The organism is Pseudanabaena sp. UWO310 (genome assembly GCF_006861605.1).
In the GTDB taxonomy this organism is placed as follows: Bacteria; Cyanobacteriota; Cyanobacteriia; order Pseudanabaenales; family Pseudanabaenaceae; genus Pseudanabaena.
Genome location: NZ_SELU01000024.1, coordinates 1 through 56,071, shown reverse-complemented (window position 1 = coordinate 56,071; position 56,071 = coordinate 1). Strand labels below are relative to the sequence as shown.

59 protein-coding genes and 1 pseudogene (1 of these 60 cut by a window edge) are annotated in these 56,071 nt (G+C 44.2%); 23 read left to right on the top strand and 37 right to left on the bottom strand.

The features are described 5' to 3' along the window. Positions 1-1,022, top strand: the 3' portion of a protein-coding gene (locus PseudUWO310_RS10030) for a L,D-transpeptidase family protein (RefSeq protein ID WP_223805609.1). The gene continues 88 nt to the left of window position 1, outside the view; 1,022 of the gene's 1,110 nt are visible here — the last part of the coding sequence; its start codon lies beyond the left edge, outside the window; it ends in the stop codon at positions 1,020-1,022. Positions 1,023-1,212: 190 nt separating this feature from the next. Here the strand turns inward: PseudUWO310_RS10030 and PseudUWO310_RS10025 are convergent, their stop codons facing one another. Together PseudUWO310_RS10025 and PseudUWO310_RS10020 are read right to left on the bottom strand one after the other, a co-directional pair. Next, positions 1,213-1,995, bottom strand: a complete 783-nt coding sequence (locus PseudUWO310_RS10025; protein ID WP_142600657.1) for an MBL fold metallo-hydrolase — start codon at positions 1,993-1,995, stop codon at positions 1,213-1,215. 152 nt (positions 1,996-2,147) lie between these two features. Beyond that, complete coding sequence (locus tag PseudUWO310_RS10020; protein WP_142600654.1) at positions 2,148-2,747, bottom strand: anthranilate synthase component II; 600 nt, start codon at positions 2,745-2,747, stop codon at positions 2,148-2,150. 127 nt (positions 2,748-2,874) lie between these two features. Here PseudUWO310_RS10020 and PseudUWO310_RS10015 point away from each other — a divergent pair, with 127 nt between their 5' ends. Both PseudUWO310_RS10015 and PseudUWO310_RS10010 read left to right on the top strand, forming a co-directional pair. Beyond that, positions 2,875-3,786: a tetratricopeptide repeat protein gene (locus PseudUWO310_RS10015; protein ID WP_055075721.1), complete on the top strand. Its 912-nt coding sequence runs from the start codon at positions 2,875-2,877 to the stop codon at positions 3,784-3,786. 214 nt (positions 3,787-4,000) lie between these two features. Next, entirely contained in the window at positions 4,001-4,882 is an 882-nt protein-coding gene (locus PseudUWO310_RS10010; RefSeq protein ID WP_142600652.1) for an XDD3 family exosortase-dependent surface protein, read from the top strand. A 218-nt stretch (positions 4,883-5,100) separates the two neighbouring features. Here PseudUWO310_RS10010 and PseudUWO310_RS10005 read toward each other — a convergent pair whose 3' ends face one another. Then, on the bottom strand, positions 5,101-6,309 hold the full coding sequence (locus PseudUWO310_RS10005; RefSeq protein ID WP_223805606.1) for a WD40 repeat domain-containing protein: 1,209 nt from the start codon (positions 6,307-6,309) through the stop codon (positions 5,101-5,103). A 183-nt stretch (positions 6,310-6,492) separates the two neighbouring features. Continuing rightward, positions 6,493-7,365 carry a 6-carboxytetrahydropterin synthase gene (locus PseudUWO310_RS10000; RefSeq protein WP_142600647.1) on the bottom strand — a complete coding sequence of 291 codons (873 nt, stop codon included), beginning with the start codon at positions 7,363-7,365 and terminating at the stop codon, positions 6,493-6,495. A 312-nt stretch (positions 7,366-7,677) separates the two neighbouring features. Here PseudUWO310_RS10000 and PseudUWO310_RS09995 point away from each other — a divergent pair, with 312 nt between their 5' ends. Beyond that, the gene (locus PseudUWO310_RS09995) at positions 7,678-8,661 is read left to right on the top strand and encodes an SPFH domain-containing protein (protein ID WP_009625572.1); all 984 of its coding nucleotides are present in this window, start codon (positions 7,678-7,680) and stop codon (positions 8,659-8,661) included. Between the two features lie 173 nt (positions 8,662-8,834). On the opposite strand, the gene PseudUWO310_RS09990 is transcribed toward PseudUWO310_RS09995, so the two are convergent. The 3 genes from PseudUWO310_RS09990 to PseudUWO310_RS09980 form a co-directional block, all read right to left on the bottom strand. Then, a complete protein-coding gene (locus tag PseudUWO310_RS09990) occupies positions 8,835-9,773 on the bottom strand; it encodes a cyanophycinase (protein ID WP_009629703.1) in 939 nt (312 codons plus the stop codon). A 424-nt stretch (positions 9,774-10,197) separates the two neighbouring features. After that, a complete protein-coding gene (locus PseudUWO310_RS09985) occupies positions 10,198-10,419 on the bottom strand; it encodes a DUF4327 family protein (RefSeq protein ID WP_009629702.1) in 222 nt (73 codons plus the stop codon). A 636-nt stretch (positions 10,420-11,055) separates the two neighbouring features. Then, entirely contained in the window at positions 11,056-12,012 is a 957-nt protein-coding gene (locus PseudUWO310_RS09980; protein WP_055075184.1) for a branched-chain amino acid ABC transporter permease, read from the bottom strand. Between PseudUWO310_RS09980 and PseudUWO310_RS09975 the strand changes: the two genes are divergently transcribed. The 5 genes from PseudUWO310_RS09975 to PseudUWO310_RS09955 all read left to right on the top strand — a co-directional run bounded on the left by PseudUWO310_RS09975 (position 12,013) and on the right by PseudUWO310_RS09955 (position 17,220). Further along, a complete protein-coding gene (locus PseudUWO310_RS09975; RefSeq protein ID WP_142600644.1) occupies positions 12,013-12,783 on the top strand; it encodes a C39 family peptidase in 771 nt (256 codons plus the stop codon). It begins immediately after the preceding gene. 438 nt (positions 12,784-13,221) lie between these two features. Next, a complete protein-coding gene (locus tag PseudUWO310_RS09970) occupies positions 13,222-14,808 on the top strand; it encodes a tetratricopeptide repeat protein (RefSeq protein ID WP_142600642.1) in 1,587 nt (528 codons plus the stop codon). A 178-nt stretch (positions 14,809-14,986) separates the two neighbouring features. Further along, complete coding sequence (fabG, locus tag PseudUWO310_RS09965) at positions 14,987-15,733, top strand: 3-oxoacyl-[acyl-carrier-protein] reductase (protein ID WP_142600639.1); 747 nt, start codon at positions 14,987-14,989, stop codon at positions 15,731-15,733. A gap of 208 nt (positions 15,734-15,941) precedes the next feature. Then, positions 15,942-16,379, top strand: coding sequence for a copper-binding protein (locus PseudUWO310_RS09960; protein ID WP_223805605.1), 438 nt, complete (start codon positions 15,942-15,944; stop codon positions 16,377-16,379). Between the two features lie 46 nt (positions 16,380-16,425). Next, positions 16,426-17,220, top strand: a complete 795-nt coding sequence (locus PseudUWO310_RS09955) for a tetratricopeptide repeat protein (protein ID WP_142600635.1) — start codon at positions 16,426-16,428, stop codon at positions 17,218-17,220. Between the two features lie 248 nt (positions 17,221-17,468). On the opposite strand, the gene PseudUWO310_RS09950 is transcribed toward PseudUWO310_RS09955, so the two are convergent. Further along, positions 17,469-17,813: a hypothetical protein gene (locus PseudUWO310_RS09950; RefSeq protein WP_142600632.1), complete on the bottom strand. Its 345-nt coding sequence runs from the start codon at positions 17,811-17,813 to the stop codon at positions 17,469-17,471. Positions 17,814-18,031: 218 nt separating this feature from the next. Next, the gene (locus PseudUWO310_RS09945) at positions 18,032-19,048 is read right to left on the bottom strand and encodes a sulfate/molybdate ABC transporter ATP-binding protein (protein WP_142600630.1); all 1,017 of its coding nucleotides are present in this window, start codon (positions 19,046-19,048) and stop codon (positions 18,032-18,034) included. 516 nt (positions 19,049-19,564) lie between these two features. Between PseudUWO310_RS09945 and PseudUWO310_RS09940 the strand changes: the two genes are divergently transcribed. After that, the gene (locus tag PseudUWO310_RS09940) at positions 19,565-21,121 is read left to right on the top strand and encodes a site-2 protease family protein (RefSeq protein ID WP_142600627.1); all 1,557 of its coding nucleotides are present in this window, start codon (positions 19,565-19,567) and stop codon (positions 21,119-21,121) included. Positions 21,122-21,415: 294 nt separating this feature from the next. On the opposite strand, the gene PseudUWO310_RS09935 is transcribed toward PseudUWO310_RS09940, so the two are convergent. The 5 genes from PseudUWO310_RS09935 to PseudUWO310_RS09915 all read right to left on the bottom strand — a co-directional run bounded on the left by PseudUWO310_RS09935 (position 21,416) and on the right by PseudUWO310_RS09915 (position 23,255). Continuing rightward, on the bottom strand, positions 21,416-21,805 hold the full coding sequence (locus PseudUWO310_RS09935; RefSeq protein WP_142600625.1) for a hypothetical protein: 390 nt from the start codon (positions 21,803-21,805) through the stop codon (positions 21,416-21,418). Between the two features lie 172 nt (positions 21,806-21,977). Continuing rightward, complete coding sequence (locus PseudUWO310_RS09930; protein ID WP_142600622.1) at positions 21,978-22,235, bottom strand: Txe/YoeB family addiction module toxin; 258 nt, start codon at positions 22,233-22,235, stop codon at positions 21,978-21,980. Continuing rightward, positions 22,219-22,482 (bottom strand): type II toxin-antitoxin system Phd/YefM family antitoxin, encoded by a 264-nt coding sequence (locus tag PseudUWO310_RS09925; RefSeq protein ID WP_142600688.1) that lies wholly within the window; start codon positions 22,480-22,482, stop codon positions 22,219-22,221. The genes PseudUWO310_RS09930 and PseudUWO310_RS09925 overlap by 17 nt, the downstream gene beginning before the upstream one ends. A gap of 225 nt (positions 22,483-22,707) precedes the next feature. Continuing rightward, positions 22,708-22,911, bottom strand: coding sequence for a hypothetical protein (locus PseudUWO310_RS23275; RefSeq protein WP_223805603.1), 204 nt, complete (start codon positions 22,909-22,911; stop codon positions 22,708-22,710). Then, complete coding sequence (locus PseudUWO310_RS09915) at positions 22,908-23,255, bottom strand: hypothetical protein (RefSeq protein WP_055074715.1); 348 nt, start codon at positions 23,253-23,255, stop codon at positions 22,908-22,910. Before PseudUWO310_RS09915 ends, PseudUWO310_RS23275 begins: the two co-directional genes overlap by 4 nt. A 272-nt stretch (positions 23,256-23,527) precedes the next feature. Here PseudUWO310_RS09915 and PseudUWO310_RS09910 point away from each other — a divergent pair, with 272 nt between their 5' ends. From PseudUWO310_RS09910 to PseudUWO310_RS09895, 4 genes are all read left to right on the top strand, one after another. Next, the gene (locus tag PseudUWO310_RS09910; RefSeq protein WP_142600620.1) at positions 23,528-23,806 is read left to right on the top strand and encodes a BrnT family toxin; all 279 of its coding nucleotides are present in this window, start codon (positions 23,528-23,530) and stop codon (positions 23,804-23,806) included. Continuing rightward, a complete protein-coding gene (locus PseudUWO310_RS09905; RefSeq protein WP_223805602.1) occupies positions 23,769-24,053 on the top strand; it encodes a BrnA antitoxin family protein in 285 nt (94 codons plus the stop codon). Before PseudUWO310_RS09910 ends, PseudUWO310_RS09905 begins: the two co-directional genes overlap by 38 nt. A 352-nt stretch (positions 24,054-24,405) precedes the next feature. Continuing rightward, positions 24,406-24,678, top strand: a complete 273-nt coding sequence (locus PseudUWO310_RS09900) for a hypothetical protein (RefSeq protein WP_142600614.1) — start codon at positions 24,406-24,408, stop codon at positions 24,676-24,678. Further along, entirely contained in the window at positions 24,665-25,087 is a 423-nt protein-coding gene (locus PseudUWO310_RS09895; RefSeq protein ID WP_142600612.1) for a type II toxin-antitoxin system VapC family toxin, read from the top strand. Before PseudUWO310_RS09900 ends, PseudUWO310_RS09895 begins: the two co-directional genes overlap by 14 nt. 49 nt (positions 25,088-25,136) lie before the next feature. On the opposite strand, the gene PseudUWO310_RS23595 is transcribed toward PseudUWO310_RS09895, so the two are convergent. The 11 genes and pseudogenes from PseudUWO310_RS23595 to gltB form a co-directional block, all read right to left on the bottom strand. Further along, positions 25,137-25,262: a hypothetical protein gene (locus tag PseudUWO310_RS23595; protein WP_263363413.1), complete on the bottom strand. Its 126-nt coding sequence runs from the start codon at positions 25,260-25,262 to the stop codon at positions 25,137-25,139. 166 nt (positions 25,263-25,428) lie between these two features. Beyond that, the gene (locus PseudUWO310_RS09890) at positions 25,429-26,319 is read right to left on the bottom strand and encodes a dual OB domain-containing protein (RefSeq protein ID WP_223805601.1); all 891 of its coding nucleotides are present in this window, start codon (positions 26,317-26,319) and stop codon (positions 25,429-25,431) included. Then, positions 26,307-26,756: a DUF488 family protein gene (locus tag PseudUWO310_RS09885; protein WP_142600610.1), complete on the bottom strand. Its 450-nt coding sequence runs from the start codon at positions 26,754-26,756 to the stop codon at positions 26,307-26,309. Before PseudUWO310_RS09885 ends, PseudUWO310_RS09890 begins: the two co-directional genes overlap by 13 nt. After that, on the bottom strand, positions 26,749-27,405 hold the full coding sequence (locus PseudUWO310_RS09880; RefSeq protein WP_142600607.1) for a DUF488 family protein: 657 nt from the start codon (positions 27,403-27,405) through the stop codon (positions 26,749-26,751). The genes PseudUWO310_RS09885 and PseudUWO310_RS09880 overlap by 8 nt, the downstream gene beginning before the upstream one ends. 21 nt (positions 27,406-27,426) lie before the next feature. Continuing rightward, positions 27,427-27,747 carry a S1 RNA-binding domain-containing protein gene (locus tag PseudUWO310_RS09875; protein WP_142600604.1) on the bottom strand — a complete coding sequence of 107 codons (321 nt, stop codon included), beginning with the start codon at positions 27,745-27,747 and terminating at the stop codon, positions 27,427-27,429. A gap of 3 nt (positions 27,748-27,750) precedes the next feature. Continuing rightward, complete coding sequence (locus PseudUWO310_RS09870; protein ID WP_142600602.1) at positions 27,751-28,080, bottom strand: hypothetical protein; 330 nt, start codon at positions 28,078-28,080, stop codon at positions 27,751-27,753. Positions 28,081-28,086: 6 nt separating this feature from the next. Beyond that, entirely contained in the window at positions 28,087-28,389 is a 303-nt protein-coding gene (locus PseudUWO310_RS09865; RefSeq protein WP_142600599.1) for a HigA family addiction module antitoxin, read from the bottom strand. An 11-nt stretch (positions 28,390-28,400) separates the two neighbouring features. Beyond that, positions 28,401-28,676 (bottom strand): annotated as a pseudogene (locus PseudUWO310_RS09860) (type II toxin-antitoxin system RelE/ParE family toxin). A gap of 77 nt (positions 28,677-28,753) precedes the next feature. Beyond that, positions 28,754-29,245 carry a DUF29 domain-containing protein gene (locus tag PseudUWO310_RS09855; RefSeq protein ID WP_142600597.1) on the bottom strand — a complete coding sequence of 164 codons (492 nt, stop codon included), beginning with the start codon at positions 29,243-29,245 and terminating at the stop codon, positions 28,754-28,756. Between the two features lie 47 nt (positions 29,246-29,292). Beyond that, positions 29,293-29,871: a DUF3782 domain-containing protein gene (locus PseudUWO310_RS09850; protein WP_142600595.1), complete on the bottom strand. Its 579-nt coding sequence runs from the start codon at positions 29,869-29,871 to the stop codon at positions 29,293-29,295. Between the two features lie 86 nt (positions 29,872-29,957). Continuing rightward, entirely contained in the window at positions 29,958-34,541 is a 4,584-nt protein-coding gene (gltB, locus tag PseudUWO310_RS09845; RefSeq protein ID WP_142600686.1) for a glutamate synthase large subunit, read from the bottom strand. 274 nt (positions 34,542-34,815) lie between these two features. On the opposite strand from gltB, the gene PseudUWO310_RS09840 reads away from it, so the two are divergent. Together PseudUWO310_RS09840 and PseudUWO310_RS09835 are read left to right on the top strand one after the other, a co-directional pair. Beyond that, on the top strand, positions 34,816-35,232 hold the full coding sequence (locus tag PseudUWO310_RS09840; protein ID WP_142600592.1) for a XisH family protein: 417 nt from the start codon (positions 34,816-34,818) through the stop codon (positions 35,230-35,232). Continuing rightward, positions 35,220-35,555, top strand: a complete 336-nt coding sequence (locus PseudUWO310_RS09835) for a XisI protein (RefSeq protein ID WP_142600589.1) — start codon at positions 35,220-35,222, stop codon at positions 35,553-35,555. Before PseudUWO310_RS09840 ends, PseudUWO310_RS09835 begins: the two co-directional genes overlap by 13 nt. Positions 35,556-35,565: 10 nt before the next feature. Here PseudUWO310_RS09835 and PseudUWO310_RS09830 read toward each other — a convergent pair whose 3' ends face one another. Then, positions 35,566-36,015, bottom strand: a complete 450-nt coding sequence (locus PseudUWO310_RS09830; protein ID WP_142600587.1) for a DUF29 domain-containing protein — start codon at positions 36,013-36,015, stop codon at positions 35,566-35,568. A 302-nt stretch (positions 36,016-36,317) separates the two neighbouring features. Here PseudUWO310_RS09830 and PseudUWO310_RS09825 point away from each other — a divergent pair, with 302 nt between their 5' ends. Further along, positions 36,318-39,533: an adenylate/guanylate cyclase domain-containing protein gene (locus tag PseudUWO310_RS09825; RefSeq protein ID WP_142600584.1), complete on the top strand. Its 3,216-nt coding sequence runs from the start codon at positions 36,318-36,320 to the stop codon at positions 39,531-39,533. Between the two features lie 76 nt (positions 39,534-39,609). Here the strand turns inward: PseudUWO310_RS09825 and PseudUWO310_RS09820 are convergent, their stop codons facing one another. The 7 genes from PseudUWO310_RS09820 to psbN all read right to left on the bottom strand — a co-directional run bounded on the left by PseudUWO310_RS09820 (position 39,610) and on the right by psbN (position 48,217). Beyond that, positions 39,610-42,555, bottom strand: coding sequence for an amino acid permease (locus PseudUWO310_RS09820; RefSeq protein WP_142600581.1), 2,946 nt, complete (start codon positions 42,553-42,555; stop codon positions 39,610-39,612). Between the two features lie 549 nt (positions 42,556-43,104). Next, complete coding sequence (gene dnaK / locus PseudUWO310_RS09815) at positions 43,105-45,075, bottom strand: molecular chaperone DnaK (RefSeq protein WP_142600579.1); 1,971 nt, start codon at positions 45,073-45,075, stop codon at positions 43,105-43,107. Positions 45,076-45,341: 266 nt separating this feature from the next. Further along, positions 45,342-45,806 (bottom strand): CAAD domain-containing protein, encoded by a 465-nt coding sequence (locus PseudUWO310_RS09810; protein WP_142600576.1) that lies wholly within the window; start codon positions 45,804-45,806, stop codon positions 45,342-45,344. Between the two features lie 361 nt (positions 45,807-46,167). Then, complete coding sequence (locus PseudUWO310_RS09805) at positions 46,168-46,485, bottom strand: STAS domain-containing protein (RefSeq protein ID WP_009627232.1); 318 nt, start codon at positions 46,483-46,485, stop codon at positions 46,168-46,170. 409 nt (positions 46,486-46,894) lie between these two features. Next, entirely contained in the window at positions 46,895-47,488 is a 594-nt protein-coding gene (locus PseudUWO310_RS09800; RefSeq protein WP_142600574.1) for a DNA-3-methyladenine glycosylase, read from the bottom strand. Between the two features lie 69 nt (positions 47,489-47,557). Continuing rightward, positions 47,558-47,980 (bottom strand): molybdenum cofactor biosynthesis protein MoaE, encoded by a 423-nt coding sequence (locus PseudUWO310_RS09795; RefSeq protein WP_142600571.1) that lies wholly within the window; start codon positions 47,978-47,980, stop codon positions 47,558-47,560. A gap of 105 nt (positions 47,981-48,085) precedes the next feature. Next, on the bottom strand, positions 48,086-48,217 hold the full coding sequence (gene psbN / locus PseudUWO310_RS09790; protein WP_009627766.1) for a photosystem II reaction center protein PsbN: 132 nt from the start codon (positions 48,215-48,217) through the stop codon (positions 48,086-48,088). A 77-nt stretch (positions 48,218-48,294) separates the two neighbouring features. On the opposite strand from psbN, the gene psbH reads away from it, so the two are divergent. From psbH to PseudUWO310_RS09770, 5 genes are all read left to right on the top strand, one after another. Next, positions 48,295-48,489, top strand: coding sequence for a photosystem II reaction center phosphoprotein PsbH (gene psbH / locus PseudUWO310_RS09785; RefSeq protein WP_009627767.1), 195 nt, complete (start codon positions 48,295-48,297; stop codon positions 48,487-48,489). A 275-nt stretch (positions 48,490-48,764) separates the two neighbouring features. Beyond that, the gene (locus PseudUWO310_RS09780) at positions 48,765-49,088 is read left to right on the top strand and encodes a TatA/E family twin arginine-targeting protein translocase (protein ID WP_142600568.1); all 324 of its coding nucleotides are present in this window, start codon (positions 48,765-48,767) and stop codon (positions 49,086-49,088) included. After that, positions 49,081-49,725: an aminoacyl-tRNA hydrolase gene (gene pth, locus PseudUWO310_RS09775; protein WP_142600551.1), complete on the top strand. Its 645-nt coding sequence runs from the start codon at positions 49,081-49,083 to the stop codon at positions 49,723-49,725. Before PseudUWO310_RS09780 ends, pth begins: the two co-directional genes overlap by 8 nt. Continuing rightward, positions 49,715-49,852, top strand: a complete 138-nt coding sequence (locus tag PseudUWO310_RS23270) for a hypothetical protein (protein ID WP_223805599.1) — start codon at positions 49,715-49,717, stop codon at positions 49,850-49,852. The genes pth and PseudUWO310_RS23270 overlap by 11 nt, the downstream gene beginning before the upstream one ends. A gap of 246 nt (positions 49,853-50,098) precedes the next feature. Further along, the gene (locus PseudUWO310_RS09770; RefSeq protein ID WP_142600549.1) at positions 50,099-51,241 is read left to right on the top strand and encodes a sugar phosphate nucleotidyltransferase; all 1,143 of its coding nucleotides are present in this window, start codon (positions 50,099-50,101) and stop codon (positions 51,239-51,241) included. Positions 51,242-51,293: 52 nt separating this feature from the next. On the opposite strand, the gene PseudUWO310_RS09765 is transcribed toward PseudUWO310_RS09770, so the two are convergent. From PseudUWO310_RS09765 to murI, 3 genes are all read right to left on the bottom strand, one after another. Beyond that, positions 51,294-52,559, bottom strand: coding sequence for an N-acetylmuramoyl-L-alanine amidase (locus tag PseudUWO310_RS09765; protein WP_223805598.1), 1,266 nt, complete (start codon positions 52,557-52,559; stop codon positions 51,294-51,296). 88 nt (positions 52,560-52,647) lie between these two features. After that, positions 52,648-54,009 carry an N-acetylmuramoyl-L-alanine amidase gene (locus PseudUWO310_RS09760; protein WP_142600545.1) on the bottom strand — a complete coding sequence of 454 codons (1,362 nt, stop codon included), beginning with the start codon at positions 54,007-54,009 and terminating at the stop codon, positions 52,648-52,650. 44 nt (positions 54,010-54,053) lie between these two features. Then, positions 54,054-54,884, bottom strand: coding sequence for a glutamate racemase (murI, locus tag PseudUWO310_RS09755; RefSeq protein WP_055073709.1), 831 nt, complete (start codon positions 54,882-54,884; stop codon positions 54,054-54,056). Positions 54,885-55,270: 386 nt separating this feature from the next. Between murI and PseudUWO310_RS09750 the strand changes: the two genes are divergently transcribed. Next, complete coding sequence (locus PseudUWO310_RS09750) at positions 55,271-55,789, top strand: inorganic diphosphatase (RefSeq protein ID WP_055073710.1); 519 nt, start codon at positions 55,271-55,273, stop codon at positions 55,787-55,789. Positions 55,790-55,815: 26 nt separating this feature from the next. On the opposite strand, the gene PseudUWO310_RS23265 is transcribed toward PseudUWO310_RS09750, so the two are convergent. Then, the coding region (locus PseudUWO310_RS23265; protein ID WP_223805597.1) for a hypothetical protein at positions 55,816-56,071 on the bottom strand (256 nt) is incomplete at its 5' end.

Genomic DNA, 56,071 nt, shown 5'->3' with positions numbered 1-56,071 from the left:
TATATTCTGACACTCAGAATTCAGCAATCTGGGCGAACACTGCTGAATCTACGATTAGCTCTTCAGATAAATTCAACTCAAAGCAATTTTTGTTTTTGGATTTGCAAAGGCATTGGTCGCGCCTCTTTGTGGAGGGACTGCTATCTAAAACAAACTTGAGCAAAGCCTTTGATACTGCCGATGGCATTAGTTTATTTCAGCCCGATCGCCCTATTACCCGTGCCGAGCTTGCGAATTATTTAGAACTTGCCTTTGCCAATCGGAATGCATCCAGAATTACTACCAGACTTGACGAGCCAGCCACTAAGGCTGAAACTCTGGTCGCGATCGCCAGCCAGCTCAATCTTAACAGCAATGCCGTTAAAACGCCGCAAACCTACTTATTATCAATGTTTCGCGACGCTATAGAGATTCCCAACTATGCCATTCCTGCGATCGCCACAATTACTCAGGAAGGCTTAGTTACTAATTATCCCGATCCCCGTATCCTTGCTCCCAATGGAGCAATTACCAAAAGTGAATTGGCAGTGCTGATCTATCAAGCTCTTGCCTATCAGAAGAAAGTACCGTTAATTCGATCGCTCTATACGATCGATCCCAATCGCCGCATGTGGGATATAGAGCTAACGCAGGTGACACGCCTTGAGGTCAGCATTAGTCGGCGGACAGTTACCGCCTTTCATGGAGAGATTGCTCTTAAGACCTATCCTGTCGCCGTTGGTCGTCAAGGCTGGAGCACGCCCATAGGTAATCATCGTGTTTTACAAACGATTGAATATCCTGCTTGGCAAAATCCCTTTACGGGGGATGTTATTCCTAGCAAAGATCCCGAAAATCCTTTAGGCGATCGCTGGATTGGCTTTTGGACGGATGGCAAAGATTGGTCGGGCTTTCATGGGACACCCAATCGCGCCTCGGTTGGTACGGCGGCATCCCATGGCTGTATCCGTATGTATAACGAAGATATTCGCGAGTTGTTTAGTCAAGTGACGACGAACACGATTGTAAGAGTATCGCCGTAAATCAAACCGCAAGAATTGATAGGCGGCGCAAAGCGCCGCCTATCAATTCTTGCGGTTTATGTCCCTATATATCTGCCGTCAACTGTATCAGGACATAAAACCCAAAATAGTGTTGCCGCGCGGAGCGCGGCAACACTATTTTGAGTTTTAATTTTGTCCTAACAAGACTGGCGGCAGCTATATAGGTGAGTTAGGAATTGAGGACACGCACCACGGTGCTTTGAGGCAGACTGCTCGCATTTAACTCTAGGGTCGAACCTTCCAACTTCTTAATACTGTCCTTGGGCATGAGCGCAAGGAACTCATCGATAGAAGCTAGCTGGCAAGACTTACTGGATTTGTCAGTGCGGTAATAGACAGGAATAACTATACGGGGATTTAGTTCGGTAACGATCGCTTGAGCTTCTTGGGGGGAATAGGCTTTAGCTTGCATTGGATCGCTGCTTTGAGCGCTGCCACCTATGGGCAAAATCAAAACGTCAGGACGACCCATGAGAATTCGCTGAGAAGCGGTGATGGGAGCGGCGGCGCTACCTAAATGCAATATAAAGATGCCCGATTGCTTCCAGCGCCATGCCACATTGCGCCCAAATCTACGACCGCCAAGGCGATCGTGATCCATCGTAATTCCCTGAAGATTTATGCCTTTAAGATTGTAAGAGCCCGCTTCAGACAAAACTCGCTTGTCCTTGGGGAGATTTTCTAAATATCCTTCGTCAAGTAAGCGCGAACTAATCAAAATATAGTCAGATTGGGCAGTTGGCGAGGCTAGCTTCGCGGTACAACCGACGGGACGAAATGGATGGGTTAAAAAACTAACGTTATCTCCTGAGATTAAAAAAGATAAATGCCCCAACCACTGAAGGCGTAGGGTTGAATTTGCTTGAGAATTGGCTGCGTCAGCAATAATTCCTGCGGTAAATGCTGAGATCAGTCCACCTTGGGCGAGTCGAAGAATTTGTCTGCGGCGCATGTTGTTTAGTTCAGTAAGTATTTTGAAATGTGCTTGAAATGTGCGGATTTTCCCAAAGCGATATGTAGTCGAAACTATCAGGTACTTAAGCCCAGTATTTATAAAGCCCAGTATTTAAGGTAGGCAGCATAAAGCGCCACCTACCTTAAATATCAGGCTATGACGCTCAATCCTTTTAAGAAGTTTCTCAGTAAGTCTTTGCCTGTTTCGGTCAAGATGCTTTCAGGATGGAATTGTACGCCTTGGACATGGGGATATTGTTTGTGTCGGACTCCCATGATTATGTCATCTTCAGTCCATGCTGTAACCTCAAGGACATCGGGGCAATTTTGGCGATCGATAACGAGACTATGGTAACGAGTGGCGGTAAATGGGTTGGCTAGTCCTGCCAAAATACCGACTCCCGTATGATAAATTTGGGATGTCTTGCCATGCATTAAGTAGGGAGCCGAGACGACCTTTCCTCCATACATTAATCCCATGCTTTGATGCCCGAGACATACACCCAATATTGGCGTATGGGCAGCCATTTCACGAATAATATCTAAAGATACACCCGCTTCTTCGGGGCGACCGGGACCTGGTGAGATTACGACTCCTGCGGGTTGAAGTTGTTTGACTTCGGCGATGGTTATTTCGTCATTTCTTTTAACTATAATTTCGCTCAATGCAGGGAATTCGGGTAATAATTCTCCAAGGTACTGCACGAGGTTATAGGTAAAGCTGTCGTAATTGTCGATAACGAGAATCATGTTTACAGGGCTTGTGTTTGTAAAGCTTTTTTTGAAGCTCAAGGCTTGACGACGATCGCTAATTTCTTACTCAATTTAGCCTTCTCAATTTAACATTCTTTATGAAGAATTCAGACCAGAAAAGATTATGAAACCAGTTTTGGGAGTTTTCGCATCGGTCTTAGTGATTATGATCTGTGGTGCTGAGGGGGCGATCGCGCAACTGCGTCCTAAGCCACCGCAAAAAGTTCAAGTACAGCAGGAAATCGTCGTACCGCCCAATGAAACTGCCGATCAGCTTTTGGAAAGGGGTAACGCCTATGTGCGTTTAGGTAATTTAGAGGGAGCGATTGTTATATTTCGGGCGGCGATTCAGAAAAATCCCGAACTAACGGTAGCGCATTATAATCTGGGCTTAGCCTACGCACAGGCAGGCAAATTAAAGGAAGCCATTCATTCTTTTCAACGCGCCACTAGACTCGATCCTAAGTTTGCGATCGCTTACAGTAATCTGGGTGCAGCCTTGTTACAGTCAGGGGATGCCAATCGCGCCATTCCCAGCTTACAAAGGGCGATTAGCCTCGATCCGAAACTATCAGTTGCTTATTATAATCTCGGTTTAGCCTTGAAGGAGAAAAAGGATATTAATGGGGCGATCGCGAACCTCAATCAGGCGCTTAAACTCAATCCCCAAGCCCCTGAAACGATCTATAACCTAGGACTATTAATTCAAACTCAGGGCAATATCTCCAAAGCGATCGCCTATTATGCCAAGGCTCTGCAATTGAATCCTGAATATGCTGAGGCTTATTACAATTTGGGAGCCGCTTTATTAATTCAAGGACAAACGGAAAATGCGATCGGACAGTTGCGTAATGCTTTGCAGTTTCGTAAAGACTACGCCGAAGCCTTTTATACCCTTGGGGTCGCACAGGTAAAGGCGGGGCAAAAACAGGATGCGATGCAATCTTTTATTCAGGCGCAGGCTTATTTTAATCAGCAAAAAAACATTCCTTGGGCGCAACAGAGCGAACGACAGATTCAGAAATTACGCGGATAAAAACAGGGAGATAATCTTTATTTAGTAAGACTTTATCCTGATATAACTATTCGATAACCAGTGAAAAGTATCGAAAATAACTTTTTGCTAACTTTACCTAGATGACAACCCGATCTAGAAACCTGAGTATAAGAAATAACCAAGCATTAACTAATAAGTCTTGCTTCGTCATTAGAAATATTTTTTTGTTTTAGTCAGGTTTTAGGGAAGGGAAATGAATAAGTCGGTTTTGTCAAAGGTACTCTCAGCAGTAGCAATCTCTTGGGGGGCGATCGCCACCAGTCTGCCAGCACAGGCTGGAACGATTGTAAATGGCTGGAATTATGCCCGTGATGACTACTCCTATGATGGTTCTGGATCGGGGGGATTTAATGCAGACAGCCGTTGGGATATCTATGGCATGGGCTACAAAGTTGTAGGTAATGATGTGTATGTAGGAATTAACTCCAGTAATTCTCTCTATGGCATTAATTCCAACAATACAAATGTCGGTTTCGGCTCTCTTTTCCTAGACTTCAATTATGGCAACGCTGGCAATAACTTCAGTACCGCCCAAGGCTCGCTGCTTGGCGTAAGGTTTGCACCCAACAATGACTTTGGTGCTAATACCGTTGGTGTTTATACAGGCGTTACTGGTCAAAGTGTTGCCTCAAGTAACTCTGGCTATGCCAGTTATAACGCTTATAGAAATTCTGCTGGCAATTCCACTGCTGGCGATCTAGCCGCCAATGATTCCTATTTTGCTCCCTACATTAATAATGGCTCTTCTCTTCCCCTTGAAATTGCTACGGGGAATCTATTTGCGGGAGGTAACCTCAGCTATCTAACACAGTCAGATCTTGCTGCCATTGGATTTCCCAGCACGATCTACCAAGCTAGTGCCAACCCTAATACTTTTGGGTTTAAGTTTACACTTCCTAGTCAATATCAAGGTCAGCAGTTTTTGGCAACCTTAGGATTTGAATGTAGCAATGATTTGGTTTCTGTAAGACCAGTTCCCGTCCCTCCTGCGATCGCTGGTATTTTTCTGGCAGGTGCATTTGGTGGCTGGCGTGCAGCTAGACGCAAAAAGCAACTTAAAGTAGTTGCTGCTTAGTTAAACTTCTGCAAAGAGTGTCGTACTTTGTACGACACTCTTTGATTAACGTCAGTTCGGGTTAAGCTAGCAAATTTTAAAAGCCAAAAAGTGAAAGCCTTGCGTAGCAAGGCTTTCACTTTTTGGCATTGAACAAGGGTTTGCTACGCAAACCCTTGCTCAATGCCCTAATCATACCAAAGCACAAAATGGCTACGCCATTTTGTGCTTTGGTATGATTAGGGAACTCTCCAGATATGAATATTGCTATCTTCGCCGCCACTAACTAAGGTTTGTCCGTCATGACTGAGGGCGATCGCATTAATGAGATTGATATGTCCAGTGAGGACTTGAATGGGTTCTCCTGTTTCTAAGTTCCACACGCGAATTTCTTTATAGCTAGCGCTGATCAGAGTTTTGCCATCCCTACTGACAATCAGTGACTTGACCCAGCCCCAATGCCCTTCTAATGTCCGAATGGCTTTACCTGTTTGCAAGTCCCAGACCTTGATGCGCGTATCGAGACTACCACTGACGAGGGTGCGCCCATCGGGACTGATGGCAAAGGAGAGCACCCTTGCCGAATGTCCGATAAATTCCCAACGTTGCTTTCCTGAAACTAAGTCCCATACTCGAATCGTAGTATCCCAACTGCAACTAGCGATCGCTTTGCCATCAGGGCTTAGGGCGACGGAATCCACAAGACTAGTATGACCGCGCAGAGTGCGAATTTTGGTTCCCGTTTTAATATCCCACAGCTTAATCGTGGTGTCTTGGCTACCCGTCACTAGGGTCTTTCCATCGGGAGTAATTGCTACAGAATTAACATAGCCGATATGCCCCGTTAGGGTTAATAGCTCTTTCCCAGAGCGTGCATCCCAGAGTTTAATAGTTTTATCGCGGCTACCGCTAGCCAATAGACGACCGTTAGCACTCAGAGCAATGGAGGTAATCCTATGATTATGTCCGCGAATGGAACCAATCAGTTTATGCGGATTTCTATCTGTTCCTAAGTCCCAAACTTTAATACTGAAATCCGCCCCAGCGCTATATAAAATCCTGCCATTGGCTGACAGGGCAAGGGAAACGATCGCTGAAGCATGACCTTGAAGCGTATCGACGATATCGAATAAATGATATTGGCTGTAGTCGGCTAAGGCTTGACGGACATGGGGTTCGGATCTGCGCCAAAGCAATAGGAGCGCGGTACGTTGGACGGAGAGCGAATGATCCTGTAAGCCTTGCAAAACTAAGTTTAATCCCGCTTCCCCATGGTTGAGAGCTTCGCGCAGGGAGGCTATTCTCGAGGCGATCGCAGGGCTATGGAACCTTTGCTTGACTCCTGCAATTCCTCCTAATACAACTCCTCCCAGTGGCGGTGTTATCTGACCGCCAAGAACTGCATCCTTTGCCGTGGGTTGCTGGTGATGCTGTTTTGCTGCGGACATGATTGATATTTGTAAAAATTTTTTGCCGAAGATGAGCCAAGGCACAGCTTGGCTCATCTTCGGTTTAGAAATTAATCTTTAGAAATTTAGGACTTACGCAAAGCTAAGGAGTTTACTGGATATTGGATAGGTGTGGCGCGGGTAAAGCCCGCGCCACACCTATCCAATGCGTAAGTCCTAAAATTAAGAAGCCTTAGCCAAGACTTCTTCTAAGGAATGTTCGATGTCAGAGAGTTGGTATTCTCCATAAACTTCACAGGAGTTATTAGGACTCTCAATTAGTTTAATGCTATGGAGTTTTGCACCAATCTCGCGAATGGGCTTGGTTAGTAACTTTTGGATATAGACAGCAATATTTTCGGCAGTAGGAACGACTTCCGAAAAATAGGGAATGTCTTTATTGAGAAAGGTATGATCCATCGGTTCGAGGACATATTTATCGATCGCGTTTTGAAAGGCGGATAGGTCAGCAATCATGCCAGTACGAGGATCGATGTCACCAACAATGGCTACTTCTAAATGATAGTTATGTCCATGACCGTTAACCCGAGCGCACTTGCCATAGATTGATGTATTTTCTTCTAGGGATAATGTGTCGAGAGCGAGGCGATGGGCTGCGGAAAAGTGAGTGCTAATTGTTAAATGTGCTTGCATATTATTACCTTGATAATCAGCCCAGAGTTCGGGATGTTCGTATAAGCGGATATTGACCAATGGTAGGTGCGCTTCTAAACGCTGCCAAATTACACGGGCAATATTTTCGGTGGTGGGGAGCGTTTCTTGAAATTCTTCCCATGCTTGATTGAGATAGGAGAAATTTAATTGGGTTGTCACTTCACGGGCGATCGTGTGCTTGACATCTGAGAGATTTAGTACCATGCCAGTGTGGTCGATCTCTCCTACCATGCCCACATACATTACATAGTTGTGACCGTGGGGTGGAAAATTAGTACATGCACCGAACTTAGCAAGATTCTCCTCTGGGGGGATTTCAGGCAGCCAGTAACGATGACTAGCAGAAAACTCAGCGCGGCGATTAATTACACATTTAGCCATCAGGAATTAGCTATCAAAAACAAGGTTTGATAAATTGTAAATTTATATTAATAGATTAACATTTCCCGCGATCGCATCAAGACATCGCACCAAGACATCGCATCAAGGCTAAGTATATTTGCCGCGATCGCTATAATTAAAAAATATCTCTAAAAGTCCCCTGTTGTCAGTGCGATCGCATTGTTTGAGCTATGACACCAACTGTTACTCCCGCTCTTGAGTCTGTTCAACTTTAGAAGGAACACTTAATCTACATCTGAAGATCAATCAAGCTATCATTAACGTGAGTTCGACCAACAATGGAAAAACATTATGGACTTATGGAGTTTTGTAATTGGTGCGGGTGTATTTTTTGGGATGGGAGGTGCATCTTTTAAAATTGTCAACCAAGGCGAAGAAGCCCTAGTTGCATCCTTCGGGAAATATAAACGCAAGCTTCCTGCTGGCCCCCACTTTATTCTGCCTTTTATTGATACCGTAAGCTACAAAGGCTCAATCAAAGAACAAGTACTAGATATTCCCGCCCAACAATGCATCACTCGTGACAATGTGCCGATTACCGCCGATGCCGTGGTCTATTGGCGAGTTGTTGATATGGAAAAAGCCTATTACCGCGTAGAAAACCTCCGCCAAGCGATTATTAACATTGTTTTGACCCAGATCCGCTCTGAGTTAGGTAGCTTGGAACTGGATGAAACCTTTACGGCGAGAAATAAAATCAACGAACTGCTACTGCGTGATCTTGATGATGCCACCGAACCTTGGGGTGTGAAAGTAACGCGGGTAGAGTTGCGCGATATCTTACCTGCCAAGGCGGTACAGGAGTCGATGGAATTGCAAATGACTGCCGAGCGTAAAAAACGCGCTGCCATTCTTACTTCGGAAGGCGATCGCGAGGCAGCAATTAACAAAGCTAGAGGTTTAGCAGACTCCCAACTGCTTAATGCTGAAGCTTCTCAGAAAGCGGCGATTCTCGAAGCTGAAGGACAGAAACAATCAAGGATTTTGCGAGCTGAAGCGGAGCGACAGGAACAGGTATTAAAGGCTCAGGGGACGGCTCAAGCGATGCAGGTTTTGTTGCAGTCTATGAAGGGGCATCCCCAAGCCAATGAGGCTTTACAATTTTTGTTAGCGCAAAGTTATCTGACTATGGCTACAACTGTCGGTTCTAGTGGCAGTAGCAAGGTGATGTTTATGGATCCGCGATCGCTACCTTCGACCTTAGAAGGATTGAAATCAATCGTTGATACTCCTATTGATCCGAGCGATCTACCCACCCAAGATTGGACTAAATAAAAATTAACGTGAGTTCGAGATAATTTTAAAATCCCCAAAGTAAAAGCCTTGCGTAGCAAGGCTTTTACTTTGGGGATTTTAAAATTTACCAGCTTAAACCAAACTGACGTTAAAAAAGTAGGGACAAATTGTCCCTACTTTTTGGGGAAATAGGACTCACATTAAGGGATTGGCTATACCGAAGGGCTAATGGGAATGCGCTTGAGCAGGTGATATTTGCAACCAGCAGCAAGAATATGTACCCGTAGGTTATGAATTGTCAAAGGAGCAGAGCCGCTCACCCATAGCTGGTTGCTATAGGAGACTTCGCCAGGATCGACTACGGTGACTGTGCCGCGCCCTAAAACTCGCATGGTATTGTTGGGTTCAAAAATGGCAACCGTATCTTCATCAATGCCTATGCCAATTTTGTCTGGATGTGCGGCGATCGCTGTCATCAAACGAGCCATACGGTTACGATTGTGAAAGTGCTGATCGACAATGATTTCGGGCAAAATATTCAAGCCCGTGCTCATGTTGACCAGTTCTTTATGGGGGGATTCGCCACTGCTGCCACCTGAAATCATGTGATAGCCCATTGCTGCGGCTCCTGCGCTAGTACCAGCCAGTACGAGACGCTTTTCGTCGATTCGTTTAGCGATCGTGATTGCAAAGGGAGTATCAGCGATTAACCCACAAAGGCGGAGTTGATCGCCACCAGTCATAAAAATTCCCGTAAACCGATCTACTAGAGCTTCGGCTTCAGGATAGTCATCGTGAGGACGTTCACGGATATCCAACACTTCCACCGCACTTGCACCAAGTTCAGTGAAAATGTCATGATAAATTCGTCCAATAATATCAGGTTCTCTTGAAGCGCAAGGAATGATCGCGATGCGTGCTTGGGAGCCACCTGAGTTTTCTACAAAGGCTTTGAGAATCTTGCGGTCTTGGACTTTATCCTCTCCACCACCAATTACCATTACCGCCGACTTAATAATTTGAGTCATGCCCCTATCTATTGCCACATCTTCGTCTAAGTTCAGCATATTAGCAGATTGGTCAACAAATTTTTTCAGGCGATTAATTAGGTTAACGCCTTGACTCACTTTTTGCTCTTGCTGACTCGCCAATGGTTTGAATTACCTCCATTGATGCTTACATGGCTAACCGTAAGGCTAACTATTGTCAAATTGTATAACTTTTATGTTGTTAAAGACTAGTGTTTGCTGGTGACAAAATCAGAGACTGACAAGTCCCCTCTGATTTTGTTACCTAATTTTGCCTGATTTTACCTGATTTTGTTTGCCTAATTTTATAAGTAGCTGCGCGTAATTAAAAACTAGGGACAAAACCTGTTGCGGACGCTCAGCGTCCGCAACAGGTTTTGGGTTTTATGTTTGATTGTGCCTACTCCCTTCCCAGTGAAGAATTAGACGTTGCGACGCAAAGCGTCGCAACGCTAGTTATTGGGTTTTGATGTCTATTTCTTTAGTGGGAAGGGAGTAACTACATAGAGAATTTTTATAGAGACTTTAGGGTGATTTTGATGAGTATTCAATCACTTTGCCAGCATTCTTGGCTAACTAGATCGCAAATACGATCGCGTAATAGGTACTGGTTATCTTCTAATTCTCGTTCGATTTGACACCATTCGCGATCGCGAAAGAAGCGACAGAGAGCATGAATTGGTTGACTGCGAGTGAGTCGTCCGCTTTCGAGTAAATGTCTTGCTTCGTCTTGGATAGCGCTGATGGAATAGTAAAGTGAGTGCAACATAACCAAACTCTCTTTGTAGGTTTTTGCGTAATTTTATTGAAATTTAAAGTCAGGAATTTACTTGATGACTTAAATTTACATGAAAATGATCGATGTCTGTGATGGAGGATACAAACTTTTAATATTTTCCCATAGGATTTTCATCACTACATAAAAGTCAATGAAACTCAAAAGAAAAAAATATTTCTGACGATATAAATTACTAAAACCCGTAAAGTTGTGCCCCGTAGGGGCGCAACTTTACGGGTTTTGGTTTGTAATTAGTTATGCCTAGCTACTTATGCAAGTAAGTGGACTTAATTAAAAATATAAAGCCCTAAAACCTGCGCCGTACGCTGCGCGTACGGCGCAGGTTATTGCGAATGTCAAAGGATCATGACTTTTTGTTTGGTCGTCCTTCTCCTAGGAGATTTCTGTAAATTGCTAGGCTTTTAGTTGGCAATAAAATAAACAGATAAGTCATCAAATCATGACAAAAAAGAAAGTTATTTTTGCTTTTTTTGTCTTTTTTTTGCCAAGAATATTGGCAATATTAATATCTTGGCAATCAGTATCTAGGCACAATTAAATATAAAACCTCAAAAGCTCTAGCACAGGCTAAAGCTTTTGGCTCTGGCTTTATTTGTTTGGCGAGGACTAAACCTTTTGGACGAAAGTTCTGCCGAGAATGCCTTGTGGTCTTACTAGTAAAACGATGAAGAGTAAAGCAAAGGCAACGGCATCTTTATAGGCGGATTGATTAGATGGGACGAAGGACTCGGCAAGTCCGAGGACTATGCCCCCAACTACGGCTCCAGGAATATTGCCTAGTCCGCCGAGGACGATCACCGCTAATCCTTTTAAGCCAAAGCCGATACCAAAATAGGGACCCGCGATACTGACACTGGAGCCTACAAGAGTTCCCGCTAGTCCGCCGAGGAATCCCGATACAAAAAAGGTGAGAACAATAAAAAAATCGGTGTTTATGCCCAGCAAGCTTGCTGTAGTGGCATTTTCGGCTACAGCTTTCATGGCTTTGCCGATCTTGGTGAAGTTAATACCATAGGTAAGAATGGCTAAAACTATCACAGATACGCCAAAGATCAGGATCTGTACGGTGCGGATGGCGATTGGTTTGTCAGGGGAGCCGAAGTTGATGGCGGCAGGTAAGCTGCCGTAAATATTGGCGGGGAAATTATAGCTTTCTGCACCCACTAAGTATTGGATTGTATTGACGATCGCTACGGCTACGCCCAAACTAGAAACTAAGGTCAGTAATGGGTCAGCATGACGATCGCGTAAAGGTCGAAAAGCAATCCGCTCGATCGCGATACTGATCAGTCCTGTAAAGATACTGCTTACAAAAATGGCAACAAAAAAGGGCAAATGTACTTCTTTGGGTAAGGATAGGTTGGCGAGAATACCATTGAAGCCAAAAGTGCCACCACATAGCACGTAGGTAAAGTATGCTCCCAACGTAAACACCGCACTATGGGCGAAGTTAACGATCCCTAAAATCGAAAATACCAAGGTATATCCGAGGGCAAAAATGGCGTATACGCTCCCAATTGATAAACCATTTAAAAATTGCTGCAAAAATACCGAAAAGTCCATATGAGTTTTTTAAAAAATTCTACACTTGCGATCGCAACTATGGCGATTGCGGTGACTATTACGCCAACACCCTCGGCGATCGCCACATTTAACAATCCTGATCGCTCCCATCATCCCCATAAACTGCCTAACCAATCTCAAACCCAATCTCAAAAACAATCTCAAGACACAATCTCATCGATTACCGCTCCTCCACCGCTGCAACTGCCCGATACGGGCGCACAGGATGATAGTTGGAGCTGTGGACCTAATTCGGCGGCGAGGATATTGCGCTATTACGGGCATGATGTTGACTATGCCATGGTGCGCGAGGCAACTGACAAGAAGTTATTTTTACCACAGAAAATACGCAATCCCTTTACTAATCAATGGATTGAGGTGCGGACGGGTACGCCACCACTCACTTTGCAGCAGGTCATGCAACGCTGGGAAGGGGATCATGTTAAGAAGTCTCCCCAAACTAGTTTTAATCGGTTACTGAATTTATTGCGATCGGGTAAACCTGCGATCGCTTTGGTGCGGGTTGGTAGCTTGAAAGTTCCCTATGTGGGCTCGATTCCCTATCTACATTGGATTGCGGTAACGGGAGTCGATCCCCAGAACCAGCAGATCTATTACACCGATACCAATAGCCAAACCTATATGCTGTCATATCAAGATTTCCAGACAAGATGGAACTTGGGCTTAGATCACGATGTTAGTGGGGCGATCGCGAATATCCTCAAAAGCAACGGCGTGGAGGCAAGAACTATAGTCTGGGTGGATCGATAGTGAATCAAAACTCGTAGCGCACGCACAGCGTGCGCTACGGTTTTTGGGATCGCCTAGCTCCTTAGTGCGTTGTTAAAGCCAAACCGTAAAGATGCGCCCTTGTAGGGCGCATCTTTACGGTTTGGCTTCGCCTAGATTTGCCAGTGATGGCGCAAAGCTGTAACTGGTAACCTTGCCAATTTTCGCCTTGGCTTTTATAGATTTAAGTCTTTCTACGCATCAGCTTCAGGGGACTTTGCTAATAGGATAAATAATTGATATCTATTGATATCTGTAATGATATCTGTAAATTTGATAGGTTTCCTTGGTAAAGTCATTGATGTGGTGTGAAGGATCGAATCTGCTCTTCTAATTTGGAAACTTACTGCTCATTATCATTTCTGCTTTTATCAACTCATAAATTTTCATGGCAGAAAAAAGCTATAAGCAATATTAACTATGATCAAAACCGCAATTACGAAGATCGCAATTACGAATATCGCAATTACGAATATCGCAGCAGTGGGCTTGTTCCCGCTCATAGGCAGTCTCACTCCTGCTCTCGAACCGATCGCCTTAGCTCAAACATCGCCTACTCCCGTTAGAGTCGATCGCCTAATTTCTCAGAACGATTCGGCAAATAGTTCGATTAAGCTGGTAGAACAAGCTAACTCCCTGCGAGAGCAAAACCAGCTCGATCGGGCGCTTACTCTTTATCGTCAAGCGATCGCTGCGAGTCCAGAGTTGGTTCCTGCTTACTATGGTTTGGGAGTGACATTGCGCCAAAAGGGGGATATTCAGGGCGCGATCAATGCCCATCGTCAAGCCATTACGATCGATAAAAGTTACACGCCCGCCTATTACGGACTCGGCATCGCGCTTTATCAAAAGGGTGACTCTAGCGGTGCGATCGATGCGTATCAACAATTTATTCAACTCAGTAAGGCGGACACCAATCTTGCTCCTGCCTATTACAATTTAGGTCTCGCCTACGAGCGACGGAATAATATCGATGAGGCGGTTGCTTCATTTCGGAAGGCGATTGAGTTTGACCCGAAGTATGCCCTAGCTCATAACGGTTTAGGAACGGTATTGCGGCGGCAGGGCAATCGCAAGGAAGCGATCGCCGCCTATCGGAAAGCGATCGAACTTGCCCCTCAGTACGCTGTGGCGCATTTTGCCTTGGGAATTTCGTTGTACGAAGATCGAGACTATACGGGAGCGATCGAAGCCTACAAACGGGTCACGACCCTTGAGCCTAATTTTCCCAATGTTTATTACAACCTCGGCTTAGCCTATAACCAATTGAGTGATCGCCCCAATGCGATCGCCACGTTTCGGAAGGCGATCGAGCAAGATCCGCGTAATGCAGATATTTATGCGATTTTGGGTAGTGTTTTCTTGAGGGACGAAAATATTCCTGAAGCAGCGGAAGCTTTTAAGCGAAGTACGGAGATTAATCCTAAGGTGGCTAGTTCCTTTAATGGGCTAGGGCTTGCTTTACGTCGTCAAGGCGATCTCGAAGGTGCGATCTCCGCTTATCAGAAGTCGATCGCGATTAATCCAAACTATGCCGTGGCTTATAACAACCTCGGGCGCGTTCTTTCTGACCAAAATCGTAATACCGAAGCAATTGCCGCATTTCGGCGGGCGATCGCGATCGATGCCCAAAATGCGGTTGCCTATAGCAATCTGGGCAATTTATTGCGGTCTCAAGGCAATAGTGACGAGGCGATCGATGCTTTTCAAAAAACCATTGCGATCGGCAAAGAAGATCTCTGGGTCGATTACACCAGTCTAGGGCTAGCCTATGCCGATCGCGGCAGACTGGGCGAAGCCCAGAATGCCTATTTCAAGGCTCTGTCTTTAAATCCAAATTTTGCCAAGGCACATTTTGGACTAGGGGCTTTATATACATTGAAAGGGGAAGTTAGCAATGCGATCCGCTCCTATCAAGAAGCTCTGAAGTTGTACGAAGAAAACCGTGACGCAGAATGGATTAAGCGCACCCAACAGGCAATCCAAGCATTACAGGGGATTACTTAATTTAAAACAAGCTGTGCTTTGCATGGCTTGTTTTGAATTAAGTACCCCTCAAATCGCTAAACTGTGATTCTGGTTGTTTACAACATGGCAAAAATCACCGAGCTGCAAGCCGTGATTTTAGTCCTGCTTGGCATGACCACAATTAAAAAGCATAAATTATGGAGTTTTAAATATAAGCATGGGATTTTTAGAAGGTCAGGTGGCGATCGTCACGGGTGCATCAAGGGGTATTGGACGCGCGATCGCGGTGTCACTTGCCAGTGAAGGCGCAAAAGTTGTGGTGAACTATGCCAGTTCGGCTAGCGCCGCCGAAGAAGTTGTTGCGGAAATCAAGACCAAAGGCGGTGAAGCGATCGCCATTCATGCCGATGTCTCCCAAGAATCACAGGTGGACAGCTTGATCAAATCAGCGATCGACTCTTGGGGTCGCATGGATATCTTGGTAAATAATGCGGGCATTACCCGCGATACCCTATTGCTACGGATGAAGCTTGAGGATTGGCAATCGGTGATCGACCTCAACCTGACAGGCGTATTTCTGGCTACCCGTGCTGCCTCCAAAATTATGCTCAAACAGAAATCGGGACGAATTATTAATATTGCCTCCGTTGCAGGACAGATGGGTAACCCCGGTCAGGGCAACTATAGCGCGGCAAAAGCTGGGGTAATTGGCTTTACTAAAACCGTTGCGAAGGAACTTGCCAGCCGTGGGATTACGGTCAATGCGGTTGCTCCAGGATTTATTGCCACAGATATGACCGCCGATCTCAAGAATACCGATGATATTCTCAAGTTCATTCCTCTGGGGCGTTATGGTCAACCCGAGGAAATTGCGGGTATGGTGCGATTTCTAGCGGCAGATCCTGCGGCCGCCTATATCACAGGACAGGTTTTTAATGTCGATGGCGGTATGGTCATGGCATAGCCATAGCCAAGGGCGCTCACAGCGCCCTTGGCTATGGCTATAGCTGCTGCCAGCCCCGAAAGAGGGTTTCGACTTTGCTCATCCCAAGGGATACGATGGCTGAGCGAAGTCAAGCCTCTCTCAAAGCTTCTCTCGATGCATTTAGGGTTTCTATATGAATTTGAATCGGTTTTACGCAAAGTTTCTCCAAATTCTTAGTATTCTCCTAATGGTGATAGGTCTTGTGGCGAGTCCAGAGTTGGCGATCGCCGCACCTAGCCCTCAACTGGCGACCATTGATTTCACCAAACAGGAGGCGATCGAAGTGAAAGTTAGCCTCAGCAATGGTGCTAATGAGCTCAGATTCATTCCCGATCGCTTTGTCTTTGAATCGGGTAAGCGATACAAATTGTTGCTCAGCAACCCTAGTGCTATGAAGCATTATTTCACCAGTAAGGATTTTGCCGATGCGATTTGGACGCAAAATGTGGTGGCTGGTAATGTGGAAATTAAAGGGTATATTCGCGAACTAGAATTACGTCCCAATACTAACGCCGCATGGACATTTGTGCCAATTAAGTCAGGTACGTATGAGTTGCACTGCGCGATCGCTGGACATACCGAAGCAGGAATGCGCGGTACGATCGCCATTCAACCTAGCGCGTAGAATGAGGAATTAACTTGCTTTTTGTTTACCGAAGGTTTAAATCTCCATGCGTGCCATATTCGCAGCTTTGCTTGCTTTACTTTTGTTGTTGAACCCCGCACCAGTACAGGCTCAAATTAATATTACGGAAACCGAATCCAATCAACTCGATCAGTTAGTCAAACAAGCCTTTGATGCTACCAATGCTGGCAAATTTACTGAGGCTGAAGGCTATTGGACGGATTTGATTAAACTTTATCCAGACAATGCCGCAGGATGGAGCAATCGCGGTAACGCCAAAATGAGCCAAAATCGCCCACAGGATGCGCTTGAAGATTACAACAGGTCGGTAGAACTGGCTCCCAATTTTCCCGATCCCTATCTCAATCGTGGGGCAGCATTGGAGAGTTTGGGCAAATGGCAGGAAGCGATCGCTGATTATGATCGCGTTTTGGCGATCGATCCTCAGGATGCCGCCGCTTACAACAATCGCGGTAATGCAAAGTCAGGCTTGGGCAAATGGGAAGAGGCGATCGCCGATTATCAAACGGCGATGCGGGTTAACTCGCGCTTTAGCACTGCCTTTGGCAATAATGCGATCGCCCTTTACCAAGTTGGTAAGACCGACGAAGCGATCGTGGCTATGAAAAATATATTACGTAAATATCCCAACTATACGGATGTGCGAGCCGCTCTAACCGCCGCACTCTGGGCAAATCACAAGCTAGGGGAAGCGGAGAGCAATTGGGTATCGGTGGCTAATCTCGATCCCCGCTACCAAGATATAAACTGGGTAAGAGATATTCGCCGTTGGCCCCCTTTAATGGTTGCAGCTCTAGAAAAGTTTTTGACTCTGAAATAACGTGAGTTCGGGATAATTGGAAACGGGCTTTGAGCAAGTGTTTGCTACGCAAACCCTTTCTCAAAGCCCAAAAGTAAAAGCCTTGCGTAGCAAGGCTTTTACTTTTGGGCTTTTAAAACTTGCCAGCTTAATCCGAACTGACGTTATACCAATTCCCAAAATGGCAACGCCATTTTTGGGAATCTCAAAACCTGACTGGGTTTGGTGTTTAATTCACAAAAGTGTTGTCACACTTTCGTGAATTGGTATTACTTATTAATTGACTGATTGGGGTTGGCAGGGATAGAAATCTGAACATCACGTTTTTGCTGATTTCTAAAGGTCGATACGGCTTCGTCAAAGGACTCGGATTGGCTAGCCCGAAATTGCTCTGGAGACTTGCCACCAGCAAGATTAATGCTATTCATGAGCTGCAATAGGTTGACATTGCTGCCACCGATGCTCAAAGAGCTTCTTTCCTGTTGTTGGGAATCCCTTAGGGTTTGCTCGGCTAATGTTGGGGCATTATTGATTTGCGCGATCGCTCCAGCAGCTCCAATCATGCTAGCCGATACTATCCCCATAGCGGTCAGGGAAATAGATTTTAAAGTCATCGTTTTAGCTCCTTTCTTAACATCTAATTCCTAGTCTATACCAAATTTTTTTGGGCTTTGGTTGTTAACACCCCAAAAAATAAAAGCATTAATACCAAATCACAAAAGTGTTGTTCCACTTTCGTGATTTGGTATTACTTAGGACATAAAACCCCAAAGATAGGTGGCGGCGCGAAGCGCCGCCACCTATCTTTGGGGTTTTGAGAGCAAACTGGCAACTAAATGGCGTAATCAAGGGGAAAGGACTTAGCATCCCTTGGCTCAATATGGACATGTTGTTGCGGTTGTAATTTCAACTCATCAAAACGTTCACGACTCATATGGGCCGTTAAAATTTGTCCATCGCCTAGGGCTAACTCAACTTGAACTTCCCAGCCCAGATGAATTAATCTGGCGATCCTTGCGGAGACAGATGTGCTGGTGGGCTCCGTTTCAATCAAAATATCGCGGGGGCGGATATACACATCTTCACTAGCATTATCCGTTTTTAGCAATTTTGTGCGATCGCGACTGGCGGGCAGTACATTCACAGGACCGATAAAACTCATCACAAAAGGGGTTGCAGGATTGTCGTACACTTCAGCGGGCGTGCCAATCTGCTCGATTTTGCCCTTGTTCATTACCACGATTTCATCCGATACCTCCATCGCTTCTTCTTGGTCGTGGGTGACAAAGACGCTGGTAACATGCACTTCATCATGGAGGCGACGCAGCCAAGCCCGCAGTTCTTTACGGACTTTGGCATCCAGTGCGCCGAAGGGTTCGTCGAGGAGTAGGACGCTCGGCTGGACGGCGAGGGCACGGGCGAGGGCAACTCTTTGGCGCTGTCCGCCCGAAAGTTGGGAAGGGTAGCGATTACCTAAACCCTTGAGCTGGATTAATTCCAATAGCTCTTCGACGCGCTCAGCAATTTTGGCTTTGGGTTCTTTGCGGATCTCTAGTCCAAAGGCAATATTTTTGCGAATGGTCATGTGTTTGAAGAGAGCGTAATGTTGGAAGACAAAACCAATATTGCGATCGCGCACATCTTGATCGGTGGCATCCTTTCCAGTCAGAAAAATCTTGCCGCGATCGGGGGTCTCTAAGCCTGCAATCAATCTTAATAAAGTGGACTTGCCAGAACCTGAGGGACCTAATAGAGCTACCAATGACCCAGTTTTGACCTCAAGATTGATATTGTCTAGGGCTAAAAAATCACCAAACTGCTTAACTACATTTTCTACAACAATGCCCACGTTGCCATTACCTCAAATTGTCTTAACATGACCGACAGATCGCCTTCAAATCTACAGTTAATCTATGCGTTTACCGTTGATTCGATATCATCACATATTACAATACTTAGCGCTGACCGAAAAACCTGATAGTTTTTAGGATAACCTGCTGCCAGCGCTACTACAGCGCTTTGCGCTCAAACCCAAACCAAGGAAATTTTTGAAAGCGTTGCGAAGCAACGCTTTCAAAAATTTCCTTGTGGTTCGTTCGATCGATAATTGCTGTAAGAAACTGTAAGTAGCCGTACATAATTAAAACCAAGAGCCAAAACCTGTGGCACAAGCTGTGCGTGCGCCTCAGGTTTTGGGGAGCTTATATTTAATTGGGCTTAGCTACTTAGTCTACGGTTTGTCGCTAAAGTGGATATACAGAATTCCACCTTATTTATAAAGCCTTATTTAAAAGCCTTATTTAAAAATTGTAGGGAATTGTGGCTTGTCTTCGAGAATTCCTGCGATTTCCTGTAATTTATTTTTATGATGTCAAATCCACTTCTTCCGATCTCTGTATTAGTACTTACCCTTGCTTTGCTGGGTTGGGGATATTTTCGTTCCCGCAAGTTTGGTAAGCTGGGGCTATTGTCTTGGCTGCAATTTGTAGCGCTCATGGCTCCTTGGCTCATCTACTTTGGCTTGTTTGTTTTAGGTGTTTTTATCAATTTCACAACCCTATTATTTTTGTTGCTAGGCTCGACGATCGCCTATGTTGCTATCAGTAACCAATTACGCAAGATTGTGTCTGAAGAAAAATCAGCGATCGAGCAAAAGCTCAAACGAGACATTGAAGTGACTGGTATCGATCGCCCAAATGCTCAAGACAATCTGACCAACGATCTACCTGTTAAGACTCCAATTGCTTTGGCAATGTCGCAGGGAAAGAACCAGTTAAAACTTTTTAAGTCCTTGCCTGCGGAAGATATGAAGCTGATGCAGGGGATCTTTGGAATCGAAACCTACTATGTTACCGAAACTATTCCCTACCAAGAAGGGGCTATTTTTAAGGGTAATTTACGGGGTGAGCCCGATGTCGTCCATGATCGCCTGACTAAATCCTTGCACGATCGCCTTGGCGATCGGTACAACCTCTTTTTAGTTGAAGGGCAAGATCGCAAGCCCGTAGTGATCGTTTTGCCTAGCCGAGTTAGTAATGTGGATAACAATACGATTCCGCAAAGGCTCTTGATTTTGGTGCTGATTGTTGCCAATGGCTATACGGCTTTAAATTTGGGTGCTTTAGTAGGCGGGATTCCCGTTGTGCAATCTCCTCAAGAATATCTCATCGGTTTGCCCTTTGCCTTGGGTATTGGCGCAATTTTAGGGCTGCGAGAGCTAGTGATGCGTCTGATGGCAAAGAAATATAAGGTTAAGATGAGTTTGCCGTTTCTTTTGCCTTCTTCCCAATTAGGTTCTTTTGGGGCGTTCAGTCGGATTTCTTCGCCATTGCCCAATCGGGTTGCTCTGTTTGATATTGCGATCGCGCCAGCCTTGGCAAGTGGATTGGTTTCTTTGATCGTGCTTCTGGTTGGTTTGCGTCTATCTGCGATCGGCATGGGAAGCATCGATATTCCCAGTCAAATTTTTCAAGCTTCCGTATTAGCTGGAACCCTAGCGAAGTTATTTCTTGGGAATGCGTTACAGGATAGCTTTATTTCTATTCATCCTTTAGTAGTTCTCGGATGGCTTGGCTCGGTAATCACGGCCCTGAATTTGATGCCCGCAGGTCAGCTAGATGGTGGCAGGATTGTTCAATCGGTTTATGGAAGACGTACGGCAAGTTGGACGACAGTATTAACCTTGATTTTCCTAGTGATTGCTACGGTCATTAATCCACTCGCGCTCTATTGGGGAGGAATTATCTTAATTCTATTAAGAGATTTGGAACGTCCTATGCTCAACGAGCTTTCAGAGCTTGATGGCGATCGCGAAGCTTTAGGGGTGGTCGCTCTCTTTTGGATGTTGATTACGTTACTTCCCATTACCTCCAGTGTTGCCGATCGCTTAGGTATTGGCGGTGGTGGCGGATTGCTTCCATAGATTAAATAGAACAAAGTATCGTTTTTTCTCTTCTAAGTAGCTAGGCATAATTAAAAAACAAAACCAGAGAGTATACCGCCCGCGCAGCGGGCGGTATACTCTTCTGGGTTTTAAGTTTACTTATGCCTAGCTACTTATTCAAAAGATAGGGCGATCGCTCCTAATTCCAAAATCACAAAGCGATCACCTCAAATATCCATACTTTCACGAACAAGCGATCTCCCACAGTTTCAATCATCAAGCGATCGCTCCTCAAAGCTTAAATGTTGTAGGTTTAGGCTTAAGAACAAATACTTAAGGTTTTGTCCAATCTTTAAAAATTCCACAATCCTCATCTTTTATGTACATATTTTCTAAATATTTATCAGTTAAATATAATCCTGAGTCATATTTATCAACATAAATATTCCATGTGTGATTGCTAATATCAAAGTATTCAGAAACATATATTTCGTAAACATAAGTTTTTGGGGTTTGATTGATTTCCTTAATCGCAAAGTCTGAAATAGGTCTACAAATATATGGGCTAAGATTTTGACTTGCTCCTGTATATTTTCTAACTGTTGCAAAATCTCTATCCTTAATTGCTTTAAAGTATCTTAAAACATAAGCTTCTGTATCATTCCTTGCCTCTCTATGAGCATTTTTAGAACTGAATGTTTGCTCAAAGAAATAATTTTTCAAGAACCCAAGTAGGAGAAATAGTGATATTGGGATAAGTATTAGGAGGAAATGTTTTGGCTTCATAAAAACTGAAACTAGGTCAAAGATCGATTGATCGCCCTCAACAAACCAACAACATCAAACAGAGATCGCTTCTAATCTCAATCACAAAGCGATCGCCCTTAATCTCTGCCTATTCATAATGTGACCATACAGAAACAAATCTGGTGGTTCTATTTTCATCATTGACTGCATAAACTAAACGATGTTTGATATTGATCCGTCTTGAGAAATATCCTTTCAAGTTGCCTGAAAGTTTCTCATAGGGAGGTTCATAGGGATTCTGCTTGAGGATTTCTAGTAAAGATTTGAGGTTGGATTCCAAATTAGCAGACTTCAATTTTTGGGCATCCTTAATCACATTTCGACTAAATTCAATCTTCCAGTCCATCCAAGGCTCCTAGGAACTCTTCTTCAGAAACCCAATCATTCGCTTGTTCGGCGGCTCTAATTGACTCAACTAGATTAGGGATGGACTGTAGATAGAGAGTTTCCTGTATGCTTTCCCAATCAGCTTTAGATAGCAGTACCGCATCACCTTGCCGACTCGTAATAAATCTTGGTAGATGATCTTTGCTAACTTGCTCAACTAAGCTGAAAAATTTAGCTCGCGCTTCACTCGCGTTAAGAATTTTCATTGGGAAGTCCAAACTCGTACAATTTATCGTACCACTTTTTGTTAAGGCGATCGCCTCAATCATCAACACTTTCACCACAAAAGCGATCTCAACCAACAAATCAACATCATCATTTTTGTATCAATATTTTTGCTTGAGCCAGCATCAGCCGATATGGTAGGCAAGCTGATCGATTTATCTTCAGTAGCTGTATTGTTACGCGCCCAATTGTGGTCAATGGATAAATTACGCCACTAGATTCTTCGATTTTAAAATTTTCTCGCCATTGGTCTTGTCTAGGATGATAAAGTCTAATAACTCAGCAATTACATGATCTACTTGATGGGAAACTAAAGTTAAGCTTTCGGGAATTAGGCAATATTCACAACAGTTTTGGGCGCGATCGCTGACTAGTTTTCTAAGTTTAGTGGAAATATAGCTTTTACTCATTGACTCGTCTGGAGCTTTATCAGGGCTTGAGTCTTGGCAAGGCGCACGAGATGCTCGATAAACTCATAATGCTGCCATAGTAGGCGATCGCTTTCATTAAAACCTTGTGTACGATTTTTTTCTAATAGGTTATCAATTTCTTGCTGTGCGTCTGGCGCGAGGCGTAAATTTAAGACTTCTTGAGGGGATGGAAGTTTGGCTAAAAAGTGCAATATTTCGGTCAGTCCCGAAAAACCATTATTGGGATTAGCATTCATTTCTCGCAATCCTAGCGCCAATATTTGTGGCAGCTTATCCTGCACAGTGGTGGCGATATCGTCTGGTATGTCTATGGTGATTTGCATAGGATTGGCAAGTGATTGTTAATGTTAGCTTTTAGAATTCATTTTATCAGATCGCCTAAAACATCCACACTCCTGCCACACAAGCGATCGCCCCTCAACAAACCAATAACATCAAACAGTGATCGCCCCTAATCTCATCAAAAAGCGATCGCCAAAATCCCTACTTTTCCCAAACAAGCGATCGCCCTCTCAACAAACCAACAACATCAAACAGCGTCAAACACAAGTTAAGATTAGAGGAATCCCAACACACATAAATACTAAACTTTAAGATGAGATTTGAGTGGGATGAGCGTAAAAATCAGATTAACCGTGCTAAACATGGATTTGACTTTGCTGATGCTTATCTGGTTTTTAATATGCCGATGGTTGTTGAACTTGACGCAAGAGCAAACTATGGAGAGGATCGGTATATCGGTATTGGTTTACTTCAAGGTCGTGTCGTAGTTGTTGTCTACACAGAACCTGACGAACAAACCATTAGGATTATTTCATTAAGAAAGGCACTATCTTATGAACGCAGATACTATGAACAATACCTCGAAGACTGATTGGGAAAGAATTGATGCAATGCGTGATGAGGATATTGATACATCTGATATTCCTCCTCTATCAGCAGAGTTTTGGGCTAAAGCAAAGTTGAGAACTCCTAAACAAATTACAGCATCAGTTCAAATCGATCCTGAAACTTTTGCATGGTTTCAATCGCAAGGTGAGAATGCGGCTCAGCAAATGTCTGTCGCTTTAAAAATTTATGCAGAAGCACATAAGTCTTATGTAACAACGACAAAAGCTTAGAATCTCTTTTAGTAAAATGCCATATAGTTCTTAATCTCAATCATAAAGCGATCGCCTAAATATCCACACTTTCACCGCACAAGCGATCACCCCTCAACAAACCAACAACATCAAACAGCGATCGCATCTTTATAAATTAAATGTTGGCTCTATAGGTGTTTCGGGGAGGTACTTTAGCTTAAATGGCTGAAATGCTTGATGTGCAATAGTTTTAGCCTCGGAGGTCTTTGATAGCTGAAACACTCGTCATTAAAAGCATTAAGCCATTTATCATGGTTGACCTCCCCGAAACACCTATAGAGCCTAAATGTTAAGCTACAATAAATTGACTTAGCCATAAGCAAAATAACCTATGGACATTACTATTCATCTTGAAAAAGAGCAAGCGGATAAACTTAAATATATTCAGCAGCAAACTAAGCAAGATGCATCAACAGTTCTAAATCGCTCTCTGGCTGAAGCGATTGATGCTTATTACCAACAAATTCGAGCTTCTCATCACGATCCTTTGGCGCGACTACGACAAAGTAAGTTTATTGGTTGTTTTAAAGGTGAACCAGATCTAGCCACTAATTCAAAGGAAAATTTCAAAGCGATCATTAATGAGAAATATGATCCTCGCTGATACTGGATTTTTCATTGCTTTGGGAAATAATGGCGATCGCTACCACTCTAGAGCTATCCAAGTAATTTCCACTCTCAGAGAACCACTAATTACCACTTATCCCGTAATTACAGAAACTAGCTACCTTTTGGCGAGAGATGCTGGTTTATCTGTCCAGTTTGAATTTTTGACTGAAGTTGCTAATGGGATGTTTCCCGTTTTTGATTTCCAAAGGCAACATCTTTCTCGCATGGTTGAGCTAATGAGACGCTATGCCAATTTACCGATGGATCTTGCTGATGCATCTTTGGTTGTTTTGGCGGAACATTTGGATCATGGCAGAATTTTAACTTGCGATCGCCGTGATTTTAGTATTTACCGATGGAATAACAATAATCTGTTTGAGAACTTGCTAATAGAAGAAGTCTAGCTATTGTGTTTATGATAATCGCCCCTAATCTCAATCAAACAGCGATCGCCTAAAATATCCACACTTCCCCCACACAAGCGATCGCCCCTCCACAAACCAACAACATCAAACAGCGATCACCCCTAATCTCAATCACAAAGCGATCGCCTAAAATATCCTTACTTTCACGAAACAAGCGATCGCCCCTCAACAAACCAACAACATCAAACAGCGATCGCCCCTAACCTCATCACAAAGCGATCGCCTAAAATATTCACAGCCCCGCCACACAAGCGATCGCCCCAACATAACAAACAACATCAAATAGCGATTATCTCTACTCTCAATCAATTTTCCAACTTTTAGTTAAAAAAGTCGTCATTGAAATTATTCTGACAGTTTGGCAGAGACTTTAAATGTGCTAGAAACTCTTGTAATTCTTCAGTGGTAAGCTGTAGTCGCGCTTTTTTATCAAAATTTCTTACTAGATAATCGCGCCCCTGTACTTTAGTCCAGCCAATTCTTGCCATTTCTACATCTGTCTGTGATATCAAGTCATTTGTAGTAAGTAATGGACTGTTTGGTAACTCAATTACTCCTACAATCAACTTCCAACAGGGTTTTTCACCTTCCCAACCCTCATAAGCCCAAGGCATACCCAAACTTATAGTTAGCAAGTATTGCCCAGTAATTTGATAACCTTCATTCAGTTTATGGATAAATGCTAAATCAGTAATTTTTATTCCAGTAAGATTCTGCCCATTAACAGATTGAATAGTTCCTTTCCACTCTATGACACCTTTTGAAGTTATTCTTCGTTCAACATCAAATTTATTTACTTGAACTAGCTGAAGAGTACGACGATCTTCAAATGGAAGCCTTTTTAGGTAAGAAGGATTTACATATTTCCCAGAATTATGAAGAATGTGACGATAGTTACCGCAATACTTGATTAAATCGGCTGGTCTTACTCTTCCTAAGCATTTCCATTTAGCTCGATGAATAGATAGATTTTCAGACTCAAACCCAAAATCATTTCCCGTGTTAGCAAGAGACATTTCTAAAATATCTAATAGTTCTGGCTCTCTACCATCAACTAGCCGAATATTTTCGGGAACTTTGCCATCTTCAGGATATTGATCATCACATACAGGACGAACCCATTTACCTGTATCAATATCGATCCCAGCAATACAGCGTTCCCCTTCTTTTTTGGAGTTAGCCAAACAAACGATTCTTTTTATAGATGACATATTTTAATATCGTCCCATTTTTTACTTAAATACTCAGCCACAAGGCGGCGATGGCAGTTATGGGGCTTTGCCTCACTACAGAGCAAACATCCATGGTTGAGTAATTCGGGTGTAACTTTTTTCTCAATTTGGCGATCTGAAATTAGTTTTAAAAACTTCTGCTCATATACTCCCCAGTCACCTTTATTTTTTTTGTACTCATCCAAAATGTCTTTGGTTGGAGCTAAGTCAGTGATATGAACATAATCAATATTGCCAATTTGCTTGAGAAAATACTTTAAATCATTTTTTTTAGTAAATCCTGCCAATTGAGACACGTTGTTTAGCCTTGTATCTATAACTGTTTTTACGCCAGATTTGATCAAGGTATCAAAAAATTGCTCAGCACTTTTCTGAGTAAAGCCCATTGTAAATAATTGAACTGACTGACTAAGCATAAACTTCTCCTTTTGTTTCTACATAAGCGATTTCATTACCCTGCTTTTTATAAACTTCTATAAGGCAATCTTCACGGTCTAACTCATCAATTTTTTGTATGGGTGACAAAGCATCAAACAATGAAAGTTGACTAATTTCTGTTTGTTCTACAAATTGCTTAAATCCATGCTTAGCCAGCATCCTATCTTCTAATTCTCCATGAGACTCTAGTTCACCGTTACTTTTAATATGCTGAATATCTAGATCATATTCCTTGAGATTTTTACAGACTAAAATTGCTCGATGACAAGTTAAAGGATCTTTTTCAGCGCACATCAACGCAATTCTATGACGACTTTTTACACCTTTTAAGATTCGCCTGATTCCTTCTGTAAATAAATCAGTCGCCGCAATTCTCTCGTATAGAGCTTTACCATCAACATAGCAACTTTGGTCTTCAGGTCTTGCACCTAACTCTTGACCAAGAAATACATAACGAATTTTATCGGTTTCTAAATAATCCTTTAACTGTGCTTGGCAAAAATGTGGTAAATAACGACTATAGGGACGTGATCGCACATCAGCTAAAGCCGTAATCTCATGCTTTTGTAAAAGCTCAGTAAAAGTCTTAATGCTGTGATTTGAATGACCAATGGTAAAAAGTTGCATTTTTCAAAATCCTCCATTTATTTAGGCTTGACTAGCTACTGGCAATCTCAACTTAACCAAAGACTTTTGCAACACACTTGGCTTAACACTCAACCAAACTTGATTGCGATCGTCCTCAGTATATCCAACCACCACTGCCCCCACAGGCGAACCAATCTCAGGATACATTTCAGGAGTCATCACCCCACTATCCAAAAAATCTGGAATCTGGATAATTCCCTTTACATTCTCATCCCCAATATCAACAAACACCCCAAAAGGCGCATGAAATTCCACTTTCCCGTAAATTAATTTCCCAAGTTGATACTTAGATTTAACTTGATTCCAAAGTTGACTATTCATTAGCTATTCTCTCTTTAACACTCTAGGGAACTGGTTTAAAGTAGGAAATAAATCATGAGGAATCGGTAACTCGATATACGAACCACCCTGATAAGTCCTCTCAAGTGGTTTAAAAAGGCGATCATATGTTTCCTGATCTATCGTAACCTCTAAAATACCCTGTTTGTAACTCTGGTTATACTGTTCAGCCAAACTTCTAGAGTTAGCGCCAGCAAAATAACACTTACCGTCTTCATAGGGTGGATTGTACGGAAAATCCTCCACCTGAAAACCATTTTGCAACAATTTCTCGCCTTTATTCGGCTGAGGCGCTTTATAAATAGTGACTCTCACAATAATCTAATGCAATGCTGCAATAGGGACTATTTGACGCAATATATCACCTAAATTCCTTTTTGCTTCCATCAACTCATAGGCATAATGCAACCGCAAAAAATAACCATCCGACAACCCAAAGTAGCGACATAAACGCAAATCCACATCCGCAGTCATCGGAGCCTTACCTTGAATAATTTGCTGAATACTCAAATATGGCAACCGCAAACTCTCAGCCAAACTATTTGCACTAATATCTAATTCTTCCAAAAACTCATATCGCAAGATTTCGCCAACATGAGGATTACGCAGTAAAGTATCTTCCATTGTCTTTGCTCCTAATGATAATCAACAATCTCAACATCATAAGCATTTCCATTTTGCCAAACAAAACACAGCCGCCATTGCTTAGTAATGCGAATACTGTATTGTCCGAGGCGATCGCCAACAAGTGCTTCTAAATGGTTAGCTATGCGAAGATCTTCTAGATTAGCTGACACATCAAGTTGACGTAATTTGCGTAAAGCCCTTTCCTGCATATCTTATGGTAGCTTACGCGATCGCAAACCTTGCCAAATCTTCTCGGTTTCTTTACAAGCAAACGAAACAATCATTAAATCCTAAACATCTACTTTATTATCATTACTATGAGATCGCCTAGCAGGAATAATTCTAATCTTAAAACTAAAAATTAACATGATCGCAAATCTTCGGGGAATTGAGGATCGAGGATTTGGGCGATCGCATAGGGACAATCGGATGGTAAATCTGGATAATCGAAAGGTGTTTCTCGCACAACCAAGGATAAAGCCAGTCTATGAGCTTCGATTACCGCTTCATTGAGATAGGACTTCAAACTCGGATTATCTTTTAGATGTAATGTTATGCGATCGCGTTGTTCGATAATGGTTGATCGCCAGCTTTTACCGCGCAATTCGGGTTGAAACTCCCACTTCAGCAAATGTCCAATCAAAACACCCAAACGATTGCGAAGTTCTTGTTTTTGCTGCTTACCCAACGACTCAATTTCCTCCACCAAATTCTCTATGTCTAGAGACTGCCATTGACCGAGCCTTAATAGTGCTGACTGCTCCTGAGTCCAAGCATAAAAGTCAACTTCATATAAATCAGTAGCTAAATCAGGACTTGTGTTTACTGGCAGTTCCAACTTTGACTCAAGCATTATGTTCAAGCCTGCAATACATTACACACAACTATAACAAACCAGACCTACCATACTGTAGGTTTAAAATCGTCATCATTAGCGATCGCCACACCATCACCCGAAGGCTTAATTACAAATAATCCTTGACGATAGGCATAACGATCTATCCCCTCATTAATCTCAATTCCTGCCACAGCACCATAGGCTTTATAGTTGCCGTAATGGGGAAAGGAATCTTTAAAGCGTGTTAACTTCTCAACAAACTCATCCACATCATCCTTTGATAAACGGGACTTACATTCCACTAATACCAGTTCTGTATCATCCACAGCCAGAATATCTATTTCCATAGCAAACCCTTGACGCTTAGTTCTGGCACGAGGATACACTTCCTTTACATCAATTCCTTTTTCTTGAAATAGTCGCAATACCGCAGGTTCAACTAATTCCTCAACAAAGCGTCCCCATCTTGTTGTCAGTGCTTCAACTGCCTTACTAGTTCGATCAACTGTTTTTTCTAGCCTTGCTATACTGCGATCGGCTTCAGCAGCACGGCGATCGGCTTCGGCTGCACGGCGATCATAATCCTCTTGAGAAGCTTGGAATAACTTATAGATGTCTTCAATAGTTACAGGGGTACTCATAAACTTGGTGTTTATTCGATCAAGTTTTTAACACCTAAATTATCACATAAAAAATAAGGGGCGTAAGCCCCTTGCCTCTTGATTAATTAGCTACCACCGATACGGGCAACATCGCGGGAGTTGGCTTCAAAGGCGGCGTTGAGGGCATCATCACCACTCAAACCATCCTCTAAGGCTTCCTTAATCGCTTGTAATACCCGCTTGTAATCCTTGGGCATTACCTTCACGAACTTAGGAAGCGTCGCATTCCAATCAGCGAGAACTCGCTCACCGATCGCACTCTCCGTATAGTCAACATGCTGCTGAATCAACTGCTTCAGATCCTTGATTTCTTCAGGATCTTCGAGTTTTTCTAAGCCGACCATTGAGGTATTGCAACGGGTTGCGAAATCGCCTGACTCATCGAGAATGTAGGCAATACCGCCACTCATACCTGCGGCGAAGTTCCGTCCTGTTAAGCCCAAGACGACGACCTTACCGCCAGTCATATATTCGCAACCGTGATCGCCGATGCCTTCGACTACAGCATTTACGCCAGAGTTCCGCACCGCAAAGCGTTCGCCAGCGATACCGCGAATGTAGACTTCGCCACTGGTTGCGCCGTAGAGGGCGACGTTACCCGCGATGATGTTTTCTTCAGCGACAAAGGTAGAGGCTTTGTGGGGATAGAGAATGATTTTCCCGCCGCTCAGACCTTTGCCGAGGTAGTCGTTAGTATCACCTTCTAGTTCCATCGTTACACCAGAGGGAATGAAAGCACCAAAGCTTTGACCAGCCGTACCTTGGAAATGGAGATGTACGGTATCATCGGGTAATCCTTCCCAATGGCGCTTAGTGATTTCGTTGCCAAGGATTGTGCCGACAGCGCGATTGATGTTCTTGATCGGAATAGTCTCTTGAACGGGTTCCCCATCAACGATCGCTGCTTGACATAAATCCAACAACACAGTCATATCAAGGGACTTGTCTAAACCGTGATCCTGCGGGATTTGGCAATAGCGACCGACATCTTCGCCAACTTCGGGCTGATAGAGAATCTTCGAGAAGTCTAAGCCCTTGAGTTTCCAATGCTCGACGGCTTGCTTGGCTTCTAGCACTTCAGTACGACCGACCATTTCATTAAGGGTACGGAAACCGAGTTTCGCCATTAGTTCGCGGACTTCCATGGCAATGAAGGTCATGAAGTTGACGGTATGGGCAGGATCGCCTGTAAACTTCTCGCGCAGTTGCGGATCTTGAGTTGCCACGCCAACGGGACAAGTATTGAGGTGGCAGACGCGCATCATGATACAGCCGAGGGTGACGAGAGGCGCGGTGGCAAAGCCGAACTCTTCGGCTCCCAGTAGCGCGGCGATGACGACATCACGTCCAGTTTTCATTTGTCCATCGGTTTCGACGACGATGCGGCTGCGGAGGTTATTGAGAACGAGGGTTTGGTGGGTTTCCGCGAGTCCGAGTTCCCAAGGTAAGCCAGCGTGCTTGATCGAGGTTTGGGGTGATGCGCCAGTACCGCCATCATAGCCAGAGATCAGCACGACATCAGCGTGGGCTTTAGAAACGCCAGCGGCGATCGTGCCGACACCTACTTCCGATACGAGCTTGACGCTGACACGGGCAGCGCGGTTAGCATTTTTGAGGTCATGGATCAACTCAGCGAGGTCTTCGATGGAGTAGATATCATGGTGAGGCGGTGGTGAAATCAAGCCGACACCTGTGGTGGAATGGCGAACTTTGGCAATCCAAGGATAGACTTTCTTGCCAGGGAGTTGACCGCCTTCCCCTGGTTTTGCGCCCTGAGCCATTTTGATTTGAATCTCTTTGGCTTGGGAGAGATAGAGGCTGGTTACGCCGAAACGTCCAGAGGCAACCTGTTTGATCGCGCTATTTTTGGAATCGCCTTGCTCGTTTGTCCATGTATAGCGATCGGGATCTTCGCCGCCTTCGCCCGTGTTGGACTTGCCGCCAATGCGATTCATGGCGATCGCTAAAGCTTCATGGGCTTCCTTAGAGATTGAACCGTAACTCATCGCGCCCGTTTTGAAGCGGCTTAAGATGGATTCGATGGGTTCTACTTCTTCAATGGGAATCGATTCGCGGGATTTGAAATCGAGCAAGCCGCGCAGGGTGTAATGCTGCTGATTCTGTTCGTTGACGAGGGCAGAATATTTCTTGAACAGTTCGTAGTTGCAATCGCGCACCGCTTTTTGTAAGGCATGGATGGTTTCAGGGCTGAATAGGTGAGCTTCGCCATCCTTGCGCCATTGGTACTCGCCGCCCACATCGAGGGTATTACCACTAGCAGGACGATCGGGGAAGGCGTGGGTATGACGAGCGATCGCTTCTTTAGCAATCACTTCCAAATCCGCTCCTTCGATGCGGGAGGCTGTCCAAGTGAAGTATTTCTTGATCACATCTTGATTGAGTCCCACGGCTTCAAAAATTTGAGCGCCACGGTAGCTTTGGATGGTAGAAATACCGATTTTGGAAGCAACCTTGGTTACGCCTTTAGTTGCAGACTTGATGAAGTTCTTAACCGCAGTTTTGAACTCGACATTGACTAAGAGATGTTGATCGATCATGTCTTTGATGGTCTCAAAGGCAAGATAGGGATTGACCGCACCGCAACCATAGCCGATCAATAATGCGAAATGATGCACTTCTCTAGGTTCGCCAGATTCGAGGACTAGCCCGACTCTAGTACGGGTTCCTGTGCGGATGAGATGGTGATGCAAGCCTGACACTGCTAGTAGGGCAGGGATAGGCGCATTAGCGGAATCAACACCGCGATCGCTCAGAATCAAAATATTCACGCCATCGGCGATCGCTTGATCGGCTTGAGCGCAAATATTCGCGATCACCGATTCTAGTCCGTTGACTCCATCTTTAGGATTGAACAAAGTGGAAAGCGTAACCGATTTAAATCCACCTTCGTTAATATGCTTCAACTTTGCAAGTTCGGCATCGCTGAGAATGGGAGTCTTTAGCTCGATCAAGTGACAGCTTTCTGGTTCAGGCTTTAAGAGATTCCGTTCAGCACCAATCGTAGTTTCGGCAGAAGTAATAATCTCTTCACGAATCGAGTCTATGGGAGGATTGGTTACTTGAGCAAATAGTTGTTGGAAATAATCGTAGAGAAGTTTAGAACGATTGGAAAGAATCGCTAGGGGGGTATCTGCTCCCATTGCGCCCACAGCTTCCACGCCATCGCGTGCCATGGGAGTTAAGAGCAAGCGTAAATCCTCAAAGGAATAGCCGAACGCCATTTGACGTTGTGTGAGCGGAATCGCTTCGACTTCCGTCGCTTCACCATCCTTGAGATTAGCGATCTCCACCATATGTTGATTAATCCATTCGCGGTATGGATGTTCGGTCGCGATTTGATGCTTGATTTCTTCATCGGCAACAATCCGCCCCTCTTCCATATTTACGAGGAACATCCGCCCTGGTTGTAAGCGACCTTTCGATTCGATGCGTTCAGGCTCGATTTGCAAGACACCAGCTTCCGAAGCGAAGATTACCAAATCATCCTTAGTGACGTAGTAACGCGAAGGACGCAAGCCATTGCGATCTAATACCGCGCCGATCATTGTGCCATCGGTGAAGGCGATCGAGGCGGGACCGTCCCAAGGTTCCATCAAACAGGAGTGATATTCGTAAAAGGCTTTCTTCTCATCACTCATGGACTCATGGGCTGTCCAAGGCTCAGGAATCATCATCATCACCGCATGGGGGAGCGATCGCCCAGCCAGCACCAACAATTCCAAAGCGTTATCAAAAATCGTCGAGTCGCTGCCTTCAATGTTAATTACGGGCTTGATCTTCGAGATATCATCACCAAACAAATCCGACTCAAACATCGACTGACGAGCAATCATCCAGTTGATATTGCCGCGCAAAGTATTGATTTCGCCATTGTGGGCAATGTAGCGGTAAGGGTGTGATCGCTCCCAACTGGGGAAGGTATTGGTACTAAAGCGGGAGTGAACCAGAGCCAGAGCGCTCTCCATATCTGGATCATGCAGATCGTGGGCGTAATACTGTCCGACTTGAGCCGTCATCAACATCCCCTTATAGACGATGGTGCGACAGGAAAGACTAGAAGGATACCAATAGGCATCGATATTGGTGGCGCGAATCGCAGTATGGGCGAGCTTGCGAATTACAAATAATTTGCGATCGAAAGCGAGGTCATCAGCAAGATCGGGCGATCGCTGAATAAATACCTGCTGCATGAATGGCTCGCTCGATTGTGCGGTCGCCCCCAATGGCGAATTATCGGTAGGCACATCGCGCCAACCTAAAACTTTTAAACCTTCAGCCTCTACCAGTCTCTCAAAAGTTTTTCTTCCATTTTGACGGGTTTCTGAATCTGGCGAAGCGTACACCATACCTACGCCATACTGACCCACCTCTGGCAAGGTAATATTTGCGGCGGCGGCGACCTTTACCAAAAACTTGTGGGGAATCTGCATCAAAATCCCTGCACCGTCACCCGTATTTGTCTCACAGCCACAAGCGCCACGGTGCTCCAAGTTTTCCAAAATCGTCAGCCCCTGCTCGACGATCGCATGGGATTTTTTCCCTAATTTATGTACGATAAAGCCGACTCCACAAGCATCATGTTCAAACTGTGGATCGTACAAACCTTGTTTCACTACGTTGCTATTCATCATGGACAAAAAGGATATTTAGAGGGCTAAGTCAGCTCGGACGTAATTCGGGTTTTACGACGGCTATCTTGGATTGTACTAATAACTTTATGTCTTAGGGAAGATGTCTTAATGAAATGATCATATGTAATGCAAAAAATTCTGGTATTTTGCAGTATTTTGTTGCTTTAGATACTAAATTGCCAAGGTATGTCGAGAAAGGTTAAACCAAAATCTTAGGACTGAGGGAGGTAAAGTTAATAATGTTAAAATGCTAGAATCATTGGAATAAGTCATGTCTGCAAGAGATATTTTTCATGATGCTGTCAAAATAGCCTTGCAAAAAGATGGCTGGCAAATAACCCATGATCCACTTTCATTAGAATTTGGTCTAGGGCTGCTATACGTTGACTTAGGAGCAGAGCGTATCATTGCCGCAGAACGAAGTAACGAAAAAATAGCAGTAGAAATAAAAAGCTTTCTCAGTGGTTCAGCCGTCTCCGAATTTCATACAGCACTTGGGCAATATCTCAACTACCGCTTACTAATGCAAGAGCAGTACCCAGATTACAAATTATATTTAGCCATACCATCAAGCACCTATGATTCATTCTTTCAATTGCCTTTTGTCCAAGCCACAATTCAGCAATATCAACTCAAGTTAGCAATTTATAAACCAGAAAAGCAGGAGATCGTGAAATGGCAAGACTAAATGAATATCGCCAAAAAATCCAAGATTTACTCACGCAACTAGCAGAATATGGCTCAGCAAATGATGGAGTTGAGTCGCAATTGATCTTTGATACTGAGCGAGATCACTATCAACTAGCTCATGTAGGCTGGCGAAATGATCACCGAATTTATGGCTGTGTTGTACATCTTGATATCAGAGGTGACAAGATCTGGGTGCAACATAATGGAACAGAGTTTGATATAGCTGTCAAGTTATCAGAGATGGGTATCCCAAAAGAAAATATAGTAAATGGATTTCATTCCAGCTATATGCGACAGTTTACAGAATTTGCAGTTAGCTAAGAATTAGCGTTTAAACATTTTGAATACCAATGGGAAAGTTCTCATCAAAAATTTGTTCGATAGAATAAGGGCATTCTTTCGGTAAATCCTTGGGTTTAAGGCGAGTTTCTTTTTCGGCAAGAACTAAAGCTAACTCGAAACCGTCAGCGATCGCTTCTGATAGATAAGATTTTAGGCTAGGATTTTTTCGGATTAGCTTTTTTATTTGAATTCTTTGCTCTTTGATGGTTAATCGCCAACTTTTACCGCGCAACCTCGGCTGCAAATCCCACTTAATCAAATGCCCCAGCAAAATTGCTAAACGATTTTCCAACTCAGATCTTTTTTGGCTCCCCAAAGCTTCGATTTCCTCCGCTAAATTTTCTATATCTAAACCATCCCATTTACCTAAGCGTAAACGCTCTACCTGTTCAACTGTCCAACGATAAAAGTCCGAATCGTATAGTAGTGTTGGCATCATCAAGATCCCCTTTGTTAATCAAACGCTAAATCAATATTATAAAGGCGAAAAGATTGCTAATACTAAAACCTTCAAGGCTAAACGCCGTAAACTGCGTAAAGTGCAAAAAACTGTAAGCCCAGAACAGATTTACTCTGCTCTGGCTGGTGCTATGAAGCAGAAACCCAGATCGTGAGGTCTAGGAATCCCAGTCACTTTAGTGCGGGGTGGATGTCAACTTAATGAGCAAATAGTCGCAGACTTGTTCTTTTCAGTAAGGATCGCCTTATCATTGGCAGTATAGACTTTTTTGCAGCTCCTATATGCCTGCTTTTTTCTCCCAAGATAGGGCTTCCAACGATCGCTATCAACTTTCTCTAAAGCTATTACTGATCGTTCCATTTGTAACACAGGTGATTGCTGCGGTGGGGGTAACTGGGTGGTTATCGATCCAAAATGGACGAGAAGCGACTCAGGAACTGGCTCCTAAAATTGGGCTGGAAGTAACGAATGCAATTGAAACCCATGTGCGGGGATACTTTGATACTCCTTTAGAGGTGTTACAGACCTATGGGGCGATCGCTAAGGCTGGAAAACTGAATTTTGAAAATATAGATAGTTTGGATGAATTACTTTGGCAACAGATGCGCCAATCAAAAATCCTCTATTTTTTCTATGCGACCAATCCTCATGGGGAATTTATGGGGATTGAACGAAGGGAAGATAATGCTCTCGTACTACATCGCTCTTCATCAACTAAATTAACCAAATTAACCCTAGAGCCATTTCCCAAACTATTAAGGCAAAAGTCAATCTATCGGTTAGATGACGCTGGGAGGGTGTTAAATAAAATGGAAGTGAATATCTTCGATGCCCAAGAACGTCCTTGGTATCGAGGAGCGGTTAAATTCCGTCATGCGGTTTGGAGCCCGATCTATCTATTCGTGGCACGTCCAATTTTAGGAATTACGGCTTCTATGCCGATTTATGGAGAATCGGGCAATCTTCGGGGCGTTTTAGCGATCGACTTAACCCTTTCGCAAATTGGTGACTTTCTCAGGCAGTTAGCGATCGCGAAAACGGGACAAGCCTTCATCCTCGAACCATCGGGCGATATTGTCGCGACATCAACTTCAGAACTGCCTTATATCTCAGATCGCAATATCTCAGATCGTAGGCAACTGAGACTGCACGCCCTTCAGAGTCAAAATCCCTTATTAAAATCGATTTTTCAGAATCTCTCTCAAAAATATCCCAACCCTGCGAATATTCCCGATCGTCAGCAAATTCAAATGGAATGGGAAGGATCGACTCAGTATATCCAGATCGCTAGATTGCGAAGTGAGCAAGGGCTAGACTGGCTTTTGATCGTCACTGTGCCAGAACAGGATTTTCGCGATCGCATTGATATTAATACGCGCAATACAGTTATGCTGTGCGCTTTAGCCCTAGTTTTTGCGAGTTTAACGGGCTTCTACACATCAAAATGGATTGCGAAACCAGTGCAGAAACTAATTGATGCTTCGCATTTGCTCGCCAATCTTTCGGCATCGGCTGATCTTGCTAGTGGTCAGCCCTATCATCCGATCGAGACTGCTAACGTCCGCGAACTGTCAATCCTCGCAGATTCTTTTAATCAAATGGCGGAGCAGTTGCAGATTTCTTTTATGGCCTTGGCTAAAAGTAATGAAGAATTAGAAAGTCGAGTGGAACGAAGGACTGAGGCTCTAAAAGTGAGTGAGGCTAAATATCGCACCCTCGTCGAAGTCGCCAATTGCATTATTTTAAGGAGAGATACTAAGGGCAAAATTAAATTCCTGAACGAGTATGGCTTAACTTTTTTTGGCTTTTCTACGGAAGATGAAGTGGTTGGCAAAAATATCGAAGGAACAATTTTTCCAGTGACTACCGATCCTACGACATCTAATCTGCCAATTTGGATGAATGCGAGTGTTAATGAAGCCGATCTCTATATGTTTCAGGAAAGTCAAAATACGCGCAGTGATGGAATGCAAGTATGGATATCTTGGTCAAATCGTCCTATTGTGGATGAAGAGGGGAATATGCTGGAGATTCTTTCTATTGGTGTAGATATCACTGAGCGGAAGCGGATTGAATCTACCCTTGAGCAGTTTTTAAGTTTACAAAGAGCCACATTTGAGTCGATCGCGGATGGGATTTTGGCTGTGGATCGCATTGGACATATTACCAGCTATAACCAACAGTTTGTGGATATGTTTGCCCTATCCCAAGAAGTGCTATCGTTGCCCGATTATGCCCTTAGACTGGAGTTTCTGGCGGAACAAATGCGCGATCCTCAGGACTTTATGCAGCGATCGCAGGAGTTTTATCACCATCCTGAAATGGAAACCTATGACGTTCTCGAACTAGTCGATGGCAGGGTCGTGGAGCGCTATTCCCGTCCGCAAAAATTAGGCGAGCAGATTATTGGGCGCGTTTGGAGTTTTCAGGATATTACGGCGCGAGTACAGGCGGAGAAGGCGCTCGAAGAGCAGAAAACCTATCTGCGATTAATTATTGACAGTATTCCGCAGCAGATTTTTTGGAAAGATACAAATTTGGTCTTTCGAGGATGTAATAAAAACTGGGCAAGATATGCCCAACTGGATAGTCCAGAAAGTGTAGTAGGTAAGACAGATTACGATCTGATTGGGAATCCTCAATTGGCGGATATTTTTCGCCAGCACGATCGCCAAATTATGGAATCAAATATTCCAGAATTGCATGTAATTCAACAGAAACTCAATCTAGATGAAGAGGGACAGTCGATTTGGTTAGATATTAGTAAGTTACCGATCATTGATGCTGATGGTAAAACTATTGGGATTTTGGGGGTACTTGATGATATTACTGAACGCAAACGCGCTGAAGAAGCTCTCTATACCGAGCAGGAAAAGTCGGAAAGGCTGTTATTAAATATATTGCCTAAAGCGATCGCCGATCGTCTGAAGCAGTCCCAAGGGGTCATTGCCGATAGTTTTGAGTCCGTTACGGTTCTCTTTGCCGATATAGTCAGCTTTACTGAAATGTCTTCAGAACTATCACCTCAGGATTTGGTTGATCTCCTCAATCTAATTTTTTCAAGCTTTGATCAGCTCAGCGAAACCTACGGGCTAGAAAAAATTAAGACGATTGGCGATGCTTATATGGTGGCTGGGGGCATTCCCATTTCTACGGAAAATCATGCGGAGGCGATCGCTTCAATGGCATTAGATATGGTGGATAAAGTTGCCGAACTTCGCAATTTAACAGGTAGACAGTTGCAAATTCGTGTAGGCATTCATACGGGTGCAGTGATTGCGGGAGTGATTGGCACGCAAAAATTTATTTACGATCTATGGGGCGATACGGTGAATGTGGCGAGTCGCATGGAGTCCCATAGCGAAGTTGGCAAAATTCAAGTATCGGCGGCAACCTACGAAATCCTCAAACATAAATTTAAGTTAGTCGAGCGTGGTGCGATCGAGATCAAGGGTAAAGGACAAATGCAAACCTATTGGCTGGGTAAGAAACTATAGGAATGAAAGTTACATAGACGAAAGAAGAGAAGGTTGGCGCTTCGCACCAACCTTTTCTTCTTTCGTCTATGTACAACTAGGCTCTCTGACTTTCTGGTTGAGATAAAGGAATCTGAATTAAAAATTCGGTTCCTTTTTGCATCTCAGATAGGCATTGAATTGTGCCGCCATGCTTGTCAACGATGATTTGATAGCTGATCGATAGCCCTAGTCCCGTTCCTTCTCCCACGGGTTTAGTCGTAAAAAATGGATTGAAAATCTTTTCGCGAACTGATTCGGGCATTCCGCAGCCATTGTCTTTAAAACTGATTTGCAATAAATTATTATTAATTATTTCTGTGGAGATGATGATCTGCGGTTGTTCGTTCCCCGTCGCAAAAAAGCCTAACTTTTCGCGCTCTTGTAAAGCATCGATCGCATTGCCGATCAGGTTCATAAATACCTGATTGAGCTGTCCTGCAAAGCAGTCGACGACAGGGATATCACCATAGTTCTTCAAAATGTGAACTTCCTTTTGATGGGGATTCCCCTTAATCCGATTTTGTAAAAGCAGTAAGGTGCTATCAATACCTTCATGGATATCGATCGGTTTCATGTCGGCTTCATCAAGGCGCGAGAAATTCCTTAGGGTCAATACGATTTGGCGAATACGTTCGGCTCCCATTTTCATGGAATGTAAAACCTTGGGAAAGTCCTCCTGCAAAAAATCGAGATCGATATCTGCGATAAAAGATTGAATGTCAGGATCGGGAGCGATCGCCTGTTGTTTCTCCCAAGCTTGATAGCGCCTGACCAATTCCAGTAAGTCCCGACTATAGACAAAGGAATGGCTGAGATTGCCATAGATAAAGTTGACGGGATTGTTGATTTCATGGGCAACACCTGCCACAAGTTGCCCCAGACTGGACATTTTTTCGGTTTGGATTAATTGGGCTTGGGTATTTTTTAAGTCCTGCAAAACTATTTCTAGTTCTTGAGCCTGTGCGTTTGCTTGTTGGGTCAGTTGTTCCTGTTCGTTTAAACTTCTTTGGAGCCATTTTTCGGCATACTTGCGATCGGTGATATCGCGCAAAATGGCAATATATTCCTGAGTGCGATCGGATTGATTGAAATATTCCGATACCGCTACTTCAACGACGCTGGGTATTTTCGCTTCAGTATTGAAGCGGTATTTATGTTTTAATTCTCTCTCACTGAGGTTATCCCAAAGGGCGGGATCGTAATCAATTCCCTCTAAAAAGAGTCCGAGGGGTTTGCCTATCAGTTGCATTGCATCGATTTCAAAGAGTGAGGCTGCCGCAGGATTGGCTTGACATATTTCGCCTCGGTTATTGACAATCAGCATGGCATCCAAGGCTGCCACAAATAAATGTTCTGCTCTTTGTCTGGCTTCTTCCATAGTCATGACCTGCGGTAAGCTCGTCCAACAAGCGATCGCAATTCCAAGAAAGGCAACAACTAGGAGCAGCACTAAAAATAGAGCGTTGCGATTGGTGTCACTATGCTCAGCATGTTGATCTAGCAGGCTAAAAGCTAGCCAACCTATTCCCGTACTACCACATACCAAAATAATGATGGTGATAGTTTGGACGATCATAAAATCGAACGATCTTAGGGATGTCTTATGGCGGTAAATTTTTTCCCACCATTGCACATGAAAAAAGGCAAAAGGCAGTCGCCGCATTAAAGCATCGGCTCCTAATACGAAAATTGGCAAGAGCAAGCCAATCAGTAAATCTTGCCAACTCCAGGCGATTCCCCCAACGACTAAAACTACGGATTCGATCGCTAAAAATAAAACTGCCCAATGGGGATACAAGGTTTCAGGGCGATCGCGCTTTAGCCAAATTGCTAAATGTAGGATCGTGATGCTAGATAGGTAGCCCGTGCCCGTGATCATGACTATTCGCGAAACGTCACCCCAAAATAGGCATAGCAAACTCATGATTAAAGTTGCCACCAGCCCATGACCAATCACGCTACGAGGTGTAAATAATGTGAATAAAGGGGATAAATGACGTTCTTGCGCAAGCTGGTAAAGAACTCTAGGAGAGTTGGATGCAGCAGTTACCGAACTTAGCAAACAACCAGCGGCAACCAAAAAGGTAATTAATGGAGAAGCCGCAGCCCCCCAAAATGGTTTTGCCGCGTCCAGTAGGTGCAAATAAGTATTTTCGCCTGCCAGAGGATTAGTCGATAGTCTTGCTAAAACCCATGATCCACCGACATACACGACTGGAATGAGAATTGCCATGTATTGCAAGCATTTTAGGGTTAGATCGGGACGACGACTTTCGGCAACAAAGGAGGAAGCAGTTTCACATCCATAGATGGCGTAGGTCGCTACAAAGTACCACTTTGCCCATAGCACAAATGATGGCGCACTCACGCCACCTGTGGACAGAAATCCAGGACTGGTGGGATCAAATGCTAACCAGTTGAGTCCGCCAATACAGAAAGCAAGGAATAAGCTGACGGCGGGGACGATAAAAAATGCTTGAAAGATAGCCATCGAGCGCGTGCCACTAAATGCCACGACATAGGGCAGGAACACAAAGGCAACTTTGAGAAACCCATCGGGAATATAGATGTGAAAATCTAATAGGATGCTTTTGATTAAATCCGCTAGAATAATGGCATTGATCGCTGGAACCGATACCCAGCCCAGCCAATAGCCGATCGCTCCATACTTAGCTATAAATGGATATTCTTTGAGCAACCTCACTGTATAGTTAGGAGTCCCTCCTGACATATCCTGCCAATGTTTTCCTAAGTTCCTGATTTGAAGATTGAGGAATACGGCGACAAATGCTGAAGGAATCCATACCCAAATTGCTTTCTCCCCCAACTCAATATGCATTGCTGGCGCTACGCCAAACCAAAGCAAGAGTCCAGTTGTGCCAAATCCCCATGTTTCAAAGGTGCTAAGACTACGCGGTAACTGAAACCACGATTTCTGGGAGGCGACCGATAATGGGCTGGCGATTTGTGCAGGTTGGTTTCTAGATTCAGAATCAGTCATAGTAGCGCGATCTTATCTCTACAGGCATAATTGCTTCTAGATTCTCATCAAAATAGTTCCGAGAATGTACTCTTATCACTTTCTTAGAGCTGGCGACAATCGCCATGCAGCTTAAAAAATATCAAAAAAAATATCAAAGTAAAGGCAGCGCCATGTTCCGCCTGTTCTGAATATAATACCAATCCCCACAATGCCAACGCCATTTTCGGAATCTCAAAACCTTACTGGATTTGTTTTTTAATTTATTGAAGTGTTGGCTTACTTTAGTCACTTGAATTAGGACAAATCAAAACCCAAGAATTAATTGGCGGCGCTTCGCGCCGCCAATTAATTCTTGGGTTTTATGTCCTAGTACACTTGGCGACAGCTATATAGCCAGTAATACCAATTCCCAAAATGGCAACGCCATTTTGGGAATCTCAAAACCTTACTGGGTTTGGTGTTTAATTCACAAAAGTATTGTCACACTTTCGTGAATTGGTATAAACCCACAAGAGAGATATGGCGCTTCGCGCCATATCTCTCTTGTGGGCTTGCCCTACACTTGGCTTACATCCAATCATCATCGTCATCGTAGGAAACCCTAGTATTAGGACGGCGGCGATCGTCTTCATCCTTACCGCGTTTATTGCGGCTGGCAAAACTGCCAATACTTTCGAGGATGCCACTAAATAGATCGTCATCATCATCGTCGAAGTCTTCTTCTTCTTCGGCATAGAGTTCGCTCGATAGGGCATAGAGAGCTTCTTGGAGTTCTGACTGAGCGCGATCGATCAGGGCATCGTCCTCTTTGGCGATCGCATCCCTGAGTTTTTTAATGGCTCCCTCAATTTGTTTGCGGCGTTCGTAACTTAGTTTGTAGCCATAGTTAAGGGCTAATTCCTTTAACTGTCGCTCTGCCCCTACGGCAAGATTGTCGGCTCGATTTAATTTTTCAATGCGTTCACGTTTGGCGCGATCGCGATCGGCAAACTGCTCTGCTTCGGTAACCATCCGCTGCACTTCTTTTTCGTCTAGGGTGGAAGCTCCCTTGATCGTGACTCGACGCTCGACACCTGTACGGCGATCGCAGGCGGTTACCGCCAAAATTCCATCGGTATTAAGATCGAAGGTCACATCAACCTGCGCCATCCCACGGGGCTGGGGATCGAGCCCACTGAGCTTAAAGCGTCCTAGGGACTTGTTATATTCAGCGAGATCTCGCTCTCCCTGAATTACATGGATTTCTACGGAGGTTTGATTGTCTTCGGCAGTCGTAAATAATTCCATCTTGCGACAGGGAATCGTCGTATTTCTAGGAATTAAGCGTTTGACTACACCACCTGAAGTTTCAACACCCAAAGACAAAGGCGTGACATCCAGCAGTAATACGTCCTTAATTTCTCCAGATAAAATCGCCGCTTGAATCACGGCTCCGATCGCTACGACTTCATCGGGATTTACGCTCTGACTCGGTGGCTTGCCGATCGCGCGTTCTACCATTTCCTGTACCGCAGGAATCCTTGTGGAACCACCGACTAACACGACTTCATCGATCTGGCGAGGGCTGATTTGGGCATCCCGTAAGACGCGATCGAGGGGGATTTGTAGTCGCTCTAATAGATCGGCGCTCAATCGCTCAAACTGCGATCGCTTTAAGCTGGTTTCTAAATGTAAAGGACCCTCCGCCGTTGCGGTAATAAAGGGCAAATTAATTTCGGTAACGCCGACCGTCGAAAGCTCGATCTTGGCTTTTTCCGCAGCTTCGGTCAGCCGTTGGAGAGCCTGACGCTCTTTACGCAGATCCACCCCATCGGATTTGAGGAATTCTTCGGCAAGGTAATTGACAATTTGGCGATCGAAATCATCGCCGCCCAATTGCGTATCACCAGTTGTTGCTTTGACCTCAAATAAGCCATCGCTCACCTCCAGTACCGATACATCAAACGTACCGCCACCAAGGTCAAACACTAAAATTTTCTTGTTAGACTTTTTATCTAAGCCATAGGCTAAGGAAGCAGCCGTCGGTTCATTTAAAATTCGTTTAACTTCAATACCCGCAATGCGACCCGCATCTTTCGTCGCTTGCCTTTGGGAATCATTAAAATAGGCTGGAACCGTAATCACCGCACCTGTTACAGGTTCGCCTAAATATCGACTTGCCTCATCGACGAGCTTGCGAATCACCATTGCCGAAATTTCTTCGGGCGCAAAATCCTTTTCTAGTCTAGAACTGCGTAACTTAATATTGCCTTGATCGTCACGCCTGACCGTATAGGGTACTCGCTTAGTCTCTGCAGAGAGTTCGCTATGCTTGCGTCCAATAAAACGCTTGACCGAATAAAAGGTATTATCAGGGTTTAGCACCGCTTGCCGACGAGCCATTTGTCCGACAAGACGTTCGCCATCTTTAGTAAAGCTAACAACGGAGGGAGTGGTGCGGCTACCTTCTGAGTTTGCAATCACTATGGGCTTGCCACCTTCCATAACGGCTACCACAGAGTTTGTCGTACCCAAGTCAATACCTACAATTTTGCCCATGCTTGACGTATATACCTCTTCACTTCCCAAGACTGCTTATGCAACAGCTTAACAATTTTTTGCTTTGCTTTACTTTGCTAATATCCTAGCTCTAAACACTACGCATCTAATACACTATGCCTGTGAATATACCTATGAATGGCTTGCGAACAGGCTATGGACAAAATATGGACAAAGGGGGCTTAGCCCCCTTTGTCCATATTTTGTTCATATGACTTTTGCATTGTGTTTACCAGAAAGATTTATCAGAAAGGTTTATTAGAGATTTAGCCAAAAACCTTATTTTTCCAAGTTATGATCGCATCAATTAGTTCTTTGCGGCTACTGGCTAGCAATAGATATCGATAGACAAACCACAGGGAATAACCAAAACCAACCAGTTCAAAGATGCTAGGTAATAAAGGTAGTTTATTGAGGAATTCTAAGAGTGCTGATGTGGCAATTAGAAGTGGGATGGCAGCGACGAGAGCGATCGCAAGGGTCAGGTTATCTTTTTTGCCTTCGCCAAAGTAATCTTGCCAAAGTTGCTGAACCTGTTCCCAGAGAGGGTTGCTCTCTGGCAGTGAGTCATTGGTGGGTGGGAGACTTGTTGCTATTGATTTTGCTGGTTCAGGAGCGGGGGGCAATGGCTTAACGGGGATTTCGATGGTGGGTTTTGCCGCACTAGCGACTTCTACAACTTCAGCTCCATTCTCTACGGTTGCTTCGTCAGTAGTTTCTTGAGGTTCCATGATTTATTTATAGAGTGCAGTCATTATTAATTGTGAAAATTTTAACAACATTTGTCTCGCTTTTGGATCGCTGTATCGCTTAGTTGTATTAATACCCATGGAGACGTTATCCCAAAGCTGAAAATGGCATAGCCATTTTCAGCTTTGCAAACCCTTACTGGGTTTGGTTTTTAATTCACAAAACTGTGATAACGTTAGGACAAACATCAAACCCAATAGGGAGTTGCGGCGCTTCGCGCCGCAACTCCCTATTGGGTTTGATGTCCTGACTTAAGTGGCTATAGCTATACTAGGACATAAACCCCAAGAATTGACTGGCGGCGCTTCGCGCCGCCAGTCAATTCTTGGGGTTTGATTTGTCCTAAGCTTGTTTGAGCGAGTGCTCAAAGTGGCTGCGATTTTCAAATACCTCAAACAAAGTCTTCATTGAGGTTACTTCTAAGAGAAAGTCCACATATTCGCTGATGGAGCAGAGGGCAAACTTACAACCGATCGCCTTAGAGGTTCTTAACGCAAAAATTAAGGCTCCTAATCCCGAACTATCCATCTGTTTTAGATGTTGGAGATCGATAAGTAGTACGTCAGGTTTGCGATCTAGCACATCGCTTGCTTGTTGACGAAAATAGTTAGTGCTGGTCGCATCAAGGTGACCAATGGGTTGCATTACTTCTATACGCATGATGATTCTCTCCTTGCTCCTTGATGTTTAGAAGCTAAAAAATATTTAATTTTAAGTAAATTGACTTATATAAGGGCTTAATTAAAATGTCTGAAGGAGTCTCTAGATATATTCCTCAAGGAAAAGTCCCCAAGGGGCAAACAGTCCGTTTCATGGAGACATAGTACTCCCTTGCTTAAGTATTTATTTCTCCAAAAGTTATTAAAAGGTTATCCCTAAAGTTATGAGTATGTTTACTAAAAAGTTACTTCTAGTGTTATGAGCAGCTAGGCATAATTAATTACAAACCAAGCCCCGTAAAGTTGCGCCCCTACGGGGCGAAACTCTACAGGGCTTGGTTTGCTGTCATCATTACCTTGCTACAAGCTCAAGAGGAGGGTGGTAGGGCATTGCGCCACCACCCTCCTGCTTAGGTATGAGGGGCAATTTTCTGCTTTGGGGGATTTTTGCGAGATACAGAGGTGCGATCGCTTAGATACCACCGCCAAGGAATGTCTATACCTTGGGTAATTCCGATTCTGGTGGTTTGCACGATGGGCTCGTTAAAATCTGGCGATCGCGCTTCTAGCCATAGATGCTGGTCGGGATGTAAAGCCACTCCATCTAGTTGGCGATCTATTTGTAATAAACGACATAGTTTCCCCGGCCCTGAGCCTGCTCGATGGGGCTTATCTTTACTCCAACTAGGCAAGCGATCGCATTCAATCGCCCGAATTAACACCGCACTACAGAAATCTTCGCGATCGGTCACGATATTGACGCAATGGTAAATTCCATAGATTAAGTAAACATAAGCCGTACAGGGAGCGCCAAAAATTGCCGCATTGCGAGCAGTCTTGCGCCGATAGCCGTGGCAAGCGGGATCGGTTGCGTCATAGGCTTCAGTTTCCACAATAATTCCCCGATATTCCTCCCCTGCAATGCTGCGGACTAACTTGCAGCCTAGCAATTCTGGCGCGACTTCTTGGGCAGGGCGGGCAAAAAAAGATTTTTCTAAAAGCATAGCAAGATAAATTCCAGCAAGTATTTTAAGAGCGCCGCTTTGCGGCACTCTTAAAATACTTGCTGGAATTTATATGGGGCAATTGACCCAACTACTAACGCCATCCAGCCAAAATTCTTTTTTCCAGATCGGTGCTTCCGCCTTTAAGGTGTCGATCGCATAGCGACAGGCCTCGAAAGCTTCGCCGCGATGGGGCGAGCCCACGGCAACTAACACGCTGATTTCCCCGATTTTCAGTTTTCCTAGTCGATGGTGGATGACCACATCGGTAATGGGAAATTGCCGATGGCAGCGATCGCTAATTTGTTGAAAAACTTGTAAAGCCATCGTGTCGTAGGCTTGATAATCCAAATAATCAACTGCACGTCCCCCTGTCTGATTGCGTACCATGCCACTCATGAGGACGACCGCGCCATTACGAGCCTTGTCGGCGATCGCATAAGCTGCCGCCACATCTAGAGCCTCATGGGTTAGTCGGAAATGATCATTCATAGCTATAAAATTTCAATGGCATAATATCGGCAGTAATTACTGCCGATATTATGCCGATATTTACTGGCGATAATTACTGCTGATAATTACTGGCGAGGTTAAAAATTAATCTTCGTGCTCTTCAAATTGATCGACTAATTCCTTGTTCGGAGGCCCAAACGCCACGTATATCGCATAAGCCGTTAAGCAGATTACACATACGGCGATAGTAATTGCGATCGAAGTTGCGTTTTCCATGAATTGAACCAATGATTTGAGTTATTCTAAATTACAATTATACTATTTTGTAACAATCCCTTTAAGAAAACAAACTTATGTCACAACGTACATGGCTTGGTGATATTCTCAGACCGCTGAATGCAGAATACGGTAAAGTCTCTCGCGGTTGGGGTACGACTCCCCTCATGGCTATTTTCATGGCTTTGTTCCTTGTATTTCTAGTCATTATTCTCCAGTTGTATAACGCCTCCTTGATCCTTGATGGCGTTAATCTTAACTGGGGTGGTTGATTTTTAGTTCTAAGCCCATATTAAAGGCACGCAAAGCGTGCCTTTAATGTAAGTAAGTGAGCTTAAATATAAAACCCTAAAACCTGCGGCGCACGCGCAGCGTGCGCCGCAGGTTTTAGATCCGGATTTTAATTATGCCCAGCTACTTAATTGATAGATTTTTTGATAGATTCTAAAATTCAGGATCGACTGATCGCCGATGGTCTCTGGTTTGCGATCGCTAATAGTTCACTCGTCTAACTCGTCTAACTCGTCTAAAAAGAAGGTCATTCTTGATGAATATTTTTGGTATTGGTTTGCCTGAAATGATTCTGATCATGCTCGTTGCTCTGTTGATCTTTGGCCCCAAAAAGCTGCCAGAAATTGGGCGTAGTATGGGTAAAGCTATTAAAGGTTTTCAAGATGCCTCCCGCGAATTTGAATCGGAATTTAAGCGTGAAGCCGAGCGTTTAGAGCAACCCACAACAATTGCTGAGTCAGCCCCTGCGACATCCTCGGCAACCCTATCTTCACAGAATCCTGAAGCTGTATCTGTTGCTGCTCCTGTTGCCACCTCTTCAGAACAAACTAAGGAAGTAACAACCGCTGCGGATGCTTGAGACTCAATCCATATCTTTAATTGTAGGACTGGGTAATCCTGGAGCAGAATACGATCGCACTCGGCACAATATTGGTTTTATGGCGATCGATCGCCTATCCACATCTTGGAATATCTCCCTTGGCAAAGAAAAACGCTTTTATGGGCTCTTTGGTGAGGGGCGATTGTCAAGTAGATTGGTCGGTAATAGTAAGATTCGTTTGCTCAAGCCCACTACCTATATGAACTTGTCGGGACAGTCTGTCCGCGCCTGTGCGGATTGGTTTAAAGGTAGCCCCGCAAATATTTTGGTTGTATATGACGATATGGATTTACCCCTTGGTAAGCTGCGATTGCGTCCCTCTGGTTCTGCGGGTGGACATAATGGTATGAAATCCATAATCGCGCATCTGGGCACGCAAAATTTTCCCCGCCTTCGTCTGGGTATTGGTCGAGGTGGTAGATCGGGTAGTGATGAAGCGATCGCTACTAAAGCCAATCAAAATGTCACTAATCACGTTCTCGGTGGATTTTCCGCCACAGAAACTAAAGTATTGCCTGAAATTCTTAACCTTGCCGAATCTACAGTAACCAGCATTTTAGCGGATGGGTTAGAAAAAGCAATGAGTTTATATAACAGTCGTAGCATTGATTTTTAAGCCCGTTAGTTCTGACATCAAGCCCCAAGAAGAGAATGGCGGTGCTTCGCGCCGCCATTCTCTTCTTGGGGCTTGCAATAATTTGCTATTTTTTGAACTTAAAAACCTTGCTGAGTTTAGTTTTTAGTTTTCTAAAGTATTGGCACACTTCAGGGAAATGGTATTACAAGGTATGATAAGACGGTTTTTAGGGAGCTTTGGCAGAGCTTAGTAAACTAAATTTTAGATGAGTAGGTAAGCATAATTAAAAATAAAATTCCCAATAGTTTGCCTTTAGCATAGCGATCGGCATAGTTTGGAGATTAGAGTTTTTAATTATGCCGAGGTGCTTATGCAAGTGCCATTTAATCGTAGTGAGAGGAGAACGTAATTTATGAAAGCCATGATTTTGGCTGCGGGTAAAGGTACTAGAATCCGCCCGATCACGAATATCATGCCTAAGCCCATGATTCCCATCATGCAAAAGCCTGTGATGGAGTTTTTAGTTGAGCTACTAAGACAGCATGGCTTCGATCGGATCATGGTTAACGTTAGCCACCTATCGGAAGAGATCGAGAATTATTTTCGAGATGGTCAAAAATTTGGCGTACAAATGGCATATTCCTTTGAAGGAACCATTATTGATGGCAAGCTCCAAGGTAGTGCGCTTGGTTCAGCTGGAGGACTAAAAAAAATCCAAGATTTCTCCCCGTTTTTTGATGATACCTTTGTTGTCCTTTGTGGCGACGCTTTGATCGATCTTGATCTCACCTATGCTGTGAATTGGCATCGTCAAAAAAAGTCCCTAGCTACGATTATTACTAAAACTGTTCCTAGAGATCAGGTTTCTAGCTATGGGGTAGTGGTTACCGATTCTGATGGTCGAATTAAGCAATTTCAAGAAAAACCAAGGGTTGAAGATGCCCTGAGTAATACGATCAATACAGGCATCTATATATTTGAACCTGAAATCCTTGATTATGTCCCTTCAGGGCTAGAATTTGACCTTGGTAGTGATTTGTTCCCCAAATTGGTGGCAGCCGATTTACCTTTCCATGCCATTTCGATGGACTTTCAATGGGTGGATATTGGTAAGGTTCCCGACTATTGGCAGGCCATCCAAGATGTCCTACTAGATAAAATTAAAAACGTTAATATTCCGGGGCATGAAGTTAAGCCAGGGATTTATGCAGGTTTAAATGTTTCGGTTAATTGGGACAAAGTTGATATTCGCGGCCCTGTTTATATTGGTGGCATGACTCAAATCGAGGATGGAGCCACCATCATTGGTCCGACAATGATTGGTCCTAATTGTCATGTTTGTAGTGGCGCGGTGGTTGAACGGAGTGTGATTTTTGAGTATTCCCGTCTGTCTGATGTGCGGCTAGTCGATAAATTGGTATTTGGTCGTTACTGTGTTGATAAAACAGGTGCAACGATCGATTTGCAAGCGGCAGCCCTAGATTGGCTGATCACCGATGCACGACAACAGCAACAGTCCCATTCTCCCTTGGAATTTTCTAAATCTCCTGCCTGAGCGATGCTTAATAGCAATTCCCAAAATGGCAACGCCATTTTGGGAATTGCTATTATCTACCTCGGACGCGCATAAATTGATCGATCCCGCGCGCGATCGCATCTGCCATCCGTTTTTGGTAATCTGGGCTATTTAAATTCCTTGCTTCGGTTGGATTCGTTACAAAGCCTGTCTCGACTAAAATCGCAGGCATCGAAGTTCTGGCAATTACATAAAAACCTGCACCTCTAACCGAGCGATCGTTTGCCCCTGTTCCTGCAATAATCTGCGAATGCACATAGCTTGCCAGTTCCCTACCAACCGTTGAGTTTCGTGAATGATAGGTCTCAATGCCACTGATGTCACTATTGCCTGCGGCAAGGGAATTAGCATGGACGCTGACAAACACATCGGCATTGATTCTCTCCGCTGCGGCAACGCGAGGCTCTAAGTCGATTTCCACATCATTAGTACGGGTGTAATAAACGGTGTAACCCATAGTCTGTAGGGCTTGTCCGAGCTTGAGGCTAATTGGCAAAACGACATCTTTCTCTTGAATGCCATTTCCAACGGCTCCAGGATCATTGCCCCCATGTCCTGCATCCACATAGATTACGCCCCGACGGCGATCGCCTGTATTTTGGGGAATATTCGGAGAAGGATTGTTAGTCGGCAAAGGTGATGGATTGGCAGGATTGGAAGCAACTCCACTCGCGGAAATTTGGAGCTTGATTTGTTTATTATTGAGCCTTGACGTTTCACGTATTTGCCAACCAGCACTCGTTTTAATGCCAATTTCCACGGCATTACCAACCTGTGAAAGCTTAATCCTCTCAATAGGGCTATTGGCAGCAAGGCTAGGGCGTTGGAAATTTGCCGAAATCTTGGCATTGGGGATAACCAAGTTGAAGTTGCCAGTGCGATCGAGACTAACTTGATAGCTTATGGCTTGGGTTGCCTCTACGCTCAATTGTCCCGTACTGCTTAAACTCAAGCGTTCGATCTCAGCGGTTAAGGATGCTGGATTAGTTGGATTGACTGGTCTATAAATGGGTAAGCTTGGATTAATGGGTATCGCCTGTGCGATTTTAGTCCCTCGATCTTGAGCTACTTGATCTTGAGCCACTCGATCTTGAGCCACTCGATTATTTGTATTTATGGACTGGGATTGTAAATTTCCTATTCCCTTTGGGGTGTTTTGTTTATTTTGAAGCAGAGATGATTCCAAAATGTCGGGATGTATAGGATTAGCTTCGCTGCTAGCAAAGTTGCCTATATTCCATCCATAGCTAGTAGCTAGGCTCACTAAAATTCCGACTACCATGTGTCGATATCGCAAAACATTTCTCCCAATAACGTAATTATCCGAAATCTGAGCTATTAGCTATTAAACAGCTAGATCTTTGGGCTATGCAGATCGCCTCAATCTACCTTCGGTAAGACTTTAGAAATTGATCGACCCCTTTAGCGATCGCCTCCGCCATGCGCTGTTGATAAGCACTGTTGACTAATTTTGAAGCCTCGGTTGGATTGGTAATATATCCAGTTTCCACAAGAATTGCAGGCATAGAAGTATTGCGAATCACATAAAATCTAGCTGACCTCACACCACGGTCATTTGCCCCAGTTATGGCAAGAATTTGCCCATGTACTAACTCGGCAAGATTCTCTCCTAAAGACGCACCTGGTGCGTGATAAGTTTCAACTCCACTGACTTGAGAGGCATTGGCATCCAGTGAATTAACATGCACGCTCACAAAGGCACTCGCTCTAGCATTCTCTGCAATCTTTACCCTTGGGTCGAGGTCGAGATCGATATCTTCAGTGCGGGTAAACACCACAGAATAGCCCATTTGCTGTAATATCCTGCCCAGTTGTTTACTAATTACCAAAGTAATGTCTTTTTCGTAAACTCCATTGCGCGTAGCTCCCACATCAGGTCCCCCATGCCCAGGATCGATGACAATGATCTGACGACCATTAACATTGCTATAGGTGTTTTGGGCTTGAGTTCTGGTAATCGGTACGTTACTCGTAGTAACCTGTCCTACACTGTTTAACTGCAATGCGATCGCTTGAGGATCGGTTCTGATTGCCTCACGGATTTGCCAACCCGCGATCGTTTTGACAGTAATGATTACGGCATCACCCACTTGGTTGAGGCGAATCTGTTCGATTGGGCTATTCGAGCCTAAAATTGGACGACGTAACTGCGGTGAGATTCTTGTGGCAGGAATGGTCACAGTAAAGGTATTAGTGGCTAAATTCAGACTGCCCCGATAGGATATCGCCCGACTCGCCTGAATTACCAGTTGTCCATAACCATTAAATGACAACCCATCAATAGTTGTTGGTGAATTGCTACTAGCCACCGATCCAGATGATCCAGATGCTCCAGATAATATTATTCCCAGCGAATTATCATTGCGATAAGTGCTTGGGTCTGAAGTAATAGGATTAGCCACCAATGGCAATGTTTGCGTTTGGTGATTGCCATTGATGGCTAACCTAAAGTCGTCACTGTTAGCTTGGGCACTATTAGCTTGGGCACTATTAGCTTGGGCACTGTTAGTTTGGGTGCTGTTAACTTGGTCATCGTTTTTGGGGGCATCGCTTTTGAGGTCACCATTTTGTTGTAGCTGTTGTATCGGAGCTAGCAATTGTTCTTGGGGGCGACGATCCTGTGGTAAATCAGTTGACCCCTTGGCATTAGCTGCTTGCGAGCTGAGACAGGTAGTAGCTATCAAGCAAAACATGAGCCATAGCGATTGTCGGTAATATTGATTCAAAAGATTACTCCCAACAATTTGACTGTAGAGTCCCGAGCGAAAGTTTAAGACAGCAATTCTACAGGAGATAGGGAAACTTTTTCCACCAAAGGCAACTTTCCTAACCAGCGGCGAGACACCTGAGCAAAACGATCAGGTTCTCCACTTACAAAAAATTTCGTCTCAGCGCGATCGCTACGGCTATCCAGACATTTCAACCCCATGAGATCTAACTCTTGACCCGCCGCCCTAACTACATAGGAAGCAGGGTTGACCAGAGCCACATGGGAGGGCAGAATCTGACGCAAAACTCCTGACAAATGGGGGTAGTGGGTGCAACCTAACACCAGCGTGTCAATATTTGCCTCAATCAATGGTTGTAAATACACCTTAGCAACTTGCAAAGTATAGGGATCCTGAATGCGATCGGACTCGATCAAAGGTACAAATTCAGGACAATCCATCTGAAAAACCTGTGCTTGAGGATCGCTTTCCCGAATTGCCTGTACATAAGCTTCGCTCTTGACTGTGGCAGTTGTGGCAATTACACCGATCCTTTTTCCTTTGCCCACCGCTGCTCTTGCCCCTGGCAAAATCAAACCCAGAATTGGCAGATCGAAATCTTTTCTGACTACATCTAGTGCTAAAGCCGAACTGGTATTACAAGCCATGATTGCCATCTTGACTTGCTTAGACTGCATCCAGTGCAAAATCTCATATACATACTCAATAATTTCCACAGGCGATCGCTTGCCATAGGGTAAACGGGCGGTATCACCAAAATAAACTACAGACTCATTAGGTAGTTGGCGATGAACTTCTTGTAAAACCGTAAGTCCCCCAACCCCACTATCAAAAACACCAATAGGGAACCGAGCTTCCTGCTGCAAAACCATGCACATCCTCACACTTCACATGCATCACAGTAAAGCATATTTTTTTGAAAGTGCGTATCAGCCTAACTAATTAACCACCCGACCATCCTCCTCTGATACCAATCCACGAAAGTGTGGCAACACTTTCGTGGATTAAGAACCAAACCCAGTAAGGGTTTGCAAAGCTCAAAATGGCTTAGCCATTTTGAGCTTTGGTATGAGTTAGTTGTCTAGAGTTAATTGTCTGGAGTTAATTGTCTGGAGTTAATGTCTTAACGGTACTGGTGATTCTATATACTTTTCTAGGTATGTTTGCGATCGCTTAGGCGACCAAATCTCTACCCCCACAAAACCCAACAAAGCAACTTATAGCTAGCAACTTATAACTTAGGTACAAAGGTACAAAAATGGACTTATCGCGTATCCCACCCCAGCCCAAAGCTGGAATTCTCAACGTCTTGATCGAAATCCCCGCAGGTAGCAAAAACAAATACGAGTTTGACAAAGACCTCAACGCTTTTGCCCTAGACCGCGTGCTTTACTCTTCGGTGCAATATCCCTACGATTATGGTTTCGTCCCCAATACCCTTGCTGATGACGGCGACCCTCTGGATGGCATGGTCATCATGGATCAACCCACCTTCCCTGGATGCGTTATTCCTGCTCGCCCCATCGGAATGCTGATCATGATCGATGGCGGCGATCGCGACGAAAAAATCCTCTGCGTCCCCGCCAAAGATCCACGTTACGCTGATGTCAAAACCCTAGCCGACATCGCCCCCCACCGTCTCGAAGAGATAGCTGAATTTTTCCGTTCGTACAAAAATCTCGAAAAGAAAGTCACTGAAATCAGGGGCTGGGAAGGTGTAGATGCAGTGCAAGCCCTTGTAACTAAATCAATTGAAGCGGCATTGCCTAAATCCTAAAACCTTTTTTAGAGACTACAATCCTTCTACCATAAGGAATAGACGATCCAAGCTAAATTCTTCTTAAAACTTTCTCCAAGAAAACGCTTGACAAAGGCAAATAAGGTTGCTAACTTAATAAAGCGCTGAAGGGAAGCGGAGCGAAAGCGAAGCAACCCGAACTGAAAGGAAAAGCGCAAGGAACCTAGACAAAAGAATAGTTTGAAAGCTTTAAGAAACCAATAAACCTCGTCAAGAAAATAAAAGACTGGATTATTGAGAAATAACCAGCTATCCGACAGG

What these genes read in the sequence shown, in the direction of transcription:
- PseudUWO310_RS10010 (WP_142600652.1), top strand. Translation starts at nt 4,001, where the DNA reads ATGAATAAGTCGGTTTTGTCAAAGGTACTCTCAGCAGTAGCAATCTCT.
- fabG (WP_142600639.1), top strand. Translation starts at nt 14,987, where the DNA reads ATGGGATTTTTAGAAGGTCAGGTGGCGATCGTCACGGGTGCATCAAGG.
- PseudUWO310_RS09960 (WP_223805605.1), top strand. Translation starts at nt 15,942, where the DNA reads ATGGTGATAGGTCTTGTGGCGAGTCCAGAGTTGGCGATCGCCGCACCT.
- PseudUWO310_RS09825 (WP_142600584.1), top strand. Translation starts at nt 36,318, where the DNA reads ATGCCTGCTTTTTTCTCCCAAGATAGGGCTTCCAACGATCGCTATCAA.
- PseudUWO310_RS09865 (WP_142600599.1), bottom strand. Translation starts at nt 28,389, where the DNA reads ATGGAAGATACTTTACTGCGTAATCCTCATGTTGGCGAAATCTTGCGA.
- PseudUWO310_RS09800 (WP_142600574.1), bottom strand. Translation starts at nt 47,488, where the DNA reads ATGCTTTTAGAAAAATCTTTTTTTGCCCGCCCTGCCCAAGAAGTCGCG.
- PseudUWO310_RS09905 (WP_223805602.1), top strand. Translation starts at nt 23,769, where the DNA reads ATGAACGCAGATACTATGAACAATACCTCGAAGACTGATTGGGAAAGA.
- PseudUWO310_RS10025 (WP_142600657.1), bottom strand. Translation starts at nt 1,995, where the DNA reads ATGCGCCGCAGACAAATTCTTCGACTCGCCCAAGGTGGACTGATCTCA.
- psbN (WP_009627766.1), bottom strand. Translation starts at nt 48,217, where the DNA reads ATGGAAAACGCAACTTCGATCGCAATTACTATCGCCGTATGTGTAATC.
- PseudUWO310_RS09880 (WP_142600607.1), bottom strand. Translation starts at nt 27,405, where the DNA reads ATGCAACTTTTTACCATTGGTCATTCAAATCACAGCATTAAGACTTTT.
- PseudUWO310_RS10020 (WP_142600654.1), bottom strand. Translation starts at nt 2,747, where the DNA reads ATGATTCTCGTTATCGACAATTACGACAGCTTTACCTATAACCTCGTG.
- PseudUWO310_RS09795 (WP_142600571.1), bottom strand. Translation starts at nt 47,980, where the DNA reads ATGAATGATCATTTCCGACTAACCCATGAGGCTCTAGATGTGGCGGCA.
- PseudUWO310_RS09910 (WP_142600620.1), top strand. Translation starts at nt 23,528, where the DNA reads ATGAGATTTGAGTGGGATGAGCGTAAAAATCAGATTAACCGTGCTAAA.
- gltB (WP_142600686.1), bottom strand. Translation starts at nt 34,541, where the DNA reads ATGAATAGCAACGTAGTGAAACAAGGTTTGTACGATCCACAGTTTGAA.
- PseudUWO310_RS10000 (WP_142600647.1), bottom strand. Translation starts at nt 7,365, where the DNA reads ATGGCTAAATGTGTAATTAATCGCCGCGCTGAGTTTTCTGCTAGTCAT.
- PseudUWO310_RS09750 (WP_055073710.1), top strand. Translation starts at nt 55,271, where the DNA reads ATGGACTTATCGCGTATCCCACCCCAGCCCAAAGCTGGAATTCTCAAC.
- PseudUWO310_RS09980 (WP_055075184.1), bottom strand. Translation starts at nt 12,012, where the DNA reads ATGGACTTTTCGGTATTTTTGCAGCAATTTTTAAATGGTTTATCAATT.
- PseudUWO310_RS09830 (WP_142600587.1), bottom strand. Translation starts at nt 36,015, where the DNA reads ATGATGCCAACACTACTATACGATTCGGACTTTTATCGTTGGACAGTT.
- PseudUWO310_RS09835 (WP_142600589.1), top strand. Translation starts at nt 35,220, where the DNA reads ATGGCAAGACTAAATGAATATCGCCAAAAAATCCAAGATTTACTCACG.
- pth (WP_142600551.1), top strand. Translation starts at nt 49,081, where the DNA reads ATGCTTGAGACTCAATCCATATCTTTAATTGTAGGACTGGGTAATCCT.
- PseudUWO310_RS09840 (WP_142600592.1), top strand. Translation starts at nt 34,816, where the DNA reads ATGTCTGCAAGAGATATTTTTCATGATGCTGTCAAAATAGCCTTGCAA.
- PseudUWO310_RS09780 (WP_142600568.1), top strand. Translation starts at nt 48,765, where the DNA reads ATGAATATTTTTGGTATTGGTTTGCCTGAAATGATTCTGATCATGCTC.
- PseudUWO310_RS09930 (WP_142600622.1), bottom strand. Translation starts at nt 22,235, where the DNA reads ATGGACTGGAAGATTGAATTTAGTCGAAATGTGATTAAGGATGCCCAA.
- dnaK (WP_142600579.1), bottom strand. Translation starts at nt 45,075, where the DNA reads ATGGGCAAAATTGTAGGTATTGACTTGGGTACGACAAACTCTGTGGTA.
- PseudUWO310_RS09925 (WP_142600688.1), bottom strand. Translation starts at nt 22,482, where the DNA reads ATGAAAATTCTTAACGCGAGTGAAGCGCGAGCTAAATTTTTCAGCTTA.
- PseudUWO310_RS09855 (WP_142600597.1), bottom strand. Translation starts at nt 29,245, where the DNA reads ATGCTTGAGTCAAAGTTGGAACTGCCAGTAAACACAAGTCCTGATTTA.
- PseudUWO310_RS09940 (WP_142600627.1), top strand. Translation starts at nt 19,565, where the DNA reads ATGATGTCAAATCCACTTCTTCCGATCTCTGTATTAGTACTTACCCTT.
- PseudUWO310_RS09955 (WP_142600635.1), top strand. Translation starts at nt 16,426, where the DNA reads ATGCGTGCCATATTCGCAGCTTTGCTTGCTTTACTTTTGTTGTTGAAC.
- PseudUWO310_RS09770 (WP_142600549.1), top strand. Translation starts at nt 50,099, where the DNA reads ATGAAAGCCATGATTTTGGCTGCGGGTAAAGGTACTAGAATCCGCCCG.
- PseudUWO310_RS09875 (WP_142600604.1), bottom strand. Translation starts at nt 27,747, where the DNA reads ATGAATAGTCAACTTTGGAATCAAGTTAAATCTAAGTATCAACTTGGG.
- PseudUWO310_RS09890 (WP_223805601.1), bottom strand. Translation starts at nt 26,319, where the DNA reads ATGTCATCTATAAAAAGAATCGTTTGTTTGGCTAACTCCAAAAAAGAA.
- PseudUWO310_RS10015 (WP_055075721.1), top strand. Translation starts at nt 2,875, where the DNA reads ATGAAACCAGTTTTGGGAGTTTTCGCATCGGTCTTAGTGATTATGATC.
- PseudUWO310_RS09885 (WP_142600610.1), bottom strand. Translation starts at nt 26,756, where the DNA reads ATGCTTAGTCAGTCAGTTCAATTATTTACAATGGGCTTTACTCAGAAA.
- PseudUWO310_RS09995 (WP_009625572.1), top strand. Translation starts at nt 7,678, where the DNA reads ATGGACTTATGGAGTTTTGTAATTGGTGCGGGTGTATTTTTTGGGATG.
- PseudUWO310_RS09985 (WP_009629702.1), bottom strand. Translation starts at nt 10,419, where the DNA reads ATGTTGCACTCACTTTACTATTCCATCAGCGCTATCCAAGACGAAGCA.
- PseudUWO310_RS10005 (WP_223805606.1), bottom strand. Translation starts at nt 6,309, where the DNA reads ATGTCCGCAGCAAAACAGCATCACCAGCAACCCACGGCAAAGGATGCA.
- PseudUWO310_RS09820 (WP_142600581.1), bottom strand. Translation starts at nt 42,555, where the DNA reads ATGACTGATTCTGAATCTAGAAACCAACCTGCACAAATCGCCAGCCCA.
- PseudUWO310_RS09805 (WP_009627232.1), bottom strand. Translation starts at nt 46,485, where the DNA reads ATGCGTATAGAAGTAATGCAACCCATTGGTCACCTTGATGCGACCAGC.
- PseudUWO310_RS09810 (WP_142600576.1), bottom strand. Translation starts at nt 45,806, where the DNA reads ATGGAACCTCAAGAAACTACTGACGAAGCAACCGTAGAGAATGGAGCT.
- PseudUWO310_RS09970 (WP_142600642.1), top strand. Translation starts at nt 13,222, where the DNA reads ATGATCAAAACCGCAATTACGAAGATCGCAATTACGAATATCGCAATT.
- PseudUWO310_RS09850 (WP_142600595.1), bottom strand. Translation starts at nt 29,871, where the DNA reads ATGAGTACCCCTGTAACTATTGAAGACATCTATAAGTTATTCCAAGCT.
- PseudUWO310_RS09975 (WP_142600644.1), top strand. Translation starts at nt 12,013, where the DNA reads ATGAGTTTTTTAAAAAATTCTACACTTGCGATCGCAACTATGGCGATT.
- PseudUWO310_RS09915 (WP_055074715.1), bottom strand. Translation starts at nt 23,255, where the DNA reads ATGCAAATCACCATAGACATACCAGACGATATCGCCACCACTGTGCAG.
- PseudUWO310_RS09950 (WP_142600632.1), bottom strand. Translation starts at nt 17,813, where the DNA reads ATGACTTTAAAATCTATTTCCCTGACCGCTATGGGGATAGTATCGGCT.
- PseudUWO310_RS09900 (WP_142600614.1), top strand. Translation starts at nt 24,406, where the DNA reads ATGGACATTACTATTCATCTTGAAAAAGAGCAAGCGGATAAACTTAAA.
- psbH (WP_009627767.1), top strand. Translation starts at nt 48,295, where the DNA reads ATGTCACAACGTACATGGCTTGGTGATATTCTCAGACCGCTGAATGCA.
- PseudUWO310_RS09895 (WP_142600612.1), top strand. Translation starts at nt 24,665, where the DNA reads ATGATCCTCGCTGATACTGGATTTTTCATTGCTTTGGGAAATAATGGC.
- PseudUWO310_RS23275 (WP_223805603.1), bottom strand. Translation starts at nt 22,911, where the DNA reads ATGAGTAAAAGCTATATTTCCACTAAACTTAGAAAACTAGTCAGCGAT.
- murI (WP_055073709.1), bottom strand. Translation starts at nt 54,884, where the DNA reads ATGGTTTTGCAGCAGGAAGCTCGGTTCCCTATTGGTGTTTTTGATAGT.